This is a genomic window from Pedobacter cryoconitis, from assembly GCF_014200605.1.
Classification (GTDB): Bacteria; Bacteroidota; Bacteroidia; order Sphingobacteriales; family Sphingobacteriaceae; genus Pedobacter; species Pedobacter cryoconitis_B.
This window is the reverse complement of record NZ_JACHCE010000005.1, coordinates 173014-230684: the sequence shown is the minus strand read 5'-3', so window position 1 is coordinate 230684 and position 57671 is coordinate 173014. Positions and strand designations below refer to the sequence as shown.

Annotated in this window: 48 protein-coding genes, 2 tRNA genes and 1 riboswitch (2 of these 51 only partly in view); of the genes, 12 read left to right on the top strand and 38 right to left on the bottom strand. The window is 38.5% G+C overall.

What is annotated here, in order from left to right:
* Together HDE68_RS16570 and HDE68_RS16565 are read right to left on the bottom strand one after the other, a co-directional pair.
* Window positions 1-1132, bottom strand: partial view of a fatty acid desaturase family protein gene (locus HDE68_RS16570; protein ID WP_183883341.1) — the 5' portion only. It extends 14 nt beyond the left edge of the window; the window shows 1132 of its 1146 coding nt (coding positions 1-1132); the start codon lies at window positions 1130-1132; its stop codon lies off the left edge, out of view.
* Window positions 1133-1255: 123 nt separating this feature from the next.
* Window positions 1256-1636 carry a winged helix-turn-helix transcriptional regulator gene (locus tag HDE68_RS16565; RefSeq protein ID WP_183883340.1) on the bottom strand — a complete coding sequence of 127 codons (381 nt, stop codon included), beginning with the start codon at window positions 1634-1636 and terminating at the stop codon, window positions 1256-1258.
* A gap of 125 nt (window positions 1637-1761) precedes the next feature.
* Here HDE68_RS16565 and HDE68_RS16560 point away from each other — a divergent pair, with 125 nt between their 5' ends.
* The 3 genes from HDE68_RS16560 (at window position 1762) to pncB (ending at window position 4527) form a co-directional block, all read left to right on the top strand.
* On the top strand, window positions 1762-2766 hold the full coding sequence (locus tag HDE68_RS16560) for a zinc-binding alcohol dehydrogenase family protein (protein WP_183883339.1): 1005 nt from the start codon (window positions 1762-1764) through the stop codon (window positions 2764-2766).
* Between the two features lie 19 nt (window positions 2767-2785).
* Window positions 2786-3265 carry a cupin domain-containing protein gene (locus HDE68_RS16555; RefSeq protein WP_183883338.1) on the top strand — a complete coding sequence of 160 codons (480 nt, stop codon included), beginning with the start codon at window positions 2786-2788 and terminating at the stop codon, window positions 3263-3265.
* Between the two features lie 80 nt (window positions 3266-3345).
* Window positions 3346-4527 carry a nicotinate phosphoribosyltransferase gene (gene pncB, locus HDE68_RS16550; protein WP_411267943.1) on the top strand — a complete coding sequence of 394 codons (1182 nt, stop codon included), beginning with the start codon at window positions 3346-3348 and terminating at the stop codon, window positions 4525-4527.
* Window positions 4528-4573: 46 nt separating this feature from the next.
* On the opposite strand, the gene HDE68_RS16545 is transcribed toward pncB, so the two are convergent.
* From HDE68_RS16545 to HDE68_RS16520, 6 genes are all read right to left on the bottom strand, one after another.
* On the bottom strand, window positions 4574-5590 hold the full coding sequence (locus tag HDE68_RS16545; RefSeq protein WP_183883336.1) for a WD40/YVTN/BNR-like repeat-containing protein: 1017 nt from the start codon (window positions 5588-5590) through the stop codon (window positions 4574-4576).
* A complete protein-coding gene (locus tag HDE68_RS16540; RefSeq protein WP_183883335.1) occupies window positions 5590-6021 on the bottom strand; it encodes a DUF2147 domain-containing protein in 432 nt (143 codons plus the stop codon). Before HDE68_RS16540 ends, HDE68_RS16545 begins: the two co-directional genes overlap by 1 nt.
* Before the next feature lie 141 nt (window positions 6022-6162).
* Window positions 6163-7200, bottom strand: coding sequence for an aldo/keto reductase (locus HDE68_RS16535; RefSeq protein WP_183883334.1), 1038 nt, complete (start codon window positions 7198-7200; stop codon window positions 6163-6165).
* A gap of 38 nt (window positions 7201-7238) precedes the next feature.
* Window positions 7239-8258 carry an LLM class flavin-dependent oxidoreductase gene (locus HDE68_RS16530; RefSeq protein WP_183883333.1) on the bottom strand — a complete coding sequence of 340 codons (1020 nt, stop codon included), beginning with the start codon at window positions 8256-8258 and terminating at the stop codon, window positions 7239-7241.
* 202 nt (window positions 8259-8460) lie between these two features.
* Window positions 8461-9351, bottom strand: a complete 891-nt coding sequence (locus tag HDE68_RS16525; RefSeq protein WP_183883332.1) for an alpha/beta hydrolase family protein — start codon at window positions 9349-9351, stop codon at window positions 8461-8463.
* A 166-nt stretch (window positions 9352-9517) separates the two neighbouring features.
* Window positions 9518-9601: transfer RNA gene (locus tag HDE68_RS16520), tRNA-Leu, on the bottom strand.
* A gap of 227 nt (window positions 9602-9828) precedes the next feature.
* Here HDE68_RS16520 and HDE68_RS16515 point away from each other — a divergent pair.
* Window positions 9829-9999 carry a DUF2158 domain-containing protein gene (locus HDE68_RS16515; protein WP_183883331.1) on the top strand — a complete coding sequence of 57 codons (171 nt, stop codon included), beginning with the start codon at window positions 9829-9831 and terminating at the stop codon, window positions 9997-9999.
* Window positions 10000-10044: 45 nt separating this feature from the next.
* Here HDE68_RS16515 and HDE68_RS16510 read toward each other — a convergent pair whose 3' ends face one another.
* Window positions 10045-12513 (bottom strand): TonB-dependent receptor, encoded by a 2469-nt coding sequence (locus HDE68_RS16510; RefSeq protein WP_183883330.1) that lies wholly within the window; start codon window positions 12511-12513, stop codon window positions 10045-10047.
* A gap of 272 nt (window positions 12514-12785) precedes the next feature.
* Between HDE68_RS16510 and HDE68_RS16505 the strand changes: the two genes are divergently transcribed.
* Window positions 12786-13733 (top strand): hypothetical protein, encoded by a 948-nt coding sequence (locus HDE68_RS16505; protein ID WP_183883329.1) that lies wholly within the window; start codon window positions 12786-12788, stop codon window positions 13731-13733.
* Window positions 13734-13810: 77 nt separating this feature from the next.
* Here HDE68_RS16505 and HDE68_RS16500 read toward each other — a convergent pair whose 3' ends face one another.
* The 10 genes from HDE68_RS16500 to HDE68_RS16455 all read right to left on the bottom strand — a co-directional run bounded on the left by HDE68_RS16500 (window position 13811) and on the right by HDE68_RS16455 (window position 26113).
* Window positions 13811-14671, bottom strand: a complete 861-nt coding sequence (locus HDE68_RS16500) for a DUF4397 domain-containing protein (protein WP_183883328.1) — start codon at window positions 14669-14671, stop codon at window positions 13811-13813.
* Between the two features lie 7 nt (window positions 14672-14678).
* Window positions 14679-17447 (bottom strand): TonB-dependent receptor, encoded by a 2769-nt coding sequence (locus HDE68_RS16495; RefSeq protein ID WP_183883327.1) that lies wholly within the window; start codon window positions 17445-17447, stop codon window positions 14679-14681.
* Window positions 17448-17553: 106 nt separating this feature from the next.
* A complete protein-coding gene (locus tag HDE68_RS16490) occupies window positions 17554-18516 on the bottom strand; it encodes a cytochrome-c peroxidase (protein ID WP_221300769.1) in 963 nt (320 codons plus the stop codon).
* Between the two features lie 77 nt (window positions 18517-18593).
* The gene (locus tag HDE68_RS16485; RefSeq protein WP_183883326.1) at window positions 18594-19235 is read right to left on the bottom strand and encodes a YceI family protein; all 642 of its coding nucleotides are present in this window, start codon (window positions 19233-19235) and stop codon (window positions 18594-18596) included.
* A 12-nt stretch (window positions 19236-19247) separates the two neighbouring features.
* Window positions 19248-20567 carry a peroxiredoxin family protein gene (locus HDE68_RS16480; RefSeq protein ID WP_183883325.1) on the bottom strand — a complete coding sequence of 440 codons (1320 nt, stop codon included), beginning with the start codon at window positions 20565-20567 and terminating at the stop codon, window positions 19248-19250.
* 38 nt (window positions 20568-20605) lie between these two features.
* Complete coding sequence (locus HDE68_RS16475; protein WP_183883324.1) at window positions 20606-21904, bottom strand: peroxiredoxin family protein; 1299 nt, start codon at window positions 21902-21904, stop codon at window positions 20606-20608.
* Window positions 21905-22048: 144 nt separating this feature from the next.
* Window positions 22049-22145: riboswitch (SAM riboswitch) on the bottom strand.
* Between the two features lie 434 nt (window positions 22146-22579).
* A complete protein-coding gene (locus HDE68_RS16470) occupies window positions 22580-22999 on the bottom strand; it encodes a hypothetical protein (RefSeq protein WP_183883323.1) in 420 nt (139 codons plus the stop codon).
* A 3-nt stretch (window positions 23000-23002) separates the two neighbouring features.
* On the bottom strand, window positions 23003-24445 hold the full coding sequence (locus HDE68_RS16465) for a GMC oxidoreductase (RefSeq protein WP_183883322.1): 1443 nt from the start codon (window positions 24443-24445) through the stop codon (window positions 23003-23005).
* Window positions 24446-25435: a UbiA prenyltransferase family protein gene (locus HDE68_RS16460; protein WP_183883321.1), complete on the bottom strand. Its 990-nt coding sequence runs from the start codon at window positions 25433-25435 to the stop codon at window positions 24446-24448.
* Window positions 25436-26113: an HAD family hydrolase gene (locus tag HDE68_RS16455; protein ID WP_183883320.1), complete on the bottom strand. Its 678-nt coding sequence runs from the start codon at window positions 26111-26113 to the stop codon at window positions 25436-25438.
* A gap of 200 nt (window positions 26114-26313) precedes the next feature.
* Here HDE68_RS16455 and HDE68_RS16450 point away from each other — a divergent pair, with 200 nt between their 5' ends.
* A complete protein-coding gene (locus HDE68_RS16450) occupies window positions 26314-27810 on the top strand; it encodes an ArnT family glycosyltransferase (protein WP_183883319.1) in 1497 nt (498 codons plus the stop codon).
* 74 nt (window positions 27811-27884) lie between these two features.
* On the opposite strand, the gene HDE68_RS16445 is transcribed toward HDE68_RS16450, so the two are convergent.
* From HDE68_RS16445 to HDE68_RS16410, 8 genes are all read right to left on the bottom strand, one after another.
* Window positions 27885-29003 carry a metallophosphoesterase gene (locus tag HDE68_RS16445; RefSeq protein ID WP_183883318.1) on the bottom strand — a complete coding sequence of 373 codons (1119 nt, stop codon included), beginning with the start codon at window positions 29001-29003 and terminating at the stop codon, window positions 27885-27887.
* 11 nt (window positions 29004-29014) lie between these two features.
* Entirely contained in the window at window positions 29015-30484 is a 1470-nt protein-coding gene (locus HDE68_RS16440; RefSeq protein ID WP_183883317.1) for a RagB/SusD family nutrient uptake outer membrane protein, read from the bottom strand.
* An 11-nt stretch (window positions 30485-30495) separates the two neighbouring features.
* The gene (locus tag HDE68_RS16435; protein WP_183883316.1) at window positions 30496-33726 is read right to left on the bottom strand and encodes a SusC/RagA family TonB-linked outer membrane protein; all 3231 of its coding nucleotides are present in this window, start codon (window positions 33724-33726) and stop codon (window positions 30496-30498) included.
* A 300-nt stretch (window positions 33727-34026) separates the two neighbouring features.
* Window positions 34027-35163, bottom strand: a complete 1137-nt coding sequence (locus tag HDE68_RS16430; protein WP_183883315.1) for a FecR family protein — start codon at window positions 35161-35163, stop codon at window positions 34027-34029.
* 70 nt (window positions 35164-35233) lie between these two features.
* Window positions 35234-35812, bottom strand: a complete 579-nt coding sequence (locus HDE68_RS16425; protein WP_183883314.1) for an RNA polymerase sigma factor — start codon at window positions 35810-35812, stop codon at window positions 35234-35236.
* Window positions 35813-35940: 128 nt separating this feature from the next.
* Window positions 35941-37008: a phosphatidylinositol-specific phospholipase C1-like protein gene (locus HDE68_RS16420; protein WP_183883313.1), complete on the bottom strand. Its 1068-nt coding sequence runs from the start codon at window positions 37006-37008 to the stop codon at window positions 35941-35943.
* Between the two features lie 48 nt (window positions 37009-37056).
* Window positions 37057-38655 carry a RagB/SusD family nutrient uptake outer membrane protein gene (locus HDE68_RS16415; RefSeq protein ID WP_183883312.1) on the bottom strand — a complete coding sequence of 533 codons (1599 nt, stop codon included), beginning with the start codon at window positions 38653-38655 and terminating at the stop codon, window positions 37057-37059.
* Between the two features lie 24 nt (window positions 38656-38679).
* On the bottom strand, window positions 38680-41679 hold the full coding sequence (locus tag HDE68_RS16410) for a SusC/RagA family TonB-linked outer membrane protein (protein ID WP_183883311.1): 3000 nt from the start codon (window positions 41677-41679) through the stop codon (window positions 38680-38682).
* 327 nt (window positions 41680-42006) lie between these two features.
* Between HDE68_RS16410 and HDE68_RS16405 the strand changes: the two genes are divergently transcribed.
* Window positions 42007-42288: a hypothetical protein gene (locus tag HDE68_RS16405; RefSeq protein WP_183883310.1), complete on the top strand. Its 282-nt coding sequence runs from the start codon at window positions 42007-42009 to the stop codon at window positions 42286-42288.
* On the top strand, window positions 42289-43239 hold the full coding sequence (locus tag HDE68_RS16400) for a hypothetical protein (RefSeq protein ID WP_183883309.1): 951 nt from the start codon (window positions 42289-42291) through the stop codon (window positions 43237-43239). It begins immediately after the preceding gene.
* An 85-nt stretch (window positions 43240-43324) separates the two neighbouring features.
* Here HDE68_RS16400 and HDE68_RS16395 read toward each other — a convergent pair whose 3' ends face one another.
* Complete coding sequence (locus HDE68_RS16395) at window positions 43325-43540, bottom strand: hypothetical protein (RefSeq protein ID WP_183883308.1); 216 nt, start codon at window positions 43538-43540, stop codon at window positions 43325-43327.
* A gap of 304 nt (window positions 43541-43844) precedes the next feature.
* Between HDE68_RS16395 and HDE68_RS16390 the strand changes: the two genes are divergently transcribed.
* On the top strand, window positions 43845-44555 hold the full coding sequence (locus HDE68_RS16390; protein ID WP_183883307.1) for a thioesterase II family protein: 711 nt from the start codon (window positions 43845-43847) through the stop codon (window positions 44553-44555).
* A gap of 43 nt (window positions 44556-44598) precedes the next feature.
* On the opposite strand, the gene HDE68_RS16385 is transcribed toward HDE68_RS16390, so the two are convergent.
* From HDE68_RS16385 to pyrF, 6 genes are all read right to left on the bottom strand, one after another.
* Window positions 44599-44682: transfer RNA gene (locus HDE68_RS16385), tRNA-Leu, on the bottom strand.
* A 57-nt stretch (window positions 44683-44739) separates the two neighbouring features.
* Complete coding sequence (locus HDE68_RS16380; RefSeq protein ID WP_183883306.1) at window positions 44740-45501, bottom strand: MBL fold metallo-hydrolase; 762 nt, start codon at window positions 45499-45501, stop codon at window positions 44740-44742.
* Between the two features lie 109 nt (window positions 45502-45610).
* Window positions 45611-46261 carry a LolA family protein gene (locus HDE68_RS16375; protein WP_183883305.1) on the bottom strand — a complete coding sequence of 217 codons (651 nt, stop codon included), beginning with the start codon at window positions 46259-46261 and terminating at the stop codon, window positions 45611-45613.
* Between the two features lie 12 nt (window positions 46262-46273).
* Complete coding sequence (locus HDE68_RS16370) at window positions 46274-48901, bottom strand: FtsK/SpoIIIE family DNA translocase (protein WP_183883304.1); 2628 nt, start codon at window positions 48899-48901, stop codon at window positions 46274-46276.
* Between the two features lie 86 nt (window positions 48902-48987).
* Window positions 48988-49209 (bottom strand): PspC domain-containing protein, encoded by a 222-nt coding sequence (locus HDE68_RS16365; RefSeq protein ID WP_111635784.1) that lies wholly within the window; start codon window positions 49207-49209, stop codon window positions 48988-48990.
* Between the two features lie 137 nt (window positions 49210-49346).
* Window positions 49347-50186: an orotidine-5'-phosphate decarboxylase gene (gene pyrF / locus HDE68_RS16360; RefSeq protein WP_183883303.1), complete on the bottom strand. Its 840-nt coding sequence runs from the start codon at window positions 50184-50186 to the stop codon at window positions 49347-49349.
* 273 nt (window positions 50187-50459) lie between these two features.
* Between pyrF and rho the strand changes: the two genes are divergently transcribed.
* Entirely contained in the window at window positions 50460-52187 is a 1728-nt protein-coding gene (rho, locus tag HDE68_RS16355; RefSeq protein ID WP_183883302.1) for a transcription termination factor Rho, read from the top strand.
* Between the two features lie 6 nt (window positions 52188-52193).
* Window positions 52194-52877 (top strand): CDP-diacylglycerol--serine O-phosphatidyltransferase, encoded by a 684-nt coding sequence (gene pssA, locus HDE68_RS16350; RefSeq protein ID WP_183883300.1) that lies wholly within the window; start codon window positions 52194-52196, stop codon window positions 52875-52877.
* Between the two features lie 85 nt (window positions 52878-52962).
* On the opposite strand, the gene HDE68_RS16345 is transcribed toward pssA, so the two are convergent.
* Both HDE68_RS16345 and folK read right to left on the bottom strand, forming a co-directional pair.
* A complete protein-coding gene (locus tag HDE68_RS16345; RefSeq protein WP_183883299.1) occupies window positions 52963-53340 on the bottom strand; it encodes an Hpt domain-containing protein in 378 nt (125 codons plus the stop codon).
* 20 nt (window positions 53341-53360) lie between these two features.
* Window positions 53361-53858, bottom strand: a complete 498-nt coding sequence (gene folK, locus HDE68_RS16340; RefSeq protein ID WP_183883298.1) for a 2-amino-4-hydroxy-6-hydroxymethyldihydropteridine diphosphokinase — start codon at window positions 53856-53858, stop codon at window positions 53361-53363.
* A gap of 94 nt (window positions 53859-53952) precedes the next feature.
* On the opposite strand from folK, the gene sppA reads away from it, so the two are divergent.
* Window positions 53953-55722: a signal peptide peptidase SppA gene (gene sppA / locus HDE68_RS16335; protein ID WP_183883297.1), complete on the top strand. Its 1770-nt coding sequence runs from the start codon at window positions 53953-53955 to the stop codon at window positions 55720-55722.
* A 94-nt stretch (window positions 55723-55816) separates the two neighbouring features.
* Here the strand turns inward: sppA and HDE68_RS16330 are convergent, their stop codons facing one another.
* A complete protein-coding gene (locus HDE68_RS16330) occupies window positions 55817-57133 on the bottom strand; it encodes a hypothetical protein (RefSeq protein ID WP_183883296.1) in 1317 nt (438 codons plus the stop codon).
* A 133-nt stretch (window positions 57134-57266) separates the two neighbouring features.
* On the bottom strand, window positions 57267-57671 hold the 3' portion of the coding sequence (locus HDE68_RS16325; protein ID WP_183883295.1) for a hypothetical protein. 219 nt of this gene lie beyond the right edge of the window; the window shows 405 of its 624 coding nt (coding positions 220-624); the start codon falls outside the window, past its right edge; it ends in the stop codon at window positions 57267-57269.

Below are 57671 nucleotides of genomic sequence, written 5' to 3'. Positions count from 1 at the left end.
CGACAATTTCAGGAAGGATATAAACCTCTCTGTTGATGTTCTTATTTGACTTATAAGTTTCCTTCCCCAGTTTCCTTAACATGCGGTAATGAGACTGCAAAGCAGCTGTAAAGGTGATACTCTCTATATAAGGAAGGCCAAATTCTTCGGCAGTTGCCTTAACGATCTTTCCTATAGCAGGGTAATGAATGTGACAAATCTTTGGAAAAAGATGGTGTTCTATCTGACGGTTTAAACCTCCGCATAAAAAAGCAGCCATTTTACTTCCTCCCGCAAAATTTGCTGTGGTCCTCATTTGATGTGCTGCCCATGCCTCTTCCATATTTCCCTGTTCATTTGGCAGGGGAAAATCTGTTCCTTCGACCACATGTGCCAATTGGAAAACGAGTCCAAGAACTAATCCCTGAGCGAGCTGCATAGCCATAAAACCGATTAAAAATTGCCCGAATGTGATTGGCATCACCAGTAATGGCAATGCGATAAAAAGAAAATAATATATCGCTTTGTAGAAAAACAACCTGAAATATTCAATCCGGGGATGAATAACCCGATGCTCTCCTATTTTATGCTGAAAGAACTTCTTGTAATCTTTTCTGAATACCCATGACAACATAGAAAAGCTATACAAAAAGAAGGCATAGAAATGCTGGTAACGCTGTAATTTGTTTACTGTTTCTGTATCAGAGAACCGGATAAGCCCTGGTGCAACGTCAATATCTTCATCATGCCCCGAAATATTGGTGTAGGTATGATGTACAATATTATGGCAGATATTCCAAACGTATGGGCTTGCACCAATCAGGTTAAAAATAAAGCTCAGGAGCTGATTGACCCTGGCATTACCAGAAAATGCTTTATGAATGGCGTCATGGCAGATATTAAAGCCTACAAATGCACCAAATACGCCTAGTAGCATAGACAATAAAAGCAAAACAGGAAGACTAAGACCAGCAAACAGAATTGAGGTGTATAATGCTGTTATTCCTGTTAAGAAAAATATGGCCTTGAACCACATTGCCCCATTTGCATGAGTGGAAATATTGTTTGCTGTAAAATAAGTATCAACTCTTTTCCGTACTGTGATATAAAATGTTGACTGATTGGTATTAATAAACCTGACTTTTTTAGTCATCCTTTCTGTTTTCCCCCGTTGCGACTAATAAGAGTCTGTTTGATTCAATGCTATAAAGATAGTGTAATAGATCACATTCTCTGTTAAGGGAACTTAATCTTTAGCTACATAACGGCAAAGCGGTCAGACAAGTATCTCTTCTTTGATTTTCTCGCGGTGATTGAGCCCCCATTGGACTAATATATCGGTTACAGGAATAATGCTTTTACCATATTCAGTAATGGAATATTCTACGGTAACAGGCCTGGTGTCCTGAATAGTCCTGGTCACCATCAGGTTAAGCTCAAGGTCTTTTAATTCTTTGGATAACATCTTTGCAGATATCCCGCTGACACCACGCTGAATCTTTTTAAAATGATTGTTTTCTGAAGTCCGGTTAGTCAGATAGCGCATAATCAGCAGTTTCCATTTTCCACCTAATATATCAATGCTGTCACGCATGGCTGTAAGTTCTTCCTGACAGCTTGCTTCCCGCACATTTCCTTTATTTTTCACGATGCCCATATGCTGATAGTTTATTTGGGGTAACTGGTTACCTGGAGTTAACTGATAGCAAATATAAACTATTGGCGATTTAATTTAGCCTTCTCCATTAAGAGTTCACCTATTTAAGTTAAAATCAAATGACCATGAAAGCCATTGTATTAAAAGATTTCGGGGATACTGATAATTTCATCCTGGAAAATAATCATGCTATACCTGAACCTGCAGATAACGAAGTATTAATCAGCATAAAGGCGGCTGCGTTTAACCCTATCGACTATCAGATGAGGCAGGGTAAAACGGAAAGAAAGCGAATGCATTCACCTATACTGGGTCGTGAATTTGCCGGAGTGGTTGTTAAAACCGGCCAGTCAGCTCATCAGTTCAAAATTGGCGATTCGGTATTTGCTGCTTCTGGAAGTATGGGTTCAAATGGTACCTATGCAGAGTATATCAGCGTACCTGAGCTTATATTAGCTGTTAAACCCGAAAATATAAGTTTTGAAGAGGCGGCAGCTATTCCGGGTGCATCGCTCACCGCACTGCAATGTTTTAACAGATTGGCTATCAAAAAAACTGATGCTGTTTTTATTAGCGGTGCTGCCGGTGGTGTAGGTATGGCCCTGATCAAAATACTGGTGGCTAAAGGATATCAAAAGATAATCGTTACTGCAGGTAATGAAGAAAGTAAAAATCAATTGATTAAGGCCGGATTGAAAGAAGAGCAGATTATTGATTATAAGCTGGATAATCTTTCTGAAGTGATTATGGAGCGGAATAATGGTCAGTTTTTTAAGCATTGTATAGATCTGGCAGGCGACCGGATGTCCTGGATCTGTGCGCAGGTTCTGATCACCAATGGTACTTATACTGACGTTACTGCACTGACCACTGCTCCTGCAAGAGAAGAGCTCTTTCATAAAGGCGCAGTAATTGTCAATATTTCAAATTATGCGTATTCATTACAGAAGAATTATCATTATTACGGAGAAAAACTGAATGAATTCATGCAACTCATGTCAGCTCTTGCCATTACACCGCCTGCCGTATTCAATGTTGGGCCTTTGGCTGTTGAAACCGTTAAAAGGGCACATCAGCTTTTAGAAGACAACCTCACAAAAGGCAGAAAATTAGTGATGCAAATAGATTAATTCATCTCAAAGAGAAAATATGTCACAAATTCCAAAAATACCACGCCGTATAGTCACAGGGTTAAAAGACGGTAAATCTATCATTACAGAGGATGCTATAGTAAATAATGTTTCTGAACATTTTCCAGGTCTGATTATTTCAGATATCTGGGTTACTGATCAAATGCCTGTAGAGCTGTATAAAGAGGTTAAAATAGATAATACGGCCATGCCTGCAACTCCTGCTCGGGGAACTTATTTCCGTTACGTGAGTATTCCTCCAGATAAAGATCTGGGAATTAAACCTCTGGAGAAAGGACAGGTACATCCTTTAATGCACCAGACCGACACGTTAGATTATATTATCATTCTGTCTGGTGAGATTTATTTGATTCTGGATGAGGAGGAAACTCTTTTAAAAGCCGGGGATATTGTAGTTCAGCGCGGCACAAATCATGCCTGGAGTAACCGTTCAGATACACATTGTATCCAGCTTGCTGTTCTATTGGATGCTAAATAAACCTATATTTAGGATAATTAATGAGCTACTGGCCCGAATTATGATAAGGTAGCTCATATTATACATCTGAATATATGTCTATGCAGCCTGTCCCTTCTCTAGTTTCTATCCTTGACAATGACTTTTATAAGTTTACCATGCAGCAGGGTGTGATCCGCTTATTCCCTTATGCTAAAGTCCGCTACAAGTTTATTAACCGGGGGAAACATTCTTTTCCTCCAGGATTTGGTGATGCACTGCGGAAGGCAGTCAATGAAATGCCTTCTTTAAAATTAACCCGCGAAGAGAAAAAATTCCTGCAGGTCAATTGTCCATACCTGGACCCTTCATATCTCGATTTTCTTGAAGGCTATCGTTATCAGCCTGAGGAAGTTCATATTGAACAGCAGGGTGATCAGTTAGCAGTACATGTAGAAGGGCTCTGGTACCGTGCTATTTTATGGGAAGTACCAATTATGTCTCTGATTTGCGAGTTATTTTATGAAATGACGCATGCGGTCAGAATAAGTAACGAAGAGGTGATTGAGCGGACAAAGAAAAAGATTGAAAATTATCGTGAACTGGGTGTGACTATTGCTGAGTTCGGTACACGCCGGAGATATTCTTATGCTATTCACCGTTTGGTCTTACAGACACTTCAAAAATATGGAGAGGGTTCATTTATCGGGACTAGTAATGTCCATATGGCAATGGTTCATCAGACTAAACCAATAGGTACGCATGCCCATGAATGGTTTATGTTTCACGCTGCCAGATATGGCTTTAAAATGGCCAACTCCCTGGGCTTGGAACATTGGGTACAGGTTTTCCGCGGAGATCTGGGGATTGCTTTATCTGACACTTATACAACGGATGTGTTTTTCAGACAGTTCGACAAAATGTTTTCCAAGTTATTCGATGGGGTGAGACACGATAGCGGTGACCCGCTTTTGTTTGCTGATAAAGTAATTGCGCATTATCAGCGTTTGGGTATCAATCCAAAGACTAAAACTATTATATTCTCTGACGGATTGAATTATGAGAAGGTTGCCCGTATTGCCGGACATTGTCATCATAAAATTGGTATCTCTTTCGGTATAGGAACAAATCTGACTAATGATGCTGGCCCTGAACCTATGAATATAGTAATTAAGATGACTCAGGCCCAGCCTCAAAATGAAGAGTGGACAGACGTAGTTAAACTTTCAGACGAACATGGTAAATATACTGGTAGTGAAAAGATGATCCATCTGGCTAAAGAGATCCTGGAGATCAATCCTTAGAGCTAACAGAAGCCCCCTTTATATTATATTGTGAAGTTTAGCTTCCTTATTTAATCTTTAAAGTATAGATCAGCCCCTTAGCACCGGCAAGCAATACTAGTTTGCCGTTTTTAGCCTTTTGAATAACATTAAAGCTTTCTTCTGAAATGTGATACCAGTTCATTCCTCCGTCTCTGGAAACATCTGTTCCTGAAGTACCTGTAGCAAAACAGGTTTTATCATCATACCAGATCACCCCCGAACGGTAACCAAAAACAGGTCTGGAAGGTTTAGCCCATGACTTTCCACCATCGCTGGTCAGCAAAATATTATTCGTATTCTCTTTGTCTTTTTCATAATCACCGCCAACTACAATTCCCTGATTTTCGGTATAGAAGTCAATAGAAAAGGCTCCGGTAGTACTTTTTCCATGTAGAATGGGACAGTCATACCTTTTCCAGCTCAGGCCGTAATTGTCAGAAGTGTAAATGTTTGATTTGGTACCTCCTGTAGCTATCCAGATTTTTCCACCAGCCATGGTCTTAATTCCTGTACCGCTTGCCGCAAACCCAGCTTCACCGGTTGCCATTGTCTGTTTTAGGTTTGCCGAGATATCTTTCCATGTACATCCCCCATCATCAGTAATGAGCAGCTGTAAATGATTTTGAATGGGATCACCGAAGATGATCCCATTTTTTTGATCCCAGAATGACATGCCGTCAAGAAATATGGCAGAGTCTGGATTTTTATAAGTTTCAGTCCAGCTTTTCCCGCCATCCCCGGTACGAAGAATATAAGCAGGCGAGCCCGCATTGACGATTACAGCATGGTTTTTATCAAAGGCTTCAATATCTCTGAAGTCGAGCGTTTCATAACCTTTGGGTTTTGTCCAGGTCCACTCCTTGCCACCATCTATGCTTTTCCCAACAAATCCGTTGCTTCCACTTACCCAGGCAATACTGTCAGAGACGACAGACATTCCTCTGATACTGGTATTAGTTCCAGTATTAACGGTACTTAATTCATAGGTTTGTGAAAATACGGTAAAGGGCGTCAGCAATAAAAGGTACAGGAGTATTCGCATTATTTAACTTTTTTCCAGACTTCAGATCTTCCAATAATTGAGATCCCGATATAACCACGCATATTTAAATCACCGTTGTCCTTAAGATTCATATTACAGCTATAAGTTTTACCAGATTTAGGATCATAGATTTTTCCATCGGTCCATTTACCACCTTCGAAAACAAAATCCTTAAGCATTTCCATACCTAAAATAGGTCTGGATTTCAGGTTTGCATCAGGATTCTTTATATCCGTTTTAGCATTACCTTTTTCATCTTTAGGATTTTTCAGCCATACAATCTTACCGAAATATTTAGACTCTTTTTTAAAAATCTCTACATGTGCCTCTCCTGTAGAGTTAACCCATTGACCAAGAATAGCATCTTTGTTCTGCGCAAAACCTGTAAAGGAGATTGCTGTGAAAAGTAATAGCAGTGAAATATATCTCATAAGTTTATATTTAGTTTAGGCTAATTTACAAATTACACCTATTAAACAACTATGGTATCCAGCAGTTTTTTCTTTTTCTTTATAAAAAGACCACCTTCCTTAAACAGAAAAGGTGGTCCCGGATTAAGAATTCAATAGTTATTATCCTTTATAAAATACAGGCAGCGGATTCAGTTCTTCACTTTGTCTTTGATGCCAGTAAGGGTAGATAGGCTCTGGTTTACTTGCTTCATCCAGTTTTTTAACCTGTTCTGTAGTCAGGTTCCAGCCTACTGCTTCCAGATTTTGTTTCAATTGTTCTTCATTTCTCGCTCCTATAACGATGTTTGATACTGTAGGGCGTTGTAATAACCAGTTCAGGGAAATCTGTGCGACAGTTTTACCTGTTTCAGCTGAAACTTCATCAAGGGCATCCATGATCGTATATAAACGTTCTTCATTTAAAGCTGGTCCATGACCACCGCCTTGTTGTACACGGTTATCTGCGGGAAGTGGCTGATTACGTCTGTATTTTCCTGATAAACGACCCGAAGCCAATGGACTCCATACAATGGTCCCTACTTTCTGATCAATACCCAGTGGCATAAGCTCCCATTCAAATTCACGGTCAAGCAAAGAATAATAAGCCTGATGTGCGATATATCTTGACCATCCATATCTTTCGGATACGGAAAGGGATTTCATTAAATGCCATCCCGAGAAATTAGAGCAGGCGATATAACGTACTTTTCCGCTTTCAACCAGATTTTCCAATGTTTTCAGTGTTTCTTCTACGGGCGTGTTTGCATCAAAACCGTGCATATGATAAATATCGATATGATCAGTGTTTAATCTTTTCAGACTATCTTCACATTGTTTGATTAAATGAAACCTGGAAGATCCCAGATCATTAGGGCCGTCTCCCATGGAGAAGGTCGCCTTGGTTGAGATCAAAACCTGATCACGAAGCCCTTTTAAAGCCTGACCAAGGATTTCTTCTGAAAGTCCGTTAGAATAAACATTTGCAGTATCAAACAGGTTAACCCCTGCATCCAGGCAAAGGTTAATTAATCTGCCTGCCTCTTCGACCTGGGTACTTCCCCAGGCTTTAAAAAACTCATTTCCACCACCAAATGTTGCGGTACCAAAACTTAATACGGGTACTTTAAGACCCGAAGCGCCTAATTGTCTGTATTCCATGCGATGCTATTTTAAATATTAATTATTTTTCAACAAGATTAACCTTTCATGATATCCGCAAAAAGCTGATAAGAATGTACTCTTGCCTGATGATCAAAAATGTGAGAAGTAACCATGACTTCATCGACCTGTGTCCGGCTGATAAAAGTTTCCATGTCTTGTTTAATCGTTTCCGGACTGCCAAAGAAAGAACAAGCTATCATTTGATTCACAGCTTCTTCTTCGTAGTCTGTCCATACACCATTCATGTGATCAACTGGCGGTTGTAATAATTCCAGTTTACCAGTTACTACGCCCATAAAAAACCGCTTTAAAGAAGTGGATAGTCTTTCAGCTTCTGCATCAGTATCAGCAGCAATTACATTTACGCATGAGATGACGTAAGGAGCTTTCAGGTGTTCTGATGGTCTGAAATTCTGACGGTAAATATTTATTGCTGTCAGAAACTGTGCTGGTGCAAAATGACTTGCAAAAGCGTAAGGAAGACCCATTGCCGCAGCTAAACGGGCACTATCAGTACTAGAACCCAATACCCAGATCGGGATGTCTAAACCTTCACCAGGAATTGCCCTTACGCGGGCATTCGCATTGTCTGCGGAAAAGAAGTTTTGCAGTTTGATGATGTCCTGCGGAAAATCATGTACAGCATTAAATCTTTCTCCTCTGATAGCCATTGCCGTAACCTGATCTGTACCGGGTGCACGTCCAAGTCCCAGATCTATTCTGCCAGGATATAAGGAGGCTAAAGTACCAAACTGTTCGGCAACAATTAAAGGGGAGTGATTAGGCAGCATGATACCACCGGAACCTACCCGGATTGTTTTTGTACCACCAGCAATGTGTCCGATCAGCAAAGATGTTGCTGAACTCGCCACACTGATCATATTATGATGTTCGGCCAGCCAGTACCTGGTATAGCCAGATTTTTCTGCTTGCTGTGCCAGATCAAGGCTATTGCGAAAAGTATCAGCTGGTGTTTTTCCTGCAACTACTGTTGCTAAATCTAATACTGAATAAGGAATAGTTGCTAATTTATTCTGAGGTGTTTCATTTATCATTACAAAGCTCTCTATAGTGCAGAACGATCTGCTTATTGATAAAATTAGAGATTAGGAATGGTAAAAATATCTTGTCCGGAAAGATTTGACTTTACGTACAGATGTGGTATCATGGGAAAGTAAAAAGCCTGTAAATTTTCGGTTTACAGGCAATAAAAGAGCTTTGACATTGTTTTTTTTTTAAAAATGGAAAGCTTTTAGCTTATTTGCTTTTCATATGATCTGCAATGGTCTTAATCCATTGAATAGCTGCGTTAAATGGCTCCTGTGATTTGGAGTAGCTAGTGTCATGCCCTAGTTCTGGAAATAACTGGTAATCATACAATTTGCCTTGTTGTTTAAGTGCATTGAGATGCTCTATTGACAAACGTACCGGAATTTGTATATCCTTACCTCCAAAAAGCCAAAGTCCCCGGATCGGAAGTGTGGAAAGTGCATCCTGCGGATCGGTGCCTGCAAACTGATACCGGTCAGGGTCACTTTTTATATGCTCACGTGCCTCAGCTTCAGTATGTGTGTCCCAAAAACTGGTATTTCCTTGTGTATAGAACTGAAACCGCAGCTGTTCAAGCGTTGTAATGACTGGTCCGCTAAATAATATCATGAAGTTTACCTGATTATTTTTTTTTGCAGCCAAAGGGATTACCCAGCCAGCCTGGCTAAACCCTATTAAGCCCAATGGCCCATGATTGGCTGGTAATTGTGTCAATAGTGCATTAGACGCAGCGCTTGCATCTAAAGCTAACAGGTTGAGATTGGCAGAATCAATATTATTGGTCCCTACTTCCGGCCCGGTGTAAATGCCCCCCGATTTTCCTGCTCCGCGTTTGTCATAGGTTAATACTGCAATGCCGTTTTTTGCCAAAAGCGACGCCATGTTTACCATCCTTGTTTCCTGGCCGGACCCATGCACAAGGACTACTGACGCATAAGGATGTTCAGGTTTAAAGATTGTACCTTCCAGAGTGACCCCGGCACTGTTGAACTTCACATTCTCCGTAGTGAAATCGGGCTGTGAAGCAGATTCTGGTGCAGTTTGCCCAAATGAGCTAAAACCAAAGCAGCAGAGCAGAAAAAGTAAATATGGTTTCATTGTTCTTAATTTAAGGGATCTTATCTCCCGGTTACGAATTATTATCCAAATATAAACCGATATAAAAGCTGGGATAATAAATGTGACGGAATGGGGGAAAGATGTGACGAAGAGTGATTTATTGGCATAAAAAAAGGAAACATCATATTCATGATGTTTCCTTCTGTGCCCGAAGAGAGACTCGAACTCTCAAGGATCTTACTCCAACGGCTTCTGAGACCGCAACGTTTACCAATTTCGCCATCCGGGCATTAAACGATGGATTATCCACTCTGGGCGACAAATGTAGCATTATTTCTGAAATGAAATAAAATATTTAAACAATTTTGTTGAAGTCTTAGCGAAATAATCTGCAACAAGCTAACCTGCTTCCTGTTAAAGCTACATGATCTGACAGCAAAATGCTATTTCAACAGAAGATAACTATTTGATTGTTAATAGCGTTATATTACATTCGTAGTAATTAAAACTGAACCTATGGCAAAATTTACAACAGGCACAATTCTGGTGCTAAAATCGGGCGGTCCTAAAATGACTGCAGGAATTTTAAAGGAAGATGGTTATGTAAACTGTTTCTGGTTTGATCACAATCAGGTTCTTCAGGAAGTAACACTGCATGAAGACCTGCTTACTGAAGCTGTTTTTTAAGGATAAACCCCAATTGACTTTTCAGGATCAATTGGGGTTTATATTTTAAAATTTAAAAGCAATACTACCAATTACGCTTCTTAATTGCTGAGGGTTCATTGTTCCATAGCCTATCCAATATTGTTTGTTGGTCAGGTTATCTACTTTCAAACCCACTCTGTACTTAGGCTGATCATAAAATGCAGACGCATTTAAAGTTACATAGTGTGGCAGAATAAATACGCCATTTGATACACTGTTAACGATTTTATTATCACTGGCATAATTTCCGCCAAAACCTATACCTGCACCTTTTAATTTACCGTAATTCAATTTATAACTCATCCACAGATTCGCTGAATAAGGTGACATTGAATAAGCATCCCTGCGTCCTTCTACATTAGGGTCTGCATTGGTCAGTTTATTATCATTATAGGCGAAACCAGCAATCACATTAAATCCTTCGATCGGGTTAGCGATTACTTCGGCTTCAATACCTTTACTCAATTTTGTTCCATTTTGTATAAATTGATTAATTGGAGGGGCTGGTTGTCCCGGAACAGCCTCAGGGATATAACCTCTTACTACATTTTTCACTTTGATATCATAGTAAGAAATTGTACTGCTTAATTTACCTCCGAATAAGTTTAATTTCACACCACCTTCAAACTGGTTGGCTTGCTCAGGTTTAAAACCATGTCCAAGATAGTCCTGACCGGTTTTATTTGTAAAACCACTCTGATAATTGGCAAAAATGGAAATCTGATCTTTAATTGGCTGATAAACCAATCCAAATTTAGGTGCAAAAGCCAGTTGTTTATAAGCACCGGTATATAATCCGGTAGTGTCCTGATAATTACCTTTATTATCAAATCCATCCATCCTCAATGCCGCCAGTGCAATTAGATTATCAGAGAGATTAACGACATCAGAAACATAAACACTATAGGTACTTGAGATGAAACGGTTGATATAATGGGAAGTCAGCTTAGGATTAGTCTGATAGAATTGTGAAAGATTTGTTTCATTAAAATCTGCATAGTTTGGTATCGTACCATTTTTTGGAACGATATCAAATTTATTAATTGAATAAAATACCTGGTTAGAGTTCTGTCTGAGATAATCCAGACCAAGCACTACCCTGTTTCTTATTTTCCCGATATTGAACTCTCCATTAAAATTCTGTTGAATTTCTGATACAGTAATCTGGCTATTTGCTGTAGACTGATCAGCACGGGAAAGATAATCGCTTCCTTTTGCAGTTGGGTCTACTACGCCCGCTGCATTAGGAACCATCGCATTAGGAACCAGGAAAAAATATGGGCCACGGCCGTTAGAAAAGCTATAAGTGCTGGTATAGTTAGTTTGAGAAGTCCATTTATCAGAAAACTTATAATTCATCTGTCCGAAGAAATTATCATTTCTTGAAGTCTGAACCAGATCATTGCTATGGTAAGACCGCTTATAGTCCAGTCCAAGCTGATCAGCTCTGTCTGCTCCTAAAGAAGAAACAGGGAAATAAAAGAAGATAATCTGTTTTCCAACACTGCTGCCGCTATACAACTCTGCATCTAACAAAAACGAAAGTTTGTCGTTAACTTTATAAGAAATGCTGGGTGCAATAACCAGGTCTTTACCATACCCGTTATCCTGGAAAGACCCCTGATAATTATAAGCCGTATTCAATCTGAATAATACCTTTTTTGCACTATCCAATGGTGTATTTACATCTGCGCTTATGCGGTTAAAGCCATAACTTCCGCTCGAATAAGCAACTTCTCCACCAAAATGATCATAAGGCTTTTTAGTTACCCTGTTGATTAATCCGCCGTAAGAAGTCAGCGCACTGCCAAATAACGTTGCCGAAGGCCCCTTAAGCACTTCAAGACTTTCCAGGTTTGCTGCATCGATACGTCCGGTTACATTACCTGCAATGCCATTCCTCAACTGGCTCTGAAGAATAAAACCTCTTGAGCTATAATAAGCACCTCCATCGCCACCACGACCTGTAGCTTCCCACATTTTTTGCAGACCAGGTACATTCTTAGTCGCATCATCTACTGAGAAAACCATTTGATCTGTTAACAGTTCTTTAGTGATGGAAGTGTATACCTGTGGGTTTTCTAAATTATTCAGAGACATTTTAGCCGCATAATCACTCTTTTTCTTTGTAAATTTATTCGTCTTTGAACTGGAGATTATGATCTCATTCAGCTCTGAAGAGTTTTCTTTCAAAGTGAAATTCACCTCCAGTGCATTACCTGTGGTAACTACAATTTTTCGCTCCTGCTTTTGTAAACCAATAGCAGTTGCAACGATTGTATAAGTGCCTGGCTTTACTTTTTTAAGGATGAAAGTACCGTCTTTTTCGCTTAGCGTCCCTACACCCGCTCCCTTTAAAACAACACTGATATTGGAAGCACCAGTGCCATCCTGAGTTATTATCCTTCCATTTATCTGTCCGCTGGGTTGCTGTGCATTTGCTTTGAAAATGCCAAAAGCCAACATTATTATGATAAGTAGTTTTTCTCTCATATTATTTAGATTAATTATAAATATGAGGCAAAGAAAGTACCTGTTATTCGCTTTTCAAAATTTATTAAGAACTATTCTATATAAAAGCACATACATTACTTACTTATAATCAATAAATTAATACATTATTTAAAATAACACACGGATTTCATTTAAAGAAACCAGAAAAGAGTTATTTTACATTAATATTTAGCTATCGGGCGTTGATAAGATGTTTTTATTTATATTATCTCAATTTTATCAGCAAAGTCCGGCATCTTTACCATCCAGCTATGACAAAACTTCTAAAAGCAATTTCTTCATTTGTATTAATTGCGATTCTTTCCGCTTGCAGCACAACAAAAAAGACAGCAACCAATGCCAAACTGCAAGGTTTTAAATATAATTACTGTGCGCCCGGCATACCATATCTTCAAAATGAAATACCCTGGAGAGATTCGGTAAAAATTGACCTCTCAAAAACAAATATTTCTGCACATGACCAGTTGCTCTGCCAGATCCTGGGTATAGGCAATGCTATAAATGAACTTTGGATACTGAAACAAGACCGCTCACAAGAATCGATTTCGAAACAAGTGATGCTCAGGCAAAAAATAACCAGCAGACTATTACTTGCCCAAACACAATTACAGGCTGTGGCTGCCGAACTGGATTGTGAAGGAGAAAGATCAGATATGGCGGCGGCCTATCTGGATGGATTAAACAGCAAAAGGAATACAAAATTAACAGTTGGATCTGTGATTATTGGTGCATTAACAACTGTGGCTACGGCAGTAATTTCTAAAAACAGTGTCCAAACCGCTGTTGGTATAGGCGGAGGTCTGCTTGGCGCAGGATTAGGCGCATTAACGATTAATCCAAAAGGGAAACAACTGGAATTTTATCACGAACATAACTTATTAAGCACCATTTGGACTGAACCAAAAAACAATACAGACTATCCTGAATTTGTATGGGAAATGCTGCATGAGAAAAGTTTCAGCAATAAAGGGGATATTACACTTTCACAGAGCATTAAAAACAGATGGCTCCAATTTGAATTTGATGGCAGGATTGACCAGGATCAGGAAACTTTACTTTTTGGTAAAGGTGGATATTATCGCTCTGATGATCTGCATACAAGAGCCAATATGATTAATCAGTTGCAATCAACAATTCGTTCTCTCAATCAGGATCTGACAAGTTTAATTGCATTTATTGCAAAGATGGAGCAATTATAAAAGAATGAAACGATTATAACCTGTACATAAGCAGTAATCTGCCCGTACAGATTATAATTCATAATTGGATGTTATCCTTAGTTATGCGTGATTACAGTAGCAGTAAGTTCTGGCGATCCATTCACCAGTCCATTGATAAATATGGTATAGATTTTTCCATTCTCCAAAGTGATACCTGTAAGAGCGTTCCCTGAAACAGGAATTACAGTCTTGCCTTCACTATTTTTAAGCTGAAAACTCTGGTTAGTCCCTGCATCTATTTCTTTGAATGGCCCCAAAGTTTTCCAGGTCAGCCCTGGGATAGTTGCCGGAGATTTTCCACCGGTATAAGAAATCACAACCTGATCACCAAAATTTCCATAGCTTACCCCGGTAAAAATAGAATTGCCCCCATTGTAAGTAAGATCCAGTGCAGGTGCATCAGGAGAAAAATTAGCAAACCGGACTTTTGCTTTGCCAGCCGCCGGAAGTGTTAAATCATCATAAACCAAAATCAGACTATCAATGTTATTTGGATTCAGCGTGCTTGATAAACGTTTTTTAACTGTAAAGAGTGTATGCGCAAAATCTGCAATCGGTCCGTTAGGCCCCGAAAATGATGTTGTATTGGTTTCCTGAACGAAATTAGCACTTCCGCCAAAAACATAAGAAGCTTTATAAGAAGTATTGGTTCCTTCAGTTACATTGTACTGAACTTTTCCAAATTGCGTTTCCAAATAAGCAGAGGCCGTATTTCTTGTAAGCAGAGCGGGCGTCACCTTCCTGGTAAAGTCCCAGAAATTTACTGGTGTTAAAGAAAGCCTTGCATTGACAAATTTAACTTTAGCACTTAATGCCGGCCTGTTACCTGCATCAATATCCAGATAATTGGCCTTATTGCACGCTGAGAACAGAAATGCAAGGATTAAAACAGAAATATTAATTTTAGAAATCTTCATGGTCTTGTTATTTAAAAGTAGCTGATAGCCTGATAAATGGCTGAATACCTGTTGTTGTACCTGTCTGACTGGCACTTGGAGACTGGGTCCTTGTAATATTACTTCCCGGCGCAGGAATAGAATAGTCTCCCAGTACATTAAATAGGTTATTTACACCAATTGTCGCTTGTAATTCTGAGGTGATCCGGTAGCCTGCTGAAAAATCTGTAATCCATACCGGGCTAAAATCCTGATAATAATAAGCTGGTTTTGGGAAATTTGCGTTAAGCTGACTCACAGAGGTTACCTTTCCGAAATATACTGTTCTGAGTAAAAAGTTAAACTTCTTATAATTATAAGTACCCTGCAGCGTAATTTTCATAGCCGGAATACCCGAGGTAACTCTTGCTTCTTCACTCTCATCGAAAATTATGTAGCGATAAGCTTCTAACCCTTTAGGGGTATTTACTTTGGTTAAACGGGTTTGCTGAAAGTTACCGCCAGCTAAAAATGCAGCGCTGGAGCCATCTGGTAACAAGAATTTATAGCTCCCGGTAAATTCAATTCCCTTAGTCCTTGTACTAAAGGAATTATAAAAGAATTTAGCCTGTACTGTTCCTGTCTGAACAAATAGCGCCCTTACATCGGCTGGTAAATTCACATCTGTTGCAGAGAACCGCCCGGTGTTCCCTACTCTGTCTTTGATGTCGATCTGGTAGGCATCAAGAGTTAATTCTATATTCTGAATAGGCTGTGAAGTAATACCTGCCGAATATCCTTTGGATCTTTCAGGCTGCAAAGATGGTATGCCTAAAGCTTTTGTAGCAGGGTTTACATTATTTGCGGTTACCTGATCAATGGCTACCCCATTCTGGAAAGTTGTAGAAGTTTCTGTATAATAAAACTGGGCGAGATCGGGTGCCCGAAAGCCTGTATTATATCCACCTCTTATAGCAAGCCATTTGGCAAAACTATACCGGGTTGCAGCTTTGAATGTACTGACACTCCCAAAATCTGAATAATTCTCGACACGGAAAGCCCCGGAAACCAGCCATTGATTAGTCACATTAAGTTCCAGATCTGCATAACCAGCAGAAATAGAACGTTTAACATCCACAGCATTCCCTGGCCTGAAACCAGCATGGATTTGTGAACCAGGAGATAACCCATTTAATGGCGTACTGCCAATATTGTTAAAATATGGAATTCCTCCTGTAGTGTACTGTACATCATATATGGTGCTTAAATCTGCTTTTGAATAAGAACTTTCTTCTCCTGCTTTAATTTGATAAGTCTCTACTCTGTATTGTCCGCCAAAAGCGACATTTAATCCCTTTAATACTTGTGAAAACTTTCGGGTGAAGTCTATACTCCCACTATTTTGAGAGGCATTATAACTACCCGCATTAAATGTCCTTGGTGTTTTTTGTCCCAAACTCGCATTTAAAGAGTTCGTGATTACATTGTCAAAAGCATTTCTTCCAAAAACATTAGATATATCCACATTCCATTCTTTTACCTTTCCTTTAACACCAACAGCAAAAGACTGGTCAGTAATAATATTGTCCATAGCCGGCAAAAAACCATCCGGATAAACAAAAGTATTGTTTCTCTCTGTCCAGCCTGGCAGCCTGTAAACAGCTGTGAACTGAGAGTTACGATGGCTGATACCTCCAAAAGAATAGATCTCAAAACCATCTTTTAAAGGAATTCCGGCATTAAAAGAAATAAGACCGTCTATAGCTTTATTCGTAGAACCCCGCTGATCAAAAAAGTGACGGTCAATTCCTCTGGCAGCCAAAATTGCATCGTCAATTTCTTTCGTATAAATCTGATCAAATCCCCTGGTATTTGCACCACCACCATAGGCCGGGCCTATGTAAATTCCGTCTGAGCTTTTTCCTACAGGTAAAGAAACAGCCTGGGTAGCATATTCTCCTGTCACATTTAAATAACCTTTTTGACCTAGTTTGACCCCAAAATTGGCATTAGTGCGGGTAGTGAGCCCATCTCCCCTGCGGCGCACACTTTCAATAGTGCTGATGGTAAGCTGGTCTGTATTATTTTTAAGCACAATATTAATTACTCCGGCAATAGCATCAGAACCATATTGTGCAGCGGCTCCATCTCTCAGAATTTCTATCCGCTCAATGGCCCCGACTGGTATGGAATTTAAATCATAACCGGTTGCACCATTCCCTAATCCTCCCCAACTGATATTAGAACTCTTATGCCTTCTTTTTCCATTCACCAGTACAAGTACCTGATCAACCCCTAATCCTTTCAGTTGTACCGTAGAAGTGGCCGAGGCAGCATCTCCCCCACCCGAAACTGATGAATGAAAAGAAGGGGATACGTATTGCAGCAATTGGGTAACGCTGGATTGAGGTGCATATTCCTGTAAAGATTTCAGGTCTATAATATCAACGGGTACGGGGGAATTCAATTTTGTCCTGTTTGCATTCCGTGATCCAACGATTTGCAGTTCATTCAGATTGTTATCTGCTTCTTCCAGATTAATATTTAGAACTGAAGAATTTCCGATTTCTACTTCCTGTGTCTGATAACCGATATAAGAAACGATCAGGAACTTACCGTTTTTAACCGGTATTTTAAAAGAGCCGTCTTTTGAGGTAACAGTAACGCCATCCAGTCCTTTGATCTGAATAGAAACACCTGGCAGTGGTAAATGATCCGCTGCAGAGCTGATTACCCCATTAATTGTTCTTTGCTGCGCAAAGGTATTCGGGGATATGAGTACACCCAGTAGAAAAAATAAGAGTAAGGTTTGTTTCATTTATAAGTGTTTAGTTTGGACATAATAATGGCCGTTCACAGTCGGTATCAACTGTAAATCAGCAGGCATAAATTCTTTTTCGGGATTTATTTGAAGGCAATCATCCTTATGATTTCTTTTTTATAAACCGGTCATCAGTTAATGAAATCAGGAATGATTCCAGATCTGTAATTTCGGCTTCAGACAATCCCAGAGGTTTACTTAAAGAAAGATCTCTGTTTTTACCATTTTTGATAATCAGATCGGGATTGTTATAATATCTGATCACATCTTTTAAGGTCTTAAACATTCCGTTATGCATATAAGGGGCAGTTAATGCTACATTCCTTAAGCCAGGAATTTTAAAATGCCCTTTATGCTCAGGATTTTTGGTCACCTCAAACCTTCCGGCATCCTGAAGTTCATTTTCATTAAACAATCCGATGCCCTTAAAACGATCTGCTGTAAAATCTTCGCCCGAATGGCAGTTATTACAATTTGCTTTCCCTATAAATAACAACCTGCCACGTTTGGCAGATTCCGGAATAGCATGATCATCACCGTTAATATAACGGTCATACGGACTATTGGAAGTCTCGAGCGTTCTTTCATAAGAGGCAATAGCTTGCAGCAGATTCTTTTCGGTTGGCGGGCCATTAAATATCTTTTGAAATAGAGCTGTATAAACCTGGTCTGTTTTCAATCTTTCAAGAGCTTCTGCTATAGAAAGATTCATTTCAACAGGATTAATGATAGGTTGAAGCGCCTGCTCTTCTAAAGAAGAGACCCTGCCGTCCCAAAATAAACTCGGACGACCGGAAAGATTCGTTACAGATGGAGAATTTCTTGTTCCTTTTGTACCACCAACTCCCAGGCTTACAGCAGAAGTATCTGCAAATGCGAATTCAGGTTTATGACAGGAAGAACAACTGATAGATTTATCTTTTGAAAGTATAGGGTCAAAAAAAAGTTTCTCCCCAAGCCTTTCTTTACTATTGATGACAGCAGGGTCATCAGCACCAAAGCCAGCAAAAATGAGTACCAGAAAACTCATCATCAGGAAAATATTTAGTCTAACATTGTTCATCATATCTGATTCGGGTTCAATTTAATAAATAAAGGAGGATAAGATTTTATCCTTCCTTTATTTGTAAAAAAACATGGCAATTATTTAGTAGCGGCCAGCTGGATATTCAGTTCGAATTCGTCGGCTATTGTTTTGTCACCTAAGTTCTCAAAAAAGCTTTTAGACCTGAATTTAATACCGTATTTAGTTCTGTCTACTACTATTTTTGCATTGGCTGTAAGCCTGGTATTGTCAATTTTAACACTGGCCGGAAAAGTGACTTCATTGGTAATCCCTTTAATAGTCAGGTTCCCTTTGATCTGATAAAGTCCTGCGCCTTTAATACTGGCAGAAGTGATCACAAATTTAGCTTTATCAAATTTATCGACAGCAAAGAAATCTTCACTTTTCAGATGTCCTAATAATTTGGCATTGCTTTCTTTATCAGTAATATCGGTGACTGCAATTGATTTCGTATCCAGGTCAAAACTGCCGCCCTTTAAGACATTATTTTCAACGTTTAATAAGCCTGAGCTTACAGCTATGGTACCAGAGTGTTCTCCGGTAACTTTTTTAGCCAGCCAGGTTAATTTACTCTGGGCTGCATCTACCTTATAGGGTACGGCTTTGATATGCTTCTCTATGGGATTGTTAAGTGTAACTGGTGTCAGCCTGTCAATAATACTGAAGGATGATAAAGCCAATACAGTTCCAATGGCAACTATTGCATTAATTTGTTTCATGTTTTTTTAAGATTAAGGGTTTGTTGTTTGTGCGCTAAAATAGGCTGCTGGCGGAACTGGTTCTGCCAGCAACTCATCCAGTACTTTGTTAAATTTCTTCTCATATTCGGCGTAGTATTTCCCGGTCACTGTTCCGGTATAACCTGTATAGATTTCTCTGACTTCCCCTTTACGGTCAATAATGATCGTTGTAGGATAGGCGACAAATTTATTCAATGCCGGTAATTTATCGGCCACTAACCTTTTATCAGCCAGACCACCAAATAAGATATCATATTTGATATTATACTTATCACGCAGTTTACCTAAGGTATATTTGCCATATTCTAAATCATCTTTTTGTTCAAAACCAATCGCAATCGCTTCTACTCCACGGCTTTTATTTTTATTGAACCATGGGGAAAGAAAGACAGTCTGATCGGTACAATTAGGACACCAAGTGCCCACAAGTTCAACGATGACAACTTTACCTTTATATTTTTCATCGGTCAGTGATACAGGTTTACCTGTAAGATCAGGGAAAGTAAAAGCCAGTTTTTTTACTCCCGGTTTCAGCGCAGTTAAGGTATAGGGATCAGGTAATTCAGCTTCGCTATCTTTTACACCTGTAAATTTCAGGTTATCATAAATCCCCTGACTGATTTCTCCTGATAGGGTCCCGTCTTCATTGATAGTCCCTTTATAAATTTTAGGGCTTGGGCCACTAAATCCGGATAAAACAAACTGGTTTCCCTGCACAGTTCCTTCCAGCTCACGGCTATCGCCGGTTACCTGTAAAATCACTCCTGTGAGCTTATTTCCTGTTTGTTTCAGAATGGCAATTTTATTAGGGACAGCTTCTTTAGAAAAACCTTTAAATTCCCATTTTCCCGACAAATCTGCGGCAGGAGCTACATCTTTTCCCGGTGCTACAAAACGATAAGATTTACCCTGTTCTGCAGTGAAGGGCAAAGCATTTCCACGTAAACCAGGGACTAAGCTCCTGTATTCACCGCTAATTTGTCCGTCATTATCTATTTTTGCCACTAATGCAGCATCATAAGTATTCATCTTGATAAATAAGGAATCCTGACCCAGGTATTCTACATGGAAATCATCCCTTCTTGTACCGTTCAATAAGGTGAAAGTTGCATGCGCTGCATCTTTTCCTTTCAATTCAAAATTGAAAGGAACTTCAGTTTCACTAACCTTAAAAACACCACGCCAGATTCCTTCTTTAATGAATTTTTTAGCGGTTTTTGGTTCTTCTGTTTTCCCTCCGGCAAAAGCTGAAGCCGACGAAATAAGCACAGCAAAGGCTAATACCCCTGTTTTAGATACTTTAAATTTCATAATATTTTTGGTTTAGGTTGATTATTTATTGCTGGTTGTTATTTTCCTGCAGTTGTTACGGCCGCAGTTAATTGTGGTACAGGTTCGGCAATGAGTTCATCCAATACTTTATTGAATTTCTTTTCGTATTCTTCATAGTACTTACCGGTTACCGTTCCGGTATATCCTGTATAAATTTCTCTTACGTCCCCTTTCCTATCGATAATAATCGTGGTCGGAAAAGCAACAAATTTGTTTAATGCAGGTAGTTTTTCGGCAACTATCTTTTTATCAGCTATCCCACCAAACAAAATATCATAGGTAATACCATATTTTTCTTTCAGCTTACCCAATGTGTATTGCGCATATTCCAAATCATCTTTTTGCTCAAAACCGATTGCAATTGCTTCAACACCCCGTTTTTGATTCTTTTTAAACCAGGGAGCCAGGAATACGGTCTGATCGGTACAATTAGGACACCAGGTACCAATAGTTTCGATGATCACGACTTTACCTTTATATTTGTCATCACTCAGGGAAACATTTTGCCCTTTTAGATCAGGGAAAGTAAAGTCAAGCTTTTTATAACCTGGTTTTAAAAATGTCAGCTTATAAGGATCAGGTAATTCTGCTTTTTCATTTCTCAGCCCATCAAACTTTAGGTTTTTGTAAATCCCAAATCCCTGTTCTCCTGTAATACTGTTATCATCATTGATCTTTCCTTTCACAATGAACGGACTTGGCCCGGTGAAACCGGAAAGCTCAAATTCATCTCCTTGTACAGTGCCCTCCAGCTCACGTGTATCACCTACAACGGTCATAATTACACCTGTAAGTTTGTTTCCTGTTTGTTTCAATAGTGCAATAGATGCAGGGACAGCTTCTTTGGTATAAGTTTTAATTTCCCATTTACCTGAAATATTATGGGTCGGGGCGACATCTTTTCCTGGTTCTACAAAACGATAATTTTTACCGTGTTCGGCAATAAAAGGTAAAGAATTACCTCTGAAACCAGGTACCAGACTACGGTATTCACCCGTTAAAGTCCCATTGTCTTCAATTTTAGCAACCAATGCTGCATCATAGGTATTCATTTTTACATAGATAGAATCTACCCCGCGTCGTTCTACATGAAATTCATCACGTCTTGATCCGTTAATCAGGGTAAGCAATGCATTTTTAGGATCATTACCTTTAAACTCAAAATTGAAGGGAACCTGTGATTCACTTACTGTAAAGACACCGCGCCATATGCCTTCTTTTGGAAAGGGTTTTGAGTAATTTGCGGAGGCAGTTCCGCTTATTAAGACTACCGAGGTTAGTAGTCCTGCCAGCCTGGAGGAGAATTTAGTTTTCATAATCATCTTTATTAATATTTAACACCAATTTTTATAGACTTTTACAACAATTCAACTATCTGGTATTGCTCAGATCAATGCATAGCATGGAAACATCCTAAAAAGAAGCAAACAGAAAAATTGATAGTTAAGCTGTCATTAATTAATTTATAATCCATTGCTGGATCAGGTTGAGCACTTTTTCCTATGGAAAGTTGCTAGAAGTTCAACGAGACTGCCTCTCCCTTCTTCTGTATAAATCAACTAACTAATGGTGGTGATTAATTAGATGGTAAAATGTATATTTATAAACAAATCCTGATACCCCGGCCGCTTTGTAAAGAATAGATGACCACCATAATATTCCCTCAAAATGCTCCGGGGTATCAGGATTTTAGAAATCAAGATCATCAGCTCCGATATTTTTTGGGTATATTTCTTCTGCATAAATCAGAAGATTATAGAATTATAGGGTCACAATCAGTCTTTACGACATACAACATCGCATAAAATTGCCCGGTAAATCAGTCAGCAATAATTTTTGAGGTTGTATTTTTGGAATCATGGCGAGCGTATTTTTTTAATTAGTTTTTCTTATCTCTATAAAGATATAAATGAAAAAGCATAAAAACAATTAATACTACTAAAATAGTAGTATTAATTTACAAATAGGCCTTAATGACAATAAAAAGGCCCTTAATCTGTCTGGGGATACAGCAAAAATGAATATGGATTCGGAACCGGACTTTTATACGGGCTATAAAACCCAAGATAGTTCACGGTTTTACTTTCATCCATTTTATGGATAAAAAAATCTGTTGATAACAGGTAAAATTTAATGAGTTCAAATATCTGCCCGGATCTTTCTGCATTTACGCCTAAATAATAAAAAGCTTTCCACCTCAGATTAGTCATTGCATTATTGGCGGATGTATTGAAATAATCATTGACATACTGATCCACTCCTGCAGGCTCTAACTTTAAGTACTGAAGTTCTTCTCTGATTAGCTTGCCCGCATATTTACGCAAAGAAGGTGATGCGATATATAGTGCAGGTGGCAAAATCAGTAAACCTGTCCCTATACCTGCCATCACTATAAATTGTCTTCTTTTCATAATTTAAAATGAATGATCTGCTGAATATAAAGATAATGCCGCTAAGGTTAGTGTAGGATTGGATGCACTAAAAGTAGTAAAGGACCCGCTCCCCAGTACAAAAACATTTCTATACTGATGATGAATCATATTTTTATCTACCACACTGTCCGCAGCACTCTGCCCCATCCTGGTGCCTCCTATAATATGCCCTTCATTTGGAAAGGGATCAAGATATTTAAGTTTTTCTACTGGCAGACATGATAAAATTCCCGGAAGTACTTTTTTCATATTCTCCACTCCCTTTATCGCATAGTCAGACCTCCCTTTAAAATGAATCTCCGGAACCAGCTTATTGGCAGAGGTGGTAATATAATTTGTTAAAAGCGGCAGATCTTCAAAAATCATCCGGAAAGAAGCCATGTTTAACCATTTCCCCCTCTCCAGTCTGATGTTATAAGGTGCGTTGTTAACTTCAATCAAACAGGCCGCATAATCTTTCCGGTGATCACCATCATATAACATATATCCATTGGCATTGACCCAGGTACTGCCTCCTTTATTGTTCATATTGTCAAGATAGATGAGTACCTGCATGCCCAGCTGTTCACCAAATCCTTTGCCGGTAAATGGATTTTTATCTCCCGAATTCAACAGGATATTAGCATTAAAAATGGGGTTGGCACCCAATATAATGACCTCTCCTGAAATCTGGAAATCTTTACCGTCTTTCACATAATTGACTTTTTTAGCCACATTACCTACGGTTTCTAAACTGTAAACTTCAGCACCATAAACAAGTTCTACCTGCTCATTATTGTACACATTTATATTTGAATTCTCTATAGTAAACTTTGCATCCACAGCACAAACATCACAGGCTGAATGCGTCATACAAGCGTTACGGCCACCCTGAACTGCCCTGCTGGCCCTTGCTGTAGGCTGGCTGATATACAGGTTTCCATATTTCTGATGCAGGATCTTATCTACCGCTGTAAAAGTATGCGGTGGAAGAGGATATTTACCTTTTCGTGGAAATGGGGTACCTTCCGGCCCTGAAATAGACATCAGCACTTCTGCTTCCTCATAATAGGGGTCCAGCTCTTCATAGCTAACAGGCCAGTCATTCTCTACACCAAATAAGGTCTTCATCTTAAAATCAGAAGGCATAAATCTTGGCGTACATCCCCACCAGCAGTTAGAGCTACCGCCAAAACCAGTTGTAAAAGGCCATTTCTTCTCTTTATTTATATTAATGACTTTCTCTTCCCAGACATCATTTATCCCTGAAAAGTCAGAATGTTCCCCCCTTTTGATCTTCAACCTTTCGGCATGAGGGAATAGCTGCCCCTTTTCAAGTACAAGGACCCTTTTTCCCCCTTTGTTCTTGTCCAGGTATTTTTTCAGAAAAAAGGTAGAAGCGAAGCCTGTACCAGCGACAATGAGATCGTAATAATTATATTTCATTTAGTAATTTGTTGCATTTTTAAGAAACCAGTGCAGCCAGGGAATATCGATAAACATCAAAATGCAAAGTAACGTGGTAAAAAGGAAAAGGTACAGCATAAACCATTTCCTGGTATGCAACTTCTCTGTGCCCTGTACAGGAGAATCATTCAAAAGCCCGATCCTTAAATACCAGGAGAACAGCAAAGCAAAAAATGGAAAGCTGACCAGCAATTCTATTCTGTCTTTAATCAGAAAAATACCCATAAAAAAAGCACAGGTAATTGCATAAAAGAACATAGAAACCAATAAGCTGTTCTCTGTATAAAACTTAAAAGATCTCCGGTACTGACCGGCTACTTCGGGATTTCCAATCAGCCTGTATTCTGCAAAACGTTTGGTGGCCATTAAAAATGCCCCTCCCATCCAATAAGCGATGATAATACTGGATGGTGGAAAAGTGTTTATCCAGTCAAAATCCCATTTACTGGTTGGTGCGCCTAATGCCGGAGAAAATATAAACCAGCCCAGGCCAAAACGGATAGGATTATTAACAGATTCAGAAAGCACATCCAGAAACATCCTTTCCTTACTTCTGAAAGGTCTGACATTGTAGATAACCCCCATGAATAAAAGCAGGGCCGATAAGATCAGAAACTTATAAGAAATCAGATAGGCCAGTGATAAACCAAGTATTCCGAGCAAGAAATATTCAAAATAAACCAGTTTGGGATTTATAGTATATACCACAGAAGACCGGTTCTTTTTTAATGGATGAAACTTGTCGAAATCAGCATCCAGATATTCGTTAATTACATAATTCGCAGATGCAACTAAACAGGTGCTGATGATTCCGATAATAATTTTAAAGAAAAGGTGACTGGTAATGGGTGTTTTGAACACCGATAATGCAAACATCATCCCCGGTACCATGAAAATATTCTTCACCCAATTATCGGGCCTGGCAAGTGCAATATAATTCTTCAGACCTGCCTTTTGTTTTATTGTCATTTATATAATCTTGTTAGCGTTTTCTAAACTCTTTGTAAGCCCGGTATATAAACTACCTGCCTTTCGCTTATTGATATTGAGGTATCGTATTTTAGCGCTGGCAGCACAAGCGCCATCCAGTTCCTCTCTGTCCCCTATGTACAGACATTGCTCAGGCCGGACTTCAAGTTTCTGCATCATATAAAACAGTGCCAATGGTTTCGGCTTCAAACAATTAATAGATGCATCTGTAGAAGCAACAACCAGATCAGCATCAATTTTAAGCTCTTTTAATTTATCTAAAGCTTTATAATCCGAATAAACTGCTATTTTAATCTGATGTTTCTTTACCAATTGTAGAAATGGATATAATTCAGGGTAGCGGCAATCATATAAATAGGGATTGGGAAATTCGAACATCCATTTGGAAACTACAGCCTTAATTTTTTTTAATGGGGCACTTACTTTGGCAGCACACCACTGATATTGTTCATTTTCCAGATTATTACTGCAATAACCAGCTCTTTTTTCACGTTCAGCGCGAAAAAAGTATAGGATCAGGAGTTCTTTGAGCTGTAGCGGCCTTACTAAATAGTATTTTAGCAGAGCAAATAACATTTTAGTTCTTAATCTTGACTGACTGTACAATGTACCGTCTACATCGAGAATCAGAACCTTTAAATTTTCCCAATCTATCACATTAAACTATAGCTATTTAAATAATTTTTAAATTTATACATTATTTATATTATTTAAAAAGTTTCAAAAAACTGAATATCACCAATATGTGTAAAAACCAAGTTGAATCTATTAAAAACCTAAATATTTGGTTTAGTATTTTTGTTGGATCAGGGATTTTCATCCGTCTTTTCCATTTTTTCCATAACCGGACATTGTGGATGGATGAAGTTTATCTTTCCACGAGCCTGATCAAAATGAATTATATGGAGCTGGCCACGAAAACGCTGGACTATCAGCAGAAAGCCCCGATTGGTTTTTTATGGACAGTTAAGACTTTCGTTAATCTTTTAGGAACAGGAGAAATGGCGCTCCGGCTGTTCCCGCTTTTATGCGGTATAGGTTCACTCTTGCTATTGATCCCTGTTGCCAGATATTTTCTTAGTTCTTTTGCCTCAATTATCGCAATAGCGATACTGGCATTAGCCCCTCCCCTTATTTTTCATGCGGTAGAAATCAAACAATATTCGACGGAACTATTTGCTGCACTCCTGGTTTTATATATTTATATCCGTTATTACAACCAGCAATCATGGCCCGCATTATTGCTTTGGGGCCTTTGGGGTGCAATAATCCTATGGTTCTCTTATTCGTCAGTTTTTATTTTAGCAGGGATTGCAACAGCTGTAAGTTGTGGCAATTTATACCGCAGAGACTGGAAATTGTTTTACAAACAACTGGTTCCTTTTTTATTATGGCTGACAGCATTTGCAATCAATTATCTTTTATTTACACATAAACATGCTGAATCAAAATGGATTGTCCAGTGGTTCGATTTTTACCATACTTTCATGCCTTTTCCTCCGGCCAGTGCAAATGATCTAAGGTGGTATCCGGCTGCTTTATATCATTTGATAGATTATCCGCTGGGCTTAAAATGGAAGTTTTATACCGGAGATTCTACACTGCTCAAACTTTTGCTGGTCGTACCCTGGTTACCGTTTATTACGCTCTTTTACGGAACCTGGTCTTTGATGAAGGAAAGAAAATATGCTTTACTCCTATTGCTCCCTTTTTTATTTGTTTTTCTGGCTTCGGGACTTAAACTATATCCTTTAACTGAAAGATTCTGGGTTTTCATTTGTCCGGTACTAATCCTGCTGATTGCAAAAGGGACAGATGGAATTTCAGATTTCTTTACAGGACGCAGTGCAAAAATTGTGTTAGCTATATTTCTCCTGGCTGGTCCGGTTTATGGTTCTATTGTATCGTTAAGCTACCCCGATGAATTTATCATCCATAAAAAATCAGCAGAAAGACAAGCACTGACTTATGTCAGCAATAACTTTAAAGAGGGAGATTTAGTTTATGTGTACTGGAATAATTTGCCCGGCTACCGGTTTTATAAAAACACGCATTCTTATAATTTTAAGGCTATAGAAGGAAAAGATTACCGAAAGATCTCTAATAGTTATCCTGATTATTTAAAGCACTTACAGCAGGATTTCAGGGAGTTTAAAGGCAAGAAAAGAATATGGCTCATTTATAATGATTATTTTCATACAGATATTGGAGATGAAATAGATCAGCCTGAATGGTATTATTTGAAAGGTATTAATCCAACCCGGCGTTTAACAGCCTACTTTTCGACACTGGGCAAATCTCAGCCCGTTTATACTTCATTCGATGTAAAAGTTTCCCTGATAACCTTAAAATAAAAGAAATAGTATAAAAAAAGCGGCCCTTCTTTTAAGAAGAGCCGCTAAACATTTAAAAATAAGTGACCTGTTAGTTATAAAGCAGGAACTAACAATTCCTTGCTGCCTGTCGTATTAATCTTATACCAACGCTTATTTTCATAGCGCGCACCTTCGTGTTTTCCTTTATGCTGGTTAACATCGATCCCTAAAACTTTGCCATTGTAATAGAAACCTACATTAGTTGCCGTAATGGTATGTCCTACGATTATCCTTTTTACTTTATACAGAGAAAGCGTTTGGTCGACCTCTGCTTCTGTAGCCTTTGGTTCAACAAAATAACCTCTGTACCAGAACAGGGAAGAACGGGTACCGTCAAAGAATTTCCTGGCTACAGTATCTGTAAACGATTCACGTTTTTTAGCCTGATCATAATATGGACGGCATCTGTTATTGATTTCTGCCAGACTCATTTTCAGGGTATTGATTACCGGGGCCACACCTGCATGCAGACAAAGGTTATCTCCGATTTTTTCAATCAGATTTTTACTTCTCAACCAGTTTCCAAGCTCTGTATCCGGACTATAAAGTTCTTTATAGTCCAGTCCCATCAAATTGGCATTTTCAAAATACTTAGGCTCTACATAACGCAGATCACCGCTCAGATTCATAATATCATGGTTCCCAAGAATGGTATGCAGATAACCTCCCTTACTTTTAGCATCCTGTTCCAGCTTATAAAGAAGCCATAGTGTAGCCGTAACCTCTTTTCCACGATCAAATAAATCACCGCAGATAACCAGATGTCCTTTTCCAAAGATCCAGTTATACTGTTCATCCATTACTTTATTAGCCAGCAGCAGATTTCTGAAAGCTTCAAATTCCCCTTCAATATCCGATAGGGCAATTATCCGGTCTGGCTGTTTAAATTCTGCAGGTTCATTTTTAAGAACAGGTTGCAGTTTCACTATAAAATCCCATTTTGGATGAGCTGAAAATTGAACTTTTAATGGAAGGCCTGCTTTCGCACTGGCAGGAAAAGTCTGAATACCAGCTTTTCGGATACCATTTTCCAATACGATGTTCCTCACCTCTATCTGTCCCTTTTTATAAAGGACATAAGGACCGTCATTCGCATTTTTCAGGCCAGTTGTATCCGGCTGAAGTGCTATCGTATTGAATAAAAGCGGTAAAACTATCGTTAGTAAATTCATCTGATTATAAACTAGTTATATCCTGCATTCTGTACCATATTTGGATTTGAATTCATTTCAGCTAAAGGAATAGGCAATATTGTCTTTAGTGAAGTATTTTCGATAGGTATTAAAATACCCCCTGTACGGTATTTAGTAAATCCTTGTTTATGACGTGTTAAGTCAAACAGACGATGCCCTTCAAAAGCAAATTCTTTACGGTTTTCAACAAGAATAAGATTTTGCAATGCTGTACCTGTTTCGGTAGTGGTCGGTTTTGCAGTGTCAGCACGTTTCGCTACCACATCCAGATCGGCCGCTGCCAAAGCATCTTTACCCTGTTTCGCTCTTGCTTCTGCCCTGATTAAATAAACTTCTGATAACCTGATTACCTTCACTCCTTCTTCGTAAGTGGCAATATTATTATATTTTGTGATTACAAAAGCAGGATCTTCACCACCACTGCCACTTCTTTTACTTTTAGCCATAAAATTCCTGCGTACATCTGTATTTTTATACAGGTTATATAGATCATCTGTTGCAAGACCGTCTCCATAACTTGCTCCCTGTAATAAAAAGCTGCATAATGCATCTTGTGCCAGGTTATCTGTTGGGGTGAACTGTACTTCAAAGATTCCCTCCGCATTATTCTGAGTTCTGAAGTTCGCAGATCCCGCTGCATAATTAGCATTCGTTAATAAAGTATATTTATTACTGCTGATGACCTCTGTAGCCATAGCTTCTGCATTGGCCCAATCACCCATATACAGATAAACCCTTGACAATAGTGCCTTGGCAGCATAATGTGTAATATGGCCTCTGTTTGAAGCACTGAAACCTATCGGAGCTGCTGCAGGCAATAAAGTAACCGCTTTTTGTAAATCAGTTACAATTTGGGCATAACCTTCTTTTACGGTATTTCTTCCCGGAGAAATTACATCCTCCTTGCTCGTTCCACTTTTGATCACTACCGGTACTCCGATATGACCGGCACCGGCCGATGCATTATAAGGCGCAGCATATAAACGTAATAAATCGAAATGTGCCAGCGCCCTTAAGGTATAAGCTTCACCTATCAGGTGTTTCAGCTCACCGGTCTCAGATTCTGGAAGTGAAAGCTTTTCACCTTTGGAAATGATAATATTGGCGTTCACAATTGTCCTGTACATGATATTCCATGAACCAGAAGCGGTACCATCATTTACTGTGGTGATGTATTGATCATAACTGGTATATCTGTTCGAATTCCTTCTGCTGATATACATATTGTCTGCCATCAGATCGGGTAATACAACCAGGCTTCTTCCATAGTAAGCAGCACTTTGCAAAAGTCCGTAAGTACCCATAACCGCAGCTTTTGTACTTGGCAAATCAATGACTACCATGTCTACTGAGGTTTGCTGAGCAGGATCAATCTCTAAAAAGCTCTTCTTACAAGAACCAAAAGATAAAGCCAGTATAATCAATGGTAATATTTTATAGGAATGTTTAATCGTTTTCATCTTGGCGGGTATTAAAATTTAAGATCAAGGCCCAAAAGAGCAGTTTTATAAATAGGAACGTTTTTGTCTGCAAATCCATCTATACCCACTTCAGGGTCAAAACTAATGCGTTTATCTTTGATGTAAGTAAATAGATTACTGGCTCTGAAATAGATTTTAGCACTGGAAATATTAGCGTATTTAATCCATTTTGAAGGTAACTGGTATCCCAGGGAAACATCACGCAGACGGATATAATCTCCGTTATAAAGGAAACGGGAAGAACTCTGGCTCGAAGGCCCCGATTGTGTACCTGTAAATACAATCTTTGGCTGATCAGTGATATCTCCAGGATTACGCCATCTGTTATCATAGGTATAACGCGTCATCCTGGTAGTAGGCGTAAAACCTCCTGAACCATCCGAGAAGCTTGTCGCCCCATAATTATCATAAACTTTGTTTCCGAAGTTAAAGTATAACATGAAGCTCAAAGAGAACCCTTTATAAGTGAAAGTGTTAGTTAATCCACCAAAAACTTTTGGTAAGGCACTCCCCTGGTTAAATTGTTTTGCTGAACCATAGTTATTTGTAGTTTGAGATTTACTTTCATCAGTATACCATAAAGCTTCTCCGTTCTGAGGATCTACACCTGCATAACCAACCATATATAACTGATAAAAGTCACCACCTACAAAACGGTTATATCCGCCAGAGACAATAGGGCTGTTTAATGCCGTAATCTTATTGTTCATGGTAGAAATATTGAAGTTCGTAGTCCAGCCAAAGCCGTTGCCTTCAGACTTAAAGTTTATACTGTTTAATTCCAGCTCTAAACCGCTGTTTTTCATTGCTCCAATATTATCGGTATAACTTGTTAAACCGTTTGTAGCAGAAATAGGCTTGCTTAACAGGAGGTCTGATGTAGCACGTGTATAGTATTCCACTGTTCCTGTCAATCTGTTTTTAAGGATACCAAAGTCCAGTCCAATATTAAATGGTTTGTTTTTCTCCCAGGTAAGCAGGTTATTACCATAATTGGAGAATTCCAATCCTGGTGCATTATCATAGTCCGCACTTTTATAAAGTGCTTTGGAAACAAAATTACCGATGTCCTGATTTCCGTTTACACCGTAACTACTGCGCAAACGAAGGTCTGAAATCACATCCTGTCCTTCCATAAAGCGTTCCCTGGTAATATTCCATGAACCACCAACAGACCAGAAATTACCGTATATATTTTCAGCACCAAATCTTGAAGAACCATCGCGGCGAAGGGAAGCACTTAAAAAGTATTTTGATTTATAATCAAATGAAGCATTGAAAAATGCAGAATTAAGTGCGTTTGCAGTTTCACTGGAACCTCCGTTAACTAATATAGAGGCATTGTCGAGTGTATAAGTATTCGGTAAGAAATTACGTTTGGTTACACTATTACCTGCTTCATTTACTTTTTGAGCCTCATAACCTGCATAAGTTTTAAGACCAAAATCACCAATTGTTTTATTGAAACGTAAAATCGTCGTGTTTACCCAGTTCGAGGAACGGTCGGTAGAAGCAGTAGCTCTTCCGCCATCGGTACGTGAAGTACCTACACCCGATTTATTATAATCGTTTGTTTCATCATAGACAAAATTGATGTTGGACTGATTTTCAATAGATAATGAAGGCAACAACTGATATTTAACCAGGAAATTACCCAGCATTCCATAAGAGTTATTTTTACGGTAACTTTCTTTTACCTGAGCAATAGGGTTATACCTGTTAAAATAGCTAAAATCATAAGTACCATCGTCATTATATGCCTTTAACCAGGGCTGATAGATTGAATACATCCGCACTGGATTTCCAAATGTACCACCATCTGCCTGGCTCTGGTTTTTGCGATAGTTAATTTGAAGACCACCTGTAAAAGAAAGTTTTTCTGTAGCCTGGTTAGTTAATTTTAAATTTGCCGTACTTCTTGAAAATTCACTTCCCAAAAGAGGTGCTTTTGCTACATAATGACTTCCGGAAACATAAAACTTCGTTTTTTCTGTTCCACCGCTTGCAGAAAGGTCGTATTGATTATAAGTCCCTGTACGGGTAAGCAGGTCAAACCAATCGGTATTTACATTAGGGTCAACAGCATTATCAACCAACGCTTTCTCAAAAAGTGCTGCATCATTTCCTTTATTTACCCAGCCCTCTTTTAAAAGTTCGAGCATTTCCTGGGTATTTAAAGATTTATGCCCCTTAATTGTGGTTACATTATTCGCTCCAAACTGTACTGAAGCATTAATAACCGTTTTACCAGCTGCACCAGTTTTTGTCGTAATCAGAATGACTCCGTTTGCTGCCCTTGATCCATAAATCGAAGCTGCCGATGCATCTTTTAAAACAGTCACAGATTCTACATCGAAACTGTTCAGACTGTTAATCAGGCCTGCTTCTAATGGAATTCCATCTACTACATAAAGAGGGCCGCTGCCTGCATTCACAGATCCGATACCACGAATTCTGACATTAGGTACGGCACCGGGCTGCCCCGATCCGTTTGAAGAAACCAGTCCGGGAACATTTCCCTGTAAAGTTTCCTGAATACTTGTTCTGGGGCTTCCATTAATTAAATCAGACTTTAATGTTTTAGCTGATCCTGTAAAAGAGGCCTTGGTTTGTGTACCGTAAGCAACGACCATGACCTCGCTTAAATCTTCATTAGAAGGTGTTAAGGTGATGTTTTTAGTGATATCATCTTTTTTAAGCTCAACAGTTGACAGGTATTTTTCATAACCTATAAAACTTGCTGTCAATACATATTTCCCTGGGTTTAAGACATTAAATACATATTCCCCATCTCCGTTGGTTTGGGTGCTTTGTTTGAAATTGTCTCCACTCAGTATAATACTAACACCCGGTAAAGGCATCCCCGCTTCATCCAGGACTTTTCCTTTCAAAACAGTAACCTTGTACTGATTTTCGGCATAACCTACAGTCAGGTCTTTTCTTCTAAGCAGTACATTATTTCCAACGATCTTAAAAGTTAAAGGCAAAACCTTTGTACATTCATTTAATACGGTTTCTATAGATGCAGTCTGGACATCGATAGACATTCTGATCCCACTGATATCATGTGCATCATAGAAAAATACATAACCCGTTTGTTTTTTAATAGACGTTAATATCCTCTCCAAAGGAACATTTTTTTCCTTCAGACTGATTTGGCTATATCCTTTTGCACTGGCTTGCATGAATGCCAGAAACAACAAGATGGTGGTCAATTTCATAATAAGCAGTAATTTAGGGGGAAGCCATGTCTTGGACATAGCTGTGGTAATAGCATTAAAATTCATACTTTTGTGGTGTTTGGGTTAATACAGTAAATAGTTCTCAAAATTGTTTTATCCCGGGTCTTTGCCGGGAAGGGTTAGCTCAGATATTCCGCAGTTGTGCTCCAACACTTCTGCGGTTCTTTATTTGACTACCCTACAGATTCAATACTTTCGTAATTTTCTTTTCATAATCCTTTAACTGGTTAATTAATTGGGTTTTGGTTATTTATCTGTTGGTTTAGTCCTTTACAGCAACTATTTGGTTACTGTGATTTTTTTTCCTTCAATCCTGAAATGCACTTTAAAAAAACTAAGGATATCCAGTACTTCTGAAAGGTTTATATTCCGGTGGATTTCTCCTGAAAATTGTCTTACAGGCAGATTGCCCTCATAATTGACTTCGACATCATACCACCTGGCAACTGACCTCATGACCGTTTGCAAATCAGCATCTTTAAAACGGAACATCCCATTTTTCCAGGCAACAGCCTCTTCTGTACTGGCAAGGTTCACATTCAGATGATTTCCCAGTAAAACAGCTTGCTGTCCTGGTTTTAAAAAGACATCACCGGCCGATTGTGCATTGACTTTAACTGCCCCTTCTAATAAGGTAGTTTTCACTGCAGGTTCGTCCTGATATGAGTTGATGTTGAAATGCGTACCTAATACTTCTACAGTCTGTAATGCCGCGGATACTTTGAATGGCTTTACCGGATCTTTCGCTACTTCAAAATAAGCTTCTCCGGTTAAGATCACGCTGCGTTCTGCACCCGTAAATACAGCAGGGTAACGCAAAGACGAAGCTGCATTCAACCAGACTTTTGTTCCATCGGGCAGGTTTACCTGATACTGCCCTCCCTTAGGAGTGGAAATCAGGTTCATGGCAGCTTGTCCATCGGCCAGTTTGTTATTCCTGGCAGAAACAGTATAAACCAATTGGCCGTCTTTGGTTTTTGTAATAATAATACCAGCCTCTTCTGCAAGCGGGCCGTTAACAGCTTCATCTAAAGTGATTTTTTTGCCATCTGCCAGCGTCAGTGTAGCCTTATTGCCACCAGGCAAAATCTGCGGGGTTTCTCTTTGAGCGATATGGGCTGGGGAATGTGGCTGCCGATTAAAACCTGTACCCTTAAAAAAGTACAGCCCAATAGAAACTGTAAGAAGAATTGCCGCAGCAACCCCAATCTGTGGCCATAATTTACGTTTGATGGAAGTTTCCTGATGAATAGGCAGCTTTTTCCAGATCCTGTCAGCTGCATCTTCCAATTCAGTATCGGATAAAGCCTGTGGTTTCTGCTGTTCAAATTTCAGATACCATGTTTCTACAATTGCTTTTTCAGCAGGTGTGCAATTTCCTGACTTATATTTCTCTAGTAATTCTTTCGCATCCATTGGCTTCACCGCTTATTACCACTATAGACGGTTAACGCCTGGCCTGGGCGTAGAAGAAAATGAAAATAATTTAATAATAACTGATATACAGCAGATATACCACCAGCCCAAGTCTGGTCCTGAGAATTTTCAGTGCATTGTTCACATGTTTTTTAACTGTCATTTCGGACAGCTCTAATTTTTGTGCAATTTCACGATGAGAGAGATTAGCTTTCCTGCTGAGTTCAAAAACTTCTCTCATTTTAGGAGTCAGCGCACTAATCTCTTTTTCAATCAGAGCCGTTAGCTCATTTTCTCTGACCAGATGATCTGTAATTGCCTCACTCTGATCGATAAAATGCTGAAGCGAAACGATATAATCGGATTCAACCCTTTGGTGAGAAATAATGTCTAATATCCGGTTTCTGACAGACTGATAAAGATAACCGGAGAGATGCGTCTTTAAAACCAGATTATCCCTTTTAGTCCACAACGATGTAAATAACTCGTGGACTACATCATCTGCCTCCTGCTGATTTCTTAGCCGGTTATAGGCATGGATATATAATAACCCCTTGTAACGATTGTATATTTCGGTAAAAGCAGCCTTGTCACCCTCCTTTAGAAAAGCAACCAGATCGTTATCAGATAAAGTTATATAAGAGCTCATAATCAGACCTGCCCCCTATGTTTGATGGAAGATCCCGGTCAATATTAAATAAATTTTCCGTAAAATCTTTAAAGTCCCAATGTAATCAAATTGTTAAGACGAAGATAAAACACTAGAAAAGAGTAACATCAATATGATTTGAAAAACGGATTAAGCCTGAAATACTTCCCATTTTCAAAGCTTATAGCATACTCAGATTTAAAATGGGTACTCTTCAGGTAATAATCAGTAGTAATAATCTGCGCACCGGAAGCACATGCTGCATCAAAATTGGAGCGGTCATTGTTCCTTGCTTCTTGTGTATCAGAGTCTGCCCTTGTACGGATAATATATCCTTTTTTAATCAGCTGAGGTATCAGCGGGTCTTTAGCATTATTGATAATCATCATTCCAGCTTCGGGCCTTCCAGCTTCTGCATTAGCAAATAAAACTCTTCCTTTAAGCGAAGGGTGCCCTTTAATATAAAGCTCCATCTTCTCTCCTTTCTGATCAAGAATAAACAGGAATTTACCCCTGGCCTGTTTCAGCGTTGGCCAGTTATCCCTGGAAACTGCTGCTGCTAATGTTTTATAATTTCCCCTGACCTGATCGGGTGTGATGATTTTATTCTTACCAAGACCTGCTAATAATGCCTGGTCAAGCTGGTTGAATAATTCTGCATTGAATGGTTCAGGGTCACTATAACCTTCACCTTTCATTTTATCGTCTTTAGCCTCTAAGGTGATGAATATTGGTGTATGATCAGGATGAGCATCTGACCATTGTTTCAATTTCTCCAGACCGCCTTTCAAGGTCAGAAAATCACTTCTGAAATCCAGGTCCTGTATATGAAAAACCTTAAAACCAGGCGCCTCCATTTCTTTGTTCACATCATAAGGAGCCTGATCTTTTACCCAGTCCAGCCCCCTGGGATGTGCATATTTGCCTCCTTTTGAATCAGCATAGACATCAATCTCAAGATTTCTTAAGCCCATATCAAGCTGCGCCGTCACACTGATATGCTCATAGTCTATTTTACTGGCCGATACAGAATCTTTTTGTTTGATCTTTTCAAAAAGATGAGAATCAATGGCTTTCTTATAACTATTGTGTGAACCTATAACCTGAATTTTATTGATTGGTAAATCATCCCCGTTTTTTAGTAGCGATAGTGGAAAGATGAACAATAACAATGCGCTGGAAACTGTCTTTATCATAAGTGTGAAAATAAAAACAGCCGGCATTAGCCGGCTGTTTAAAGAAAATTAATAACCTGGGTTTTGTCTTAAGTTTGAGTTTAACTGCAACTCTGTAGCCGGAATCGGATAGATCCTTCTGTTCGCATCTTTATTCATTGATAACACATCATTTTGCAAAGGATATTCCTTTTCAAATAAACCATAACGGATCAGATCGTTTCTTCTCCAGGCTTCCCAACTTAATTCCTTTGCTCTTTCGTCCAGCAAAATATCTAAATCAACAACGGTTGCTGCGTCTGCACCTGCCCTTGCACGGATTTTATTCACTAAAATAAGCGGCGTTTGCATTTCTCCATTGACAGCTGTTGGAGCAGCACCACGTAAAATAGCTTCTGCTTTCATCAGCATTACGTCTGCCAAACGTAAAAGAGGCATATCATTACCATTTAAGCGTGTAGCTTGTATAGCGTTTACATCCGGCCAATATTTGACTGAACGGATACCTTTTGCCTGGTCAGCAACAGTATTGCCGACATCCATTGGCTTACCCGGTTTAAGAATAAGGTCTGGCGTAATTACGATTTGATTGGTTGTACCTGCTATAAAAACCGGCTTTGTCTTATCAGGTTTTCTATTTGCATCAGGTGCAAATTGCGGACCAACCAGCCAGAAAGATTTCCTGATATCATTATCATCAGTAAACCTATTATAATATTCAGGGGTTGTACTCATTGAAATACTAAAACCAACTCCCGGAATCCCATAAGCAGCTGCAAGTGCAGGATAGAATCCAAATCTGGTCATTTGATTACCTGGTATCTGCTGATCATAAGGGACAGCGAATATGGTCTCTTTAATCTGAGGTCCGTTATTTACGTCAAATATATCTGAATACTTAGCATCCAGCTGATAGGTTGTATTCTTCATCACACTATCAGCCATAGCTACCGCCTCTGTATATCTCGGCTTACCAGTATATACCTGAGCATTCAAATACATTTTAGCCAGCAGGGCGAAAGCCATTCCACGGGTTGGTTTACCATATAATAATGTTTGATTCGCTCCGGATTTTTGTGGTAAATTAGGAATAACCGCCAACAATTCTTTTTCAATAAATTCAAATACTTTATCTCTGCTGGTTGTACCAGGTAAAGTACCTGCTTCTACCGGAAACTTATCGATGATTGGTATATTACCATAAAGATCCATCATCATAAAGTAATACAATGCGCGCATCGTCTTGATCTCAGTAATTCCACTTGCTTTCCTCGCATCAGAAACTGAAGACCCATTAGTTACTGAAATCAAACGGTTACAATTGTTGATACCGCCAAATCCCCACTCCCAGACAGTTTTCACATTAGGGTGATCGAATGTCCAGGTATGATAATGTAATTGTCGGTATTGTCCGCCATCGTCAAAATTCCCATCTCTGGCCGGCAGGATTGCTGCATCAGTAGACATCTCCTGCATCCTGAAGTAAGGAACCCCGAATTGCGAAGAAAGATTAGAGTACATGGTACCATATAATGCAGCATAATCTGCATCAGTTGTAGGAAAATTGTCTTTTACGTATTGCGATTCCACCTTAACATCCAGTTTTGTACAGGATGTGATGGTTAACATTGCAGCACATGCCGCCGTTAATAAAAATATATTTTTCATTTCGTTGAATTATAGAATGACAGCTTAAAATGATGCGTTAATACCAAGACTGAACGTGCGGGTTTTAGGATAAAAATTGTTGTTATCAATACCCGGTGTTAAACCTCCAATACTGATCTCTGGATCCAGCCCTGTGTATTTAGTAATTACAAATAAATTATTTGCTGTCACATACAGACGTAATGCTTTAACAGATTGTGTTTTTGGTTTGATAGTATAACCCAGTGTAGCATTATCCAAACGTAAATAAGAACCGCTTTCCAGGTATCTGTCAGAAATCAGGTAAGCATTTCCATCATTGAAAGACTCGCCTAAAGTAGATCTTGGGATATTCTGCAATTTAGCATCAGCAGGAGTATTCAGCCCTGCTGCAGTTGCATTTAAGATTTTATTACCTAAAACACCGCGTACAAGGAAGCTGAAATCTAATTTTTTATAGGTAAAACTGTTACTCCAGCCATAGATATATTTTGGTTGTGCATTACCAGCAATTTTAGCATCAGATGTTAAAGGCTGTGTTGCAATTGTTTGTCCGGCTGCATTAACATAAGTACTTACACCTGCGTCATTTTTACCAGCGTAATTCCAAAGTTTAAAAGTCCCTAAAGCTTCACCCGGTTGTATGATCTGGCTATAATTCCCTGATTGTCCTTTACCTCCCAATTGTGCAGTCTGGATATAAGAAATTTTATAGAAATCATCAGACAAAGTTTGTACGACATTTTTATTATGGGCAATATTTGGTGAAGTGTTCCAGCTAAAGTCATTTGTTTTAACGACCAAAGCATTTAAGGATAATTCAATACCAGTATTTTTGATCTTTCCTACATTGGCTGTAATTGTAGGTAAGAAAAACTGCGTGGTAGAAACCGCATATTCTGTATAGATCAGGTCTGATGTTTTCTTGATATAGTAATCAATTGAACCTGTAATCCTGTTACCAAATAAACCAAAATCAAGTCCAAAGTTGCTTGTTGAAGTACTTTCCCACTTCAAATCCGGATTTTCGTTTCTTACCGGACCAATGGCATTGCTAATTACCCCATTGTTCAGATATTTACTGCTGCCTGCAGGTGTTCCAAAGACTAATAAAGCAGAAAATGCATCAAAGCCCAGGCTATTTCCTGATTTACCATAACCTACTCTCAATTTCAAATCACTGATGGCAGGCACACTTTTCATAAAATCTTCTCCTGTAATTCTCCATCCGGCAGATACTGCAGGGAATAATCCCCAACGGCTATTTCTACCAAAGGCAGATGAACCATCTTTTCTCAGTGACCCCTGAAACAGGTATTTCTGATCATAATTATACTGCGCTCTTCCATAGAAAGAGATTAACCTCAAAGTTGAAATTGCCAGATTTGCGAATGGAACCTGAGAAAGTAATGAAGGATTAGATAAAAATATATTGTTGGCTCCAAGGTTATCATTTGAAAAACCCTGAGTAGTCACCCCAAAACCATCATTCGTACGATCTTCCTGCCATGAATATCCTCCAAGTAACTTCACACTGTGCTTACCAAACATTTTATCATAATTGAAATATCCTTCTAATACTTCTGTCTTATTTAGAATGTCCAGCTTAATCGCCTGCCCATTTACCCCTCTGGCAAGTCCCGACTGGCTATTTAAATAAGTACTTGCATTAGTCTGATCTTTTTGTGTGGATACGCTTGCAGTGAATTTCAATCCTGATAAGATGTCCACCTGTGCCATTCCATTGATCAGCGTTTTATTATTTACATTTACAATACTATTATTATCAATAATAGAAAGTGGATTTCTGGTTCCACTACCCGTTCTGTCGTAGTTTTCCTTATAGGTACCATTTGCATTAAAAGGACTTACTGTAGGCAGATAAAATAACATATTTGAAAGTGCCTGCGTCTGATAAACATCGTTACCAGTAGAAGCACTATTCGTTATAGTCATTCCTAATTTCAACCTGTCATTAAAAAATTTCTGGTTTATATAAGCTCTGGCAATAGTTCTTTTCAAGGAAGTATTTTTCAAAATCCCCTGGTTATTAAAATAATTGACACTTGCACCATAATCTGAAGATTGACCTGAGCCACCATAAGACAAGTTATGATTTTGCGAGAAACCGGTTCTTTCAATTAATTTTTGCCAGTTGGTATCCGATCCATCATCATCAATAGGGTTTAAGGTCTGTTTATTATCTTTAAGATACTGACGTAATTCTGGTCCGCTAAGCATATCGTATTTTTTAGATACACTTTCTACTGCTCCATAGCCACTATAAGAAAGTCTGGATTGTCCCCCTTTAGATCTTTTGGTGGTTACAATGATTACCCCATTTGCAGCCCTGGAACCGTAAATAGCTGTAGAAGAGGCATCTTTTAAAATGTCAATATTCTCTATATCTGCTGGTGCCAAAAGGTCAATTGATGCTCCTGGTACACCATCAATCACATAAAATGGCTCTTGTGCAGCACCTTCACGCAAGGTAGAAGGTCCCCTTAAAATCGTTGACGGCTTGCCGTTAGGGTCACCACTTTTAGTCACATTTAATCCGGCAACCTTACCTTGCAGCAATTGAGCAGGGCTTGTCATTACACCCTGATTAAATTCTTCCGCATTAACCGAGGTTACTGCTCCGGTTAAATCCTTTTTACTTGAAGTACCATAACCAATTACAACTACATCTTTAAGCAACTTACTATCAGTCACCAGCGAGATGTTTAAACTTGAATTGTTTCCAACTGCGACTTCTTTAGTTATCGTACCCAGCATGTTAAATACAAGAATATCCTGCGGATTACTGATCTGTATGGAAAAATCACCATTCTGATTAGTGGAGGTGGCAACCTTAGTACCTTTAACCCTTACTGTAACACCGGGTAAACCGCCGTTAGTTTCATCAGTTACCTTTCCCTTAATAATTTTACTTTGTTGTGCAAAAGAACACACTGAAATGGTCAGCATGAATAACAGTAGAAGAGAAAATTTCTGCTGCAAACAATGGGCGACCATAAAAATTACCTTGTAGTTTTTTCTCATAAATCGTTTTATTTAATTCACTAAAATTCCGACAAAGATGTATCTCTCAGTTTAATACGGATCTACATTGAAGTTATTAAATTGTTAAGAAGAATAACATATATTATTATTATAATAACATACACTGAGCGTATTAATCATTAATAAAATAAATAACAATTAATGAAACCTATAAGAAAACTACCCTAAAACAGACAAAAAGAAACAAAGCGCCTATATTTAAATCATAAATTAATAAAAAAACAACTAAATTCACAAAAACAACAATAAAGTGCAATAAAAAATTATATTATTATATATATTTGACTTAAAAATTAATTTAAATATATGATAAGAACAATTACAAAAACAATAACAAAAAAATTGTTATTATTAGCAGTTATCAGTTTGTCCAGCAGCTGTGCAAAAGAAATAATCCAACCAAAAGAAGAGATTGTTCAAAAACCCAAAATGGAAGAATTAACCGGCTACTATTCAAAACTTGTTAGGGTAAAGCCAAGTGATATGATTTATAATGAAAAAACTGAACAGTTTTCCATTTTCGGAACCGATCAGATCAGTCTTTCAGATTTAACAGAAATATACAAAATCAATAATCCACAAAATTAAATGATAAAATATATCAAAGCGCTGCTAATAATTGCAGCCATCCTGCTTGATTATTCAAAATCAAATGCTCAACATGTTGGTTCTATAGAGAATTTTGTTATTTCCGCACAATACTTAAATAGTGGAAAAATAAAAGTTACTAAAACCGGCGGGTTCACGGATATAAAATACACTGTAACTTTTGTAAGGAGTTATATTCCTGGTACAAGTAATTTTTCACCATTCGATATGACAGTTGGTATAACTACACCAGCAAACAATACGACCCTTAATATATTAAATCAACCAGTAAGAGTTACCATTAAAGATTTCGGAAGCACGAGTACAAGGCTCGAAAAAGAATTCACAGCTCATATTGACAATAGTTTGCTGAATGAAAATCAGCCTGTAAACTTAACATATGCTCTTAATGGAACATCTACTCCATTAAGAGCATACGAAAATAGATCCTACTATCCTATTTTTAACTGGACAGATCCAGTAACTGAACCTGGTGGTGGTGGTGGTAATAAATTTCCTGAGAATGATCCCAGATATATTAAGCCTAATGTAGAATTTATTGCAAAATTAGGTCAGGAAATAGCTAGAAATGGAGAATACGTTTTAGTATTTGGGTCAGACGGTAATATGGTTTTGTATAAAGAAAACCCATATACTGTATTATGGGCATCCAGTACAGTAATAGAAGGAGGTAAATTATTTTTCAGAAATGACGGATTTGTTTGCATTTTAGATCCACAGGGTAACGTCAAATGGAGAGCAAACGGAGACAATAATAATGCCTATCCAAACTGCTGGTGGATACTTCAAACTGACGGTAATTTCGTAGGATATCAAAGTTATAGAACGGCTGCTGATGGCACAGTTACCCCTTATGGTGCTGCTTTCGCAGCAACAGGTACTGCCAACGGAAAGAGAAGCAGTCATTTTGGAAGATTAGTGATTTTGTAAAGAAGCTGTAATCTTCATTGTAGTAATACCAGAGAAAAGAAGGAAGCTTTCATATCAGCTTCCTTCTTTTTTATTAAAGCATAATCTAAATGCTGATATCCTTATTGGTATGCTTATTCAATAAACCTTTTAGCTCATTCATCTGCTGTTCAAGAATACGGCATTTCAATAAGTTTGTCATGTACTCCATTGATACTTCTCCTTTTTGTGCCAGTATAAGTGAATTAAGTTCGTCTGAAACGAATTGTGATTTAGCATTGAATTCAACTATATCGAGGAATAAATCGTTATTAGCTCCCATTGTTTTTGATTAATTAGATGTCTAGAACGGGAAAAGTAATTCAATAATATTTACAACATTATATTATTACGGCAACCACAGCTATAATTACGTGAAGTGATAAAAAACAACACAAAAACATCATCCGCACCAATATGAATATTCTTAAGATATCTCCTTCTGTACGAATAAGATTACGCTAAGTCAGATATATTTTTCTTTTCCAGAACATAATCTGTTAATTTATTAAATTAGCTTAATTTAACATCTGATTAAACACAGCCCTATTTAATTTAAAATATTAACCCAAACCAATTTATAAAGCATGTCAAAGCCACAGTTATTTATGTTTCATTTTGCAGGAGGAAATAGTTATTCTTTTAAATTTATGAACCCCTATCTACAAGAATTCACAATTGAACCAATTGAGCTTCCCGGAAGAGGAAAAAGATCGGGGGAAATATTAATTACAGACTTTCATACAGCGGCAAAGGATGTATATAAGCAGGTAAAAAGCAAACTGAATTCAAAACAATTTCTCATATATGGCCATAGTATGGGAGCATATCTTGCGCTTAAAGTGACAAAAATGCTTGAATTGGATAATATAAGTCCAATAGGTATTATTGTAACAGGAAATGCAGGCCCTAAAATATCAGAGAATAAAAAAAGGTACCTGTTAAATGAAAAAGACTTTGTTAAAGAAGTAAAAAAACTTGGAGGATTGCCTTCGGAGGTCTTAGAGAATCAGGAATTACTCGATTATTTCATGCCTATCTTAAAAGCAGATTTTGAGATTTCAGAAGAAAATAATCTAGAGAGGGATTCAACAATTAATGTACCTATATATTCATTAATGGGAGATACTGAAGAACATGCAGACAAAATTACGAATTGGTCAAAATATACCAGATCTGACTTTAAACATGAGGTACTTAGCGGAGATCATTTTTTCATTTATAATCATCCAGAACGGTTAGCTAAGATCATCACAAAACATTACCATGATCATGTAGTAGAGAAGAAACTTTCATAAAGCAAAAAAAACCGCCTTAGAAATATCTAAGAGCGGTTATTAGTACCCGGAAGCAGATTCGAACTGCCACGCCTTTTCAAGCGCCACCCCCTCAAGGTGGTGCGTCTGCCAATTTCGCCACCCGGGTATTTTCTGAGCTGCAAATATATATTTATTCACAACAATCAAGCATATATTTTTTAAATTATAGATTCAGGACCAAACCATCATATCCCAGCCGGATATTAGCCGGTAAACTTCGTTCTACATCCTCATGTTTCCCCATATTATGGCTGATATGTGTAAGATAAGTCATCTCTGCACCAATATCCTGTGCAAAAGCAATGGCTTCTGCTACCGTAAAATGAGAAATATGATCTTCCCGTTGTAAAGCATTCACGATCAATATTTTTGTCCCTCTTATCTTATCAACCGTTTCCTGAGGAATAGTTTTCGCATCAGTAATATACGTAAAATCATTAATCCTGAAACCCAGAATCGGTAACTTATAATGCATAATAGGTAAAGGGATCAGCTCTGTTTCACCAATATAAAAATTATCTGTGTCAATAGTATGAACATCAATCTGCGGAATACCAGGATAAACCTTTTCTGCAAAAATATAGGAAAACTCTCTTTTTAGCGCATCCTGAACCCTTTCAGTCGCATAAATATCAATGTTCTTTTTCAGCAAATAATTAAACGGACGGATATCATCCAGTCCGGCAACATGGTCCTTATGCTCATGCGTATATACAATAGCGTCCAGATCCTTTACGCCAGCACGTAACATCTGGTACCTGAAATCAGGTCCGCTGTCTATTACGATCGTCTTATCCCCGGTTTCTATCAATACAGATACCCTCAGACGATTATCTCTTGGATCCTCAGAACGGCAAACTTCACAATTACAGCAAATCACAGGAATTCCCTGGGAAGTGCCAGTACCTAATAATGTAATTTTCAAAAGCAGATGATTTATAAGAATCTGTCAAACAAATTCTATGTTGACCAAAAATAACAAAAAAAAGGGGTTTAGACAGCCTGTCTAAACCCCAGATTATCTTTAAAATAAATTATCTTAAATCAACCACTTCAACGCCAGGATATTTCCTCGCATCAAAGGCAAATGTTGATTCAGGAACTTTTGCATTCGCTGCAAATGATTTGATAACATAAGTATATTTATTCCCATTCTTATCAAAAATCAAAACACTGGCAAGCTGTCTAGCAGTTTTGTCAATGCTCAATCTGATTTTAAAATAAGACTTCTTCGTATCTTCCGGTGATAAATCTATCAGCTGATAAACCTTTGCCCCTACTTTTTGCTCACCGGTATAAAGATATTTAAACCCCTTTTCATACAGCGTGAAGATCTTTGCAGGATTTAATGCATCACCGCTATTATCTGCGGCAGAAACCTGCACTTCCTTATCCTTTTTAAGATAAGTCCACTGACTTTTACCATCACTGATAATATCCTGATCAGTCATGATCACTTTATATTTATTAGCCGCAGCCTTTGCAATTAAAGTGCCCTGCTGGGTTTCTTTAGCCTTATTCTGAGGGCTCTCCAGCGTAAAAGCAAACTCTGCCTTTACGATATCATAAGATCTGTATTTCTTGCTGACTTCGGCTAAAATAGCCTTTGCTTTAACATCCTGCTGAGCATAACTGCCAAAACTTATTCCTGATAAAATCAGTAACGCTCCTAATATCTTCTTCATTTGCTCTTTGTGTTATTTCTTCAGGCCTTCCAATAACTGTTCCAATTCATGCTCATCGAGCACTAATACTTCCCTTGCCTTACTTCCTTCAAAAGGGCCAACTATACCAAAAGCTTCCAGCTGATCGATAATTCTGCCTGCACGGTTGTAACCCAGCTTCATTTTCCTTTGTATCAGAGAAGTAGAACCCTGCTGATGCATTACGATTAATCTGGCTGCATCCTCAAACATTGAATCACGGTCGTTCGGATCAAAATCAGATTTGGCAGATTCTGCCGCCTCATCCAGGTATTCAGGCAATTGATAAGCCTCAGCATACCCTCTTTGATTTCCAATAAATTCAGAGATACGATCAACTTCAGGTGTATCCACAAACGCACACTGTAGCCTGATCAGATCATTTCCTGTAGATAACAGCATATCCCCGCGACCAATCAGCTGATCTGCACCACCACTGTCAAGGATAGTTCTCGAGTCAATTTTCGACAACACCCTGAAAGCAAGTCTGGCCGGGAAATTCGCCTTGATTGTACCCGTAATAATATTTACAGAAGGACGCTGTGTAGCCAGTACAAGGTGAATCCCAACCGCACGTGCTAACTGAGCCAGACGGGCAATAGGTGTTTCTACCTCTTTACCAGCGGTCATCATTAAATCTGCAAACTCATCCACAATCAGTACGATATAAGGTAAGAAACGGTGCGAGTTATTAGGATTTAATTTCCTTTTGATAAATTTATCATTGTACTCCTTCAGGTTTCTGACCTGTGCATCTTTTAACAGATCATAACGCTGATCCATCTCAATACAAAGAGAATTCAAAGTATGGATTACTTTTTTCGTATCTGTAATGATAGCATCAGCCTCTCCTGGAAGTTTTGCCAGGAAATGTCTTTCAATCTTATTAAATAAGGTCAGCTCTACTTTCTTTGGATCTACCAGTACAAACTTAAGCTGTGAAGGATGCTTTTTATAAAGCAGAGAAACCAGGATTGCATTAATACCAACAGATTTACCTTGTCCGGTTGCCCCTGCAACCAGTAAATGGGGCATTTTAGACAGATCGGCAATATAAACTTCGTTTGAAATAGTCTTACCCAATGCAATTGGCAGATCCATATCTGTTTTCTGGAACTTCTCCGTATTCAGAATACTTCTCATAGAAACCATCTCAGGGTGCATATTCGGAACTTCAATACCGATTGTCCCCTTACCTGGCATTGGCGCAATAATACGGATACCTAATGCCGCTAAACTCAGGGCGATATCATCTTCCAGGTTTTTGATTTTCGAAATCCTGACACCCGGAGCAGGTATAATCTCATACAATGTTACCGTTGGACCAATAGTCGCTTTAATTTTATCGATCTCAATATTGTAATGGTTCAGCGTCTCGACAATCTTATTTTTGTTCGCCTCTAGCTCATCTGCATTGACAGAGATCTTATTCGATCCATAGTTTTCCAATAACTCTAAATGAGGATAAACATAACTTGACAGATCAAGTGTAGGGTCATAATTACCAAACTGCTCTACCAGATCATCAGATTTCTTTTCCTCTTCAGTTTTTTCAATGGTCAGTTGAGGTTCGGCTTTAGGCTCTTCAAAAATCAATTCTTTAATCGGTTCTACGGCCGGAGAAAGAATGATCGGTGCATTCATCACATTTACAATTGGTGATTTAGGCAACACAATTTCTGGTTCTGCTTCCGTCTCTTCAAAACGGCTTGGTGTAAGTGTGATATTCTGCTGCTCTTTTTTACGTTCAGAAGCCAGTCTGTCATTCAAAGTAAATTCAACCTGATCAGGACGTTCTATATTTTCCCGGACAGGTACAACAGGCGCAGGGCGTTCTATAGGAGCCGTTCTCTCGGGAGATACATGAAGATCTGAAAAAGAATTACCTGTTTCTGCAATAGTTTCTTCCTCTTCCTGTACAGGACGTACCCTTTCAGGAAATTTGAAGTCAATATTATAAGCAATGATTAAAATAGTCAGCCCTAAAAAGGCAATCAGCCCCCCTACTCCGGCAACACCAATCTGTGCAACCAATAATTTATTAGTCCAGTAACCTATTTCACCTTCCAGATAATGCGGAGAATCCAGGATAAAAGAATGTAAAAACCCGAAGGTCAAAGACGTAAAAAGAAGGAAAAACAAGCTATAGCCAAAAGTTTTCTCCAGCGCGAATATCTTCACCTTAAACAACAGGCGGTAACCGATGACAAAGAAAACGAAGACGAATAAAAAGGAAGCTACCCCAAACCATTCATAGATAAACTGATGCGATAACAATGCGCCGAATTTACCCAGCCAGTTTTGTACAGTAACCGGAATATTGTGCTGCTGCAGTTCTTCCATAGTTTTGAAAAGATTACTCCAGCCACCATTTGCATCAATGACATAACTGTAATCTTCCTGCCAGGTAAACAGATAAGAAGTGAAGGCTACAAGGAAATAGATAGATAGAATCAGGAAAAACAAGCCGGCAATTTTCAAAACCCTTTCATCCTGAAAATTGAGTGAGGGCATCCGTTCAAATCTTGCTTTTGGCTCTTTGGACGATGCTCTTGAACCTGGCTTCTCCCCGTATTCGTTTTTGAATGAATTAGACTTAAATTGGTTTCCCCTTAACGACATTTTTCGTAACTGTATTAATAAACAACAAATATAAAATATATAGTTGTATGAGCCCTGTTATTCTGATTGGTAACAGAACAATAAATTTATAAATCCCAAATCCGCTGTCTGATCCGTTTGATATAATGGCGGACATCTAAAATAAGTACGGCCATAATATAAAATACAATGGGAAAACCCACTGCCAGAAAAGAAGAATAGATAAAGAATAACCTGATTTTACTGATCGACATGTCAAAACGGTCTGCGATATAGGTACAGACGCCAAAACTTTGCTTCTCGAAGTAGGTAACGATGCTCTGAAACATGCTTTTTATTTAATAATGCACTAAACGCAATAATCATACCCCAAAAGGGAATGTTTGTTTACCTTAATGCCAATAGCAATTTAAACATTTTTTTTCAGAACAAAACGTCTTTTATCTGAAGACATTGTTCAATAAAATTAAACAGCGTCCAATAATCCGGATTTTTCCAGGATCACCTGCATTTCCTGCTGCAATTTCAGCGCTTCTTCCCTTGCCTTTTCAGCAAAATCTTCACCTTTACCTGCATAGATAATCCCTCTTGATGAATTAACCAGCAACCCGCAAGTGTCATTTAAGCCAAATTCACAGACATCGGCCAAACTTCCACCCTGTGCGCCAACGCCAGGAACCAGCAAAAAGTTATCAGGGGCCAGTCTGCGGATATTCGCAAATTCAGCACCTCTTGTTGCACCAACAACATACATCAGCTGATCACTATTGCCCCATTTAGAAGATACACGGATAACTTCTTCATAAAGTTTGCCCTCTTTATTTTCAAATAACTGGAAGTCACTGTGGCTTTCATTGGAAGTCAATGCCAGTAAAATCACCCATTTATCTTCATATTTTAAGAATGGCCCTACAGAATCTTTTCCCATATAAGGTGCAACTGTAATCGCATCGAAACTCATCCCGGATTTTTCTTCATTAAAAAAGGCATCTGCATACATGGCAGAAGTATTTCCAATATCCCCTCTTTTCGCGTCAGCTATGGTAAAAATATCTTCGGGGATATGTGCCCATGTTTTCAGTAAACTCTCCCAACCTTTCAAACCTCTTGATTCATAGAATGCTGTGTTTGGTTTATAAGCAACACAGAGATCTTTAGTGGCATCAATAATTTGTTTATTGAACTCAAATATCGGATCTTCAAAACTCAACAGGTGTTTTGGAAGATTTTCCAATACCGGATCGAGTCCCACACATAAAAATGATTTTTTAGATTGAATTTGTTCAAATAGTTGCTTCTTATTCATTTGGGCTTAGATTATGCGCAAATATGCCAAATTTTCTACAGCTATTTCAGCATGAGTTTTAAACATATTAAGTAAAATATTTATAACAATTTGAAATTTTCCTTGGAGATTAGAATACAATTACATACAATTGCAGCATAATTCTCAAAAGTTTATCTGATCATTCCAGAAAATCTCACAATAATTTGTTCTATTTTCAAATTCGTAATTGCATTTTTTTTGCTTTGATCTATTGATAAATTCGTTTATAAAAAATTTCTCTACACCCACATAATGTTTAACAAAACAGAATTAAATGAAAAACTTACTGCAGAATTGCGGGAGTTAGCAAAATCTCAGGGGATCTTGAATGCTGATGATTTGCGTAAAGCTGAATTGGTTGAAGTTATTCATCAAATTAGTGAGCAGCAACCTGAAGCAGCACCTGCTGCTGATGTTCCGGCAACAGCAATCAATGATGATGCTGCCCGGTCAGCTCCGGTTAAAGCAGCGGCAAAGTCAAAAGCCCCAAAAGTCACTACTGCAGAAAAACCACTTAGAAAAAGGACACGCATTCCTAAGGACGAAGCTGATCAGGCTCCCGCACCAGCAGGAAATAACAATACTAACTTTAACAGAGCATCTTTATTTGACGCACCAGAACAAGAGCAGCAAACACAGTCACCCGTTGCAGCTACAGTGCCGGCAGATGCAAATGTTCAGTCAGAAAGCGTTGCCCCGGCACCTAAAACTGAAGAAAGACCAATTGTTCAGCAGCCTAATACAGGACACAACGAAATTAAAAAGCCAAAACCTGTAAGAGAGGACAACAGACAAAAAAACAACAATAACGGCAACAATAATAACAACCAGAAACAAAACGAGAACAGTTATTCAAACCTGGATTTCGACAATACCATTACTAACGAAGGTGTATTGGAAATTATGCCGGACGGATATGGTTTCCTGAGATCGGCAGATTACAACTACCTTTCTTCGCCCGATGATATTTATGTTTCACAATCACAGATCAAACTTTTCGGCTTAAAAACCGGAGATACTGTAAAAGGAAGTATCCGTCCTCCAAAAGAAGGAGAGAAATATTTCCCGCTGGTAAGGGTTGAAACTATCAATGGCCGTTTACCAGCAGATGTAAGAGACAGAGTCCCTTTTGACTACCTTACCCCGCTTTTCCCTACAGAAAGATTAAATCTTTTCACAGAAACAAATAACTATTCTACCCGTATCATTGATTTATTTACCCCAATAGGTAAAGGCCAGCGTGGTTTGATCGTTGCACAACCTAAAACTGGTAAAACAAACCTGCTGAAAGAAGTTGCCAATGCGATCGCTAAAAACCACCCGGAAGTTTACCTGATCATTTTATTGATCGATGAACGTCCTGAGGAGGTAACAGATATGGCAAGAAGCGTACGTGCAGAAGTTATTGCATCTACATTTGATGAGCCTGCTGAACGTCACGTTAAAATTGCCAATATCGTATTGGAAAAAGCAAAACGCTTAGTAGAATGCGGACATGATGTAGTGATCCTGCTGGATTCGATTACCCGTCTTGCACGTGCTTACAATACTACAGCTCCTGCATCCGGTAAGATTCTCTCTGGTGGTGTTGACGCAAATGCTTTACATAAACCAAAACGTTTCTTCGGTGCTGCACGTAATATTGAAAGAGGAGGCTCGTTAACTATTCTGGCAACTGCTTTAACAGATACAGGATCTAAAATGGACGAGGTAATTTTCGAAGAATTCAAAGGAACAGGTAATATGGAATTACAGTTAGACCGTAAATTGTCTAATAAACGTATTTTCCCTGCTATTGATATCACCGCATCAAGTACACGCAGAGACGACTTATTACATGACAGAGATACCTTACAAAGAGTTTGGATCTTACGTAACCACCTTGCAGATATGAATGCACAGGAAGCTATGGAGTTTGTTCAGGCACAAATAAAGAACACAAAAACTAACGAAGAGTTCTTAATTTCTATGAACAGCTAGTCAGATATGAAGAGGCACATTCCCAATGCATTAACTTGCGCCAATCTCTTTTCGGGGTGTATAGGTGTAGTTTTTGCATTTAAAGGTGATTTAAATATTGCAGCATATGCCGTGTTAATATCCGGCATATGTGATTTTTTTGATGGTTTTATGGCCAGGCTCCTGCATGTTAAATCTCCTATTGGTAAAGAGCTCGATTCTTTAGCGGATATGGTAAGTTTCGGATTTTTACCTGGCGTAGTGATGTTTCAGTTGCTTACACAGAGTGATTTCTCTTCTCCATATCTGCCTTATCTTGGCTTTTTGATAACTATATTTTCAGCATTGCGACTGGCTAAATTTAATATAGATACCAGGCAAACAGAAGATTTTATCGGCCTGAATACGCCAATGAATACCTTGTTTATAGTATCCCTGCCTTTTATTCAGAAAGATTATCCGGGATTAATTAATTCCTCTATCCTTTTGGTGGCAATTACTGTAATCATGAGCTTTTTATTAACCAGTGAAATCAGGATTTTCTCTTTGAAATTTGGGTCACTGGAATGGAAGCAGAACAAAGTAAAGTTCCTATTCCTGATCCTATCAGCTATACTGATCGCTTTTCTGAAATTCGCAGCAATTCCTTTCGTACTGGTACTTTATATCAGTTTGTCCGTGTTACATTTCAGAAAGATTCCGAAATTATAATCCTGTTATTGATATAAATAGTATAAACAAAGAAGCTGTAAATAGTTATAAGGACTATTTACAGCTTCTTTATTATATAACCAGCTTAAAGTCTTTTAGCCAGCTCCGCTTTAGCTTCATCCAGCTGTCTGTACAGGATCTGAACGAAATCATTCAGTTCTTTCAGTGCCTGTGGCATTGCCGAAAGATCTTTCTTATCACGTGCGTTGTTTTCAATTAACTGGAGATGTCCACGGGCATCTTCCCTGCCTACATATGATAGTGTAGGCTTTATTTTATGCGCATAACCTGCCATCTTTTCCCAATCCTGAGCCTGATAAGACTGTTCCAGATCTGCCACATACAAAGGTGTCTGTATCTTGAACATATCAATCATTTCAATCATAAACTCAGCACTGTCACCAGACATGTCCCGAAGGTAAGACAAGTCAAGGGGGATGTTATTTTTTTCTTCGTCAATCATTTGAAACAAAACTAGTAAATTTATAATATTTTTGATACAGTTAAATTATCTTTTAGTAAAGATAATAACGTGGAGATATTCTGTTTAAAGACAGGATGCACTACTTCACCGGCAATTTCAGCTAAAGGTTCCAGGACAAACTTTCTGTCCTGCATTCTTGGATGCGGAACCTGAAGCCTTTCACCTTCATCAATTATTTCCTGCCCATAAAGGATCACGTCAATATCTATTAATCTGGCTCCCCACTTTTCCAGTCTTACTCTCCCCAGCTCCTGCTCTATTGCCAATACTGAAACTAATAACTCATTAGCAGTCATTTTTGTTTCAACGCCAACCGCTAAATTCAAAAATGGAGGCTGATCTTCCTTTCCCCAGGCAGCAGTTTCGTACATTGCTGATCTGGTTACAACTTTCCCAACACAAGCATCAATTTTTGAAACAGCCTCATTAACCAGCTCTTTTCTTTCTCCTAAATTACTTCCAAGTAACAAATAAACCATTTTGAACTCTAATCCCATATAAAAGCTAATCTATTAAGAGCCCGTTCAAATTTAGATGATAAATCTAAAACAGTTTCTTAATATATTTACAAATTAAATATTAAACATCCACATGAGAGAATTTTTTAAATATGTTTTTGCTACCGTCGTAGGGATTATTATTTCTACAGTACTTATTGCTATACTTTTTATAGTTTCTGTAGTTGCAATAGTATCCTCAATAGACAGCGATAAGACCGTGGATGTTGTCAGTAACTCCGTACTTTATCTTAACCTGGACCAGACCATTAAAGAGCGTACCCCGAACAAAACTTTGGACAATCTGCCACTGATTGGTTCAAACACAGGAAAAAGTCTTGGTTTCAATGATCTAATGAGAGCTTTAAAAAAGGCAAAAACAGATGATAATATCAAATGTATTTACCTGAACGTAAGTTCGCCAAGAGCAGGAAAAGCCACATTAAAAGAGATCAGGGATGCGCTGATCGATTTCAAAACGAGTAAGAAGAAAATCATCGCCTATAGCGAAGTTTATACCCAGGATGCTTATTATCTGGCCTCTGTTGCTGATAAGGTTTATCTGAACCCGCAAGGTGCTTTAGAATTCAAAGGCTTTAGCTCTCAGCTTACCTTTTTCAAAGGTGCGATGGAAAAACTGGGTGTAGAAGCGCAGATTATCCGTGTCGGCAATTATAAAAGTGCTGTAGAACCGTTCACTAACGATAAAATGAGTGATTATAACCGTCAGCAGGTTACAGCTTATCTTGGCGGTTTATACAATGTTTTTCTTGAAGGGATTTCTGTATCCAGAAACATCCCGAAAGACAGCCTTTATAAAATGGCTGATACTTATAAGATTCAGTCTCCTAAAGATGCCCTGAGCTATAAAATGGTAGACGGGCTCAAATATAAAGACGAAGTCATTGATGAATTGAAAGCATTGAGCGGAACTGGTAAAAAAGAAACTATTGCTACAGTAACGATCAATGATTATGCATTGAATCAAAAACAGGATAATAGTGACAGCAAAAATAAAATAGCTATCATTTACGCTAACGGTGATATTACCGGCGGAGAAGGCAGTGATGAATCGATTGGTTCAGAAAGAATTTCCCGCGCAATCAGAAAAGCAAGACAGGATGATAAAATCAAAGCCATTGTGCTTCGTGTAAATTCAGGTGGTGGAAGTGCCCTGGCTTCGGATGTGATCTGGAGAGAGATTATTTTAAGTAAAAAAGTAAAACCAGTCATTGCCTCTTTTGGCGATGTTGCAGCCTCTGGCGGTTATTATATTGCCTGTGCAGCAGATTCCATTTTTGTACAGCCTAATACCATTACAGGTTCAATCGGTGTATTTGGGATTATACCGAATTTACAGAACCTGCTGACCAATAAAATAGGAATTACTTTCGACGGTGTAAAAACTGGTCAGTATGCTGATATTATGAGTACGAACCGTCCTTTAACCTCTGGAGAAAGATTAATTATTCAAACAGATGTCAATCACGTCTATGATACTTTCATTACACGCGTAGCCGAAGGACGTAAGAAATCAAAAGCTTATATTGACTCCATAGGAGGCGGACACGTTTGGGTAGGTACAGATGCTGTTAAAAACGGTTTGGCTGATAAATTAGGAAGCTTCAACGATGCAATCGTTGCTGCTGGTAAAAAAGCAAAATTAAACGATTACAGAATTGTAGAATACCCTGAGAAAATGGACCCTTTAAAATCTTTCCTTTCTGATGCAGGTGATAATGTAAAGATGTATTATGCTAAACAAGAGTTTGGTGATAACTTTATGTTGTATCAGCAATTGAAAAAAGTGGTTATTAATAGCGGTGTTCAGGCAAGAATGCCATTTGAAATAAAGACTCAGTAGTCACATAAAATCAGCAAAAAATAAGGCCTCTTAGCAATTGATCATGCTAAGAGGCCTTTCTTTATTCAGGGAAATCGTCGATAACCTATTCAGGCTATTTGATACTGACAAAAGAGTAAACAGGAAATTTATAGTCATTATTCGTGCTAAAGAATGTTGTACCGCAATATTCCGGTAATGATGCCAGTCCAAAAAGCATTGTTGAATAATCAATTCCCTGAACTTCATTTGCCCTCCATGCAGGGTCCTTAACACTATACCTCCATAAGATCTGATAGGCAGTTCCCGGGAGTGTATAAATTCCCTTATTAGCCTTATACATATTAATCAGGTCATTCTTTACAGTCGCTTCTACAGGAATAAACCCGCCAATGATATGCGGAGAAACAACCTTTCCATCATTATCCTGAATACGATTTGCATGATACCCGGAAGGGTCACTCCCGGCGCCAAGCCCCCATTCATAAACTGCTGTACCACTTATAGTACCCCACCATTTCTTATCAGCCAGCATCGAACTCTTCATATAGCCCATGTACGCAGGGTTTGCTGAATAAGGCTTACATAAATAATAGCAAAACTGTGGTATAAAATCAGAAAGGAATGAACCCGGATAGTCTGTCAGGACCTCATTACCCGCATAATTTGATTTAGGTAAATTAGCTGTATTCGCATAGAAATTAGTCCATAGATTAGTTGCAGGCCCTCCTTTTCCATTTTCAGACTTGTAAGCAAGGTGTGCAAGCAGCATATATTCATTGTAAACTGAGGTAGTCCCTATTCCTTTCCCCTGCCCGTCAAGCGTCAGATATAATTTACCAGTTGCAGGATCGGCAATTGCCTTAGACCAGTCAATGGATTGATATAAAGAATCTGCAAGACCAGCAATTGTAGTATTTCCGCTAAAATAATTCTTACAAAACAAAGCACCAGAGACCATTATCGCAGCATCAACGGTACTATATTCAGAACCCCACTCCTGTGAGCCGGTTTCCATATTCACAAAATGCCTGGGGAAGCCTGCTGTATTGACATCCAGTTTAAAACCAGGATCATGTCTTAATAATGTTCTTAAAGTAGTAATTGCCTGTCCGCTTCCATCAGTGATCCATTTCATCCGGTCAGCAACACAAAGTGAGATTAATCCGATTCCTATGTTTGCAACAGAAGAAGGATGGTAATCAGTCCCGCTAAACAATTTTGAATCCCTGTAAATTCCTTTAGTATTACGCTGCATTTCATACACCCGGTAAGCATTCCTGAACAAGGTTGTTAAAGTATCAGAGGCACCGTCTTTTTTAATCACATCTGGTGTACCTGCACCTCCTTTATCCTTTGAACAGGAAAAAATACCCATCACGAATAATATGGGTAACACATACAACCTGGCTTTTCTTAAGTTTTTCATCATTTTTATAAAAATTACGGTAAATAATAAATTACAAATTAAGCAATACACCTTTCACATTTATAATTATACTATTTAATAGAAATGAAAAACAATTAATCGGCTCAGCAATAAAGGGTTAAATCAGCTTTGCGGTTCAGGATTTTTTCCAATCCGGATACATAGTCAGATATACCCCGTTAACAGATTTGTTTATCGGATGGATTGTAATTGCCGTACAAGTATCTTTTTGTATGTCAAAAGCAATACCCTTTGACTCATCATCATATACAGTAAGCTGTCCTCTTGTTTTTGCATTTGTATAGAATGCGGCCTTTTTAAGCGCTGGATAAATAGTTTTTAATTTCCTCAGGCTGACTCCGGTATGAATCCCTTCTGCGGTCGTATAACTTGCAGCAGAAACAGAAATCTGTTTAACAGCTTTAACTACCATATTGCTATCCCGATAAGAAGAAAAGATAATCAATGGTGTTTTCTTATCCCAGATTCCTATGGCACTGCCCATAGCTGCGTCCCCATCTTCAGGTCTACCCAATAATTT

Excerpts from the sequence above, each read along its gene's own strand:
- HDE68_RS16435 (WP_183883316.1), bottom strand. The coding sequence starts at position 33,726 with ATGAAATTGACCACCATCTTGTTGTTTCTGGCATTCATGCAAGCCAGT.
- HDE68_RS16365 (WP_111635784.1), bottom strand. The coding sequence starts at position 49,209 with ATGTTTCAGAGCATCGTTACCTACTTCGAGAAGCAAAGTTTTGGCGTC.
- folK (WP_183883298.1), bottom strand. The coding sequence starts at position 53,858 with ATGGGATTAGAGTTCAAAATGGTTTATTTGTTACTTGGAAGTAATTTA.
- HDE68_RS16500 (WP_183883328.1), bottom strand. The coding sequence starts at position 14,671 with ATGAAGATTTCTAAAATTAATATTTCTGTTTTAATCCTTGCATTTCTG.
- HDE68_RS16395 (WP_183883308.1), bottom strand. The coding sequence starts at position 43,540 with ATGGGAGCTAATAACGATTTATTCCTCGATATAGTTGAATTCAATGCT.
- pyrF (WP_183883303.1), bottom strand. The coding sequence starts at position 50,186 with ATGAATAAGAAGCAACTATTTGAACAAATTCAATCTAAAAAATCATTT.
- HDE68_RS16375 (WP_183883305.1), bottom strand. The coding sequence starts at position 46,261 with ATGAAGAAGATATTAGGAGCGTTACTGATTTTATCAGGAATAAGTTTT.
- HDE68_RS16405 (WP_183883310.1), top strand. The coding sequence starts at position 42,007 with ATGATAAGAACAATTACAAAAACAATAACAAAAAAATTGTTATTATTA.
- HDE68_RS16370 (WP_183883304.1), bottom strand. The coding sequence starts at position 48,901 with ATGTCGTTAAGGGGAAACCAATTTAAGTCTAATTCATTCAAAAACGAA.
- HDE68_RS16470 (WP_183883323.1), bottom strand. The coding sequence starts at position 22,999 with ATGAAAAGAAGACAATTTATAGTGATGGCAGGTATAGGGACAGGTTTA.
- HDE68_RS16345 (WP_183883299.1), bottom strand. The coding sequence starts at position 53,340 with ATGATTGACGAAGAAAAAAATAACATCCCCCTTGACTTGTCTTACCTT.
- HDE68_RS16490 (WP_221300769.1), bottom strand. The coding sequence starts at position 18,516 with ATGATGAACAATGTTAGACTAAATATTTTCCTGATGATGAGTTTTCTG.
- HDE68_RS16420 (WP_183883313.1), bottom strand. The coding sequence starts at position 37,008 with ATGATAAAGACAGTTTCCAGCGCATTGTTATTGTTCATCTTTCCACTA.
- HDE68_RS16515 (WP_183883331.1), top strand. The coding sequence starts at position 9,829 with ATGGCAAAATTTACAACAGGCACAATTCTGGTGCTAAAATCGGGCGGT.
- HDE68_RS16530 (WP_183883333.1), bottom strand. The coding sequence starts at position 8,258 with ATGATAAATGAAACACCTCAGAATAAATTAGCAACTATTCCTTATTCA.
- HDE68_RS16330 (WP_183883296.1), bottom strand. The coding sequence starts at position 57,133 with ATGATGAAAAACTTAAGAAAAGCCAGGTTGTATGTGTTACCCATATTA.
- HDE68_RS16480 (WP_183883325.1), bottom strand. The coding sequence starts at position 20,567 with ATGAAATTTAAAGTATCTAAAACAGGGGTATTAGCCTTTGCTGTGCTT.
- HDE68_RS16415 (WP_183883312.1), bottom strand. The coding sequence starts at position 38,655 with ATGAAAAATATATTTTTATTAACGGCGGCATGTGCTGCAATGTTAACC.
- rho (WP_183883302.1), top strand. The coding sequence starts at position 50,460 with ATGTTTAACAAAACAGAATTAAATGAAAAACTTACTGCAGAATTGCGG.
- HDE68_RS16540 (WP_183883335.1), bottom strand. The coding sequence starts at position 6,021 with ATGAGATATATTTCACTGCTATTACTTTTCACAGCAATCTCCTTTACA.
- HDE68_RS16460 (WP_183883321.1), bottom strand. The coding sequence starts at position 25,435 with ATGACAATAAAACAAAAGGCAGGTCTGAAGAATTATATTGCACTTGCC.
- HDE68_RS16535 (WP_183883334.1), bottom strand. The coding sequence starts at position 7,200 with ATGGAATACAGACAATTAGGCGCTTCGGGTCTTAAAGTACCCGTATTA.
- HDE68_RS16485 (WP_183883326.1), bottom strand. The coding sequence starts at position 19,235 with ATGAAACAAATTAATGCAATAGTTGCCATTGGAACTGTATTGGCTTTA.
- HDE68_RS16400 (WP_183883309.1), top strand. The coding sequence starts at position 42,289 with ATGATAAAATATATCAAAGCGCTGCTAATAATTGCAGCCATCCTGCTT.
- HDE68_RS16510 (WP_183883330.1), bottom strand. The coding sequence starts at position 12,513 with ATGAGAGAAAAACTACTTATCATAATAATGTTGGCTTTTGGCATTTTC.
- HDE68_RS16545 (WP_183883336.1), bottom strand. The coding sequence starts at position 5,590 with ATGCGAATACTCCTGTACCTTTTATTGCTGACGCCCTTTACCGTATTT.
- HDE68_RS16450 (WP_183883319.1), top strand. The coding sequence starts at position 26,314 with ATGGATGAAGTTTATCTTTCCACGAGCCTGATCAAAATGAATTATATG.
- HDE68_RS16430 (WP_183883315.1), bottom strand. The coding sequence starts at position 35,163 with ATGGATGCGAAAGAATTACTAGAGAAATATAAGTCAGGAAATTGCACA.
- HDE68_RS16505 (WP_183883329.1), top strand. The coding sequence starts at position 12,786 with ATGACAAAACTTCTAAAAGCAATTTCTTCATTTGTATTAATTGCGATT.
- HDE68_RS16565 (WP_183883340.1), bottom strand. The coding sequence starts at position 1,636 with ATGGGCATCGTGAAAAATAAAGGAAATGTGCGGGAAGCAAGCTGTCAG.
- HDE68_RS16390 (WP_183883307.1), top strand. The coding sequence starts at position 43,845 with ATGTCAAAGCCACAGTTATTTATGTTTCATTTTGCAGGAGGAAATAGT.
- HDE68_RS16495 (WP_183883327.1), bottom strand. The coding sequence starts at position 17,447 with ATGAAACAAACCTTACTCTTATTTTTTCTACTGGGTGTACTCATATCC.
- HDE68_RS16425 (WP_183883314.1), bottom strand. The coding sequence starts at position 35,812 with ATGAGCTCTTATATAACTTTATCTGATAACGATCTGGTTGCTTTTCTA.
- sppA (WP_183883297.1), top strand. The coding sequence starts at position 53,953 with ATGAGAGAATTTTTTAAATATGTTTTTGCTACCGTCGTAGGGATTATT.
- HDE68_RS16440 (WP_183883317.1), bottom strand. The coding sequence starts at position 30,484 with ATGAAAACGATTAAACATTCCTATAAAATATTACCATTGATTATACTG.
- HDE68_RS16445 (WP_183883318.1), bottom strand. The coding sequence starts at position 29,003 with ATGAATTTACTAACGATAGTTTTACCGCTTTTATTCAATACGATAGCA.
- HDE68_RS16475 (WP_183883324.1), bottom strand. The coding sequence starts at position 21,904 with ATGAAAACTAAATTCTCCTCCAGGCTGGCAGGACTACTAACCTCGGTA.
- HDE68_RS16465 (WP_183883322.1), bottom strand. The coding sequence starts at position 24,445 with ATGAAATATAATTATTACGATCTCATTGTCGCTGGTACAGGCTTCGCT.
- pncB (WP_411267943.1), top strand. The coding sequence starts at position 3,346 with ATGCAGCCTGTCCCTTCTCTAGTTTCTATCCTTGACAATGACTTTTAT.
- pssA (WP_183883300.1), top strand. The coding sequence starts at position 52,194 with ATGAAGAGGCACATTCCCAATGCATTAACTTGCGCCAATCTCTTTTCG.
- HDE68_RS16560 (WP_183883339.1), top strand. The coding sequence starts at position 1,762 with ATGAAAGCCATTGTATTAAAAGATTTCGGGGATACTGATAATTTCATC.
- HDE68_RS16555 (WP_183883338.1), top strand. The coding sequence starts at position 2,786 with ATGTCACAAATTCCAAAAATACCACGCCGTATAGTCACAGGGTTAAAA.
- HDE68_RS16410 (WP_183883311.1), bottom strand. The coding sequence starts at position 41,679 with ATGAGAAAAAACTACAAGGTAATTTTTATGGTCGCCCATTGTTTGCAG.
- HDE68_RS16525 (WP_183883332.1), bottom strand. The coding sequence starts at position 9,351 with ATGAAACCATATTTACTTTTTCTGCTCTGCTGCTTTGGTTTTAGCTCA.